Source organism: Nocardioides sp., from assembly GCF_964228225.1.
Taxonomy (GTDB): domain Bacteria; phylum Actinomycetota; class Actinomycetes; order Propionibacteriales; family Nocardioidaceae; genus Nocardioides.
On sequence record NZ_CAXQZB010000049.1, the window covers coordinates 56278 to 111934 of the forward strand.

A 55657-nucleotide genomic window follows, 5' to 3' on the forward strand; every position below is an offset into this window, starting at 1 on the left:
CGGCGTGCTCGAGCAGCACGCGTCCGAGCCCGCGCCCGCGCAGGTCCGGGGACACCATGAGCCGCCCGATCTCCCACTCCGTGCCGTCCTCGTCGGCCACGAGACGCCCGCGGACCGCCCCCACGAGCCGGCCCGCGGACCGCACGCACCACACCGTCCACTCCCCCAGGTCGCGCACGACGTCCTCGAGGGTCTCGTGCAGCGGGGGGATGGTGAGGTCGTCGTTGACCAGCGCTTCGGTGACCCAGCACGCCAGCTGCAGGGTGAACAGCTCCGCGGCGTCGGCGCGGGTGGCCGCCACGACGTCCCAGCCGCCCGGCGCGGCGCTGGCCGGCACCAGGTCGGGACGCCGCTCGACGGTGCGCGCCAGCGACTGCTCTCGCCGCCACGCCGCGATCCGGGCGTGGTCGCCGGAGAGCAGCACGGGCGGCACGTCCAGGCCGCGCCACGAGGCCGGCTTGGTGTAGACGGGGTACTCCAGCAGACCGTCCTCGTGGGACTCCTCGACCAGCGACTCGGCGTTGCCCATGAAGCCGGGCAGCAGGCGCACCACCGCCTCGGTGACGGCGATCGCCGCCACCTCGCCGCCGTTGAGGACGTAGTCGCCGAGACTGACCTCCCACACCTGCTCGACGTCGGGCCGCGCGGCCGCGTGATCGAGGACCCGCTGGTCGATGCCCTCGTAGCGGCCGCACGCGAAGACCAGCCGGGGACGCTGCGCCAGGGTGCGGGCGTCGGCCTGACGGAAGGGTCGCCCCGACGGCGTGGGCACGACGAGCGTGGCCCGCTCCTCCTCCCCGGTGCCGCCGAGCAGCTCGTCGAGCGCCGCCGCCCAGGGCTCCGGACGCATCACCATGCCGGCACCCCCGCCGTACGGGGTGTCGTCGACGGTGCGGTGACGATCGGTGGTCCAGGTGCGCAGGTCGTGGACGGCGAGGTCGATCAGACCCGCGCGGCGCGCCCGGCCCGCCAGCGACAGCTCCAGCGGGGCGAAGAAGTCGGGGAAGATCGTGAGGTAGTCCAGGCGCACGACGGTTCAGTCCTCGAGCGGGGCGACCAGTCCGGGGCGGTCGGCGACGACGACGCGCCCGGCGTCGAGGTCGACCTCCGGCACGAGGGCGGCGACGAACGGCACCAGGGTGGCCCGGCCGTCCAGCGCGCGGATCTGCAGCAGGTCCTGGGCGCCGTGGGTGATCCCGGTGACCACCCCGAGCTCGGTGCCGTCGACGTCGTGGACCGCCAGGCCGACCAGCTGGTGGTCGTAGAACTCCTCGGGATCCTCGGGCCGCTCGTCGGCGGGCACGTCGGCGTGCAGCACCACGCCTCGGGCGGCCTCGGCCGCGGTGCGGTCGGGCAGCTCCTCGAAGGCGAGCAGCAGCACCTGCTGGTGCCAGCGGGCCCGCGCCACGGTGAGGGTGCGGTGCGCGAAGGTGCCGCCCCGCGGGGCCTGGGCCCGCAGCACCGTCCCCACGACGAAGCGCCGCTCGGGCTCGTCGGTGCGGACGTCGACGGTGACCTCGCCGCGCAGGCCGTGCGGCTTGCCCAGGCGGGCGACGACGACCTCGATGGTCGGCTCACGGTCGGTGGGGGCCATCCGGGGCTCCTCTCGCAGGGATCGGGCGGGTCACGGGCGGGTCGGGGGTGAACGCAGGCGACCCGCCGCCCGGCACAGGGCCGGGACGGCGGGTCGAGAGCGTGGCGCGGCTGGGTCGATCCGGTGGGATCGGCGTCAGCGGCGGCGGTCGGTGTCGACGAAGTCGATCCGGGCGCCGTTCTTGCCGGCCAGCGCACCGATGACGGTGCGGAAGGCCTTCGCGGTGCGACCACCGCGGCCGATCACCTTGCCGAGGTCGTCGGGGTGGACCCGGACCTCGAGCAGGGTGCCGCGCCGCAGGGTCTTGTCGCGCACGACGACGTCGTCGGGGTGGTCGACGACCCCCCGGACGAGGTGCTCGAGCGCGTCGGCGAGCATCAGGCCTCGCTCGACTCGGCCTCGGCCTCGGCGGCCGGGGCCTCGGCGGCGGGCGCCTCGGCCGCGGGGGCCTCGGGCTCGGCGGCCTTCTTCGAGCTCTTCGCGGTCACCGCGACACCCGCGGGCTCGTCGCCGACACGCTTGAGCGCCTCGTTGAACAGCGCCTGCTTGTCGGGGCGGGCCGGCTGGGGCTTGAGGGTGCCCTCGGCGCCCTTGTAGCCCTTGAACTTGTGCCAGTCGCCGGTGATCTTGAGCAGCTTCTCGACCGCCTCGGTGGGCTGCGCGCCCACGCCGAGCCAGTACTGCGCCCGCTCGGTGGAGACCTTGATCAGGCTGGGCTCCTCCTTGGGGTGGTAGAGCCCGATCTCCTCGATCACGCGACCGTCGCGCTTCTTGCGCGAGTCGACGACGACGATGCGGTACTGCGGCACCCGGACCTTGCCCAGGCGCTTCAAGCGGATCTTGACGGCCACGTCGGTGGTGTCTCCTTGCCAGTGGTGTGTGGGTGGGCACGCGTGCACGGAGTGGGGTTTCCACGACCGACGCGCCCGATGGGCACTGGCTGCAGGAGAGAGGGTCCACGCGGCCAGGACTCAGCCGGTCAGTCTGCCAGACGCCGACGGATCGGCGGAAATCCCGCACGAACCGACCGCCTCGGGGCGACAACCGGAGGGCCGGGACGTGCATCTCAGTGTTCGTGACCATCATCCTCGATCCCCGCACGACCGGGGCACCTGCCACCGCCGTCCCCCCCGTCGCCCCCGCCCCCTCCGGCGCCCCCGAGGCACCGGACTGGCTGCTCCGTCACGCCCGGCTCCCGCTCACGCGGCGGGTGCCGTGGCTGCTCCCGGTGGCCGTCCGGATCCACCGGGCCCGGCGTCGTCTGCTGTGGTGGACCGCTCCCCTGCGCGGGGTCCGGTTCGCCCGTCGCCCCGACGCCGCCGCCCGCGCGGCGCTGGCCGATCCCGAGGCCCGCCGCGCCGCCTTCGGGGTGCGGGTGGCACGGCACGGCTCGCTGCTGCGCCGCGACCTCGACCCGGCCGAGATGGTGTGGCAGGAGAACAAGGTGGTGAACCTCGGTCTGGCCGGCGCCCGGCTCGACGGCGTCGTGATCCGCCCCGGCGAGACGTTCTCCTTCAACCGCCTGGTCGGCGAGGCCACCCGGCGGCGCGGCTATCTGCCGGGGATGCGCCTCTCGCAGGGTCGCGCGATCGTCGGGGTCGGCGGCGGACTGTGCCAGCTGGCCAACCTCGTGCACTGGATGGTGCTGCACAGCCCCCTGACGGTCGTCGAGCGCAGCGAGCACTCCTTCGACACCTTCCCCGACCGGGGCCGGGTGCTGCCGTGGGGGGTCGGCGTCTCGATCGTCTACAACTACGTCGACCTCGTGGTGCGCAACGACACCGAGCACACCTTCCACCTCACGGTGGGGATCGACGAGCCGCACCTGCGCGGCGAGCTGCGCAGCGACTCCCCGTTGCCGCACTCCTACCGCGTGCACGCGCGGCACGAGGAGTTCCTGCGCTACGAGGGCTCGGTGTACCGCCGCAACGAGATCTGGCGCACCGTCATCGACCGCGTCACCGGCGACGTCGTGGGCGAGGAGCTGCTCAAGCGCAACTGCGCCCGGGTGGTGTACGAACCCGACCCGGCCCGGGTGCGCGACGTCGGCTGACCCGGCCCGGACCCGGCCCGGACCCGGCTCGGACCCGGCTCAGACCCGGGTGGCCACGACGGCGCCGCGCAGCACCACGCAGGCCGGCCGCCCGAGCGTGGCGAGGTCGCGGCGCGGGTCGGCGTCGAGCACGACGAAGTCGGCGGGCGCCCCCTCGGCGAGCGTGGGGTTCCAGCCCAGCCACTCCCGTCCGCGCCAGGAGACCGCGGCCAGGACGTCGGCCACCGGGAGGCCGAGGTCGACCATCGCCACGACCTCCTCGACCAGGCAGCCGTGGCGCCCCGAGCCGCCGCCGTCGGTGCCGACGAACAGCTCGACCCCGGCCTCGTGGGCGGCGAGCAGGGTCTCGCGGCGACGCGCGAAGAGCTGCTCCATCGTGGCGGCGTAGGCGGGGAACTTGGCGCGACCGGCGTCGGCGAACCCGGGGAACTTCCGGGTCTGCAGCACGGTGGGCACCAGCGCCACCCCGGCCCGGCTCATGGTGTCGAGGTGCCGCTCCTGCAGCCCCGTGCCGTGCTCGATGCAGTCGATCCCGGCGGCCAGCAGGCCGTCGAGGACCTCGGTGCCGAAGCAGTGGGCGGTCACCTTCGCCCCCTCGGCGTGGGCGGCCCCGATCGCGGCGGCCACGGCCGGCACCGGGAAGGAGGGGGCGAGATCGCCCTCCTCCCGCGAGATCCAGTCGCCGACGAGCTTGACCCAGCCGTCGCCGGCGCGCGCCTGCTCACGCACCGCCGCCACGAGGTCCGCGGGCTCGACCTCCTGGGCGTAGCCGCGGATGTAGCGCTGGGTGCGGGCGATGTGGCGGCCCGCCCGGATGAGCCGGGGCAGGTCGTCGCGCTCGTGCACCCACGAGGTGTCGACCGGGGACCCGCAGTCGCGCAGCAGCAGCGCGCCGGCGTCGCGGTCGAGCAGCGCCTGCGCCTCGACCTCCTCCGGCGGCACCCCGCCGCCGTCCTCCAGGCCGAGGTGGTTGTGGGCGTCGACGAAGCCGGGCACGACCCAGCCCTGCGCCACCGTCGTGGCCCCGGGCTGCGGCTCGTAGGTGACACGGCCCTCGACGACGTAGAGGTCGCGGGCCTCGTCCTCGGGCAGGACGACGCCGCGCACGCGCAGCACGGGTGACGGGGCGGGTGATCGGGTCATCGCGGCGAGGCTAGTCCTCGACCGCGGCCCACAGCCACGAGGGGCCGTGCACCTGCGCGAGCGCGGCGACGTTGGCGGCCAGCGCCCGATCGGCGGTCACCACGCCGACGCGCGGGCAGCGCTCGGCGGCGGCGCGGGTCTGCTTGACGATCTCGGAGTCGCCGTCGCGGGCGGCGTGCACGACCTGCACGTGGGCGTCGCGCCCGGGCTTCACCCCGGCCTTGGCGCCGCCCTCGAGCACCAGCACCACGCGCTCGTAGCCGAGGTCGGCCACGAGCAGGGCCTCGTGCAGCCGCTGCGCCGCCCCGGCACGGTCCTTCCACCAGCCGTTCGGCTTCGCGCCCACGACGTTGGCGGCGTCGACCACCAGGATCGAGCGCGCGGCCCGACCGGCCATCTCAGCGCCGGCCCGGGAGGCGCGGGGTCACTTGAGGAACTTCGAGAAGTCCCCGGGCAGCTGCAGCTCGGCGGCGGCCTTCTCGTAGTCGATCGACTCCCCACCCGGCAGACCGAACGGGTTCGGCTTCGCAGCGGGGGCCACCGGCTTGCCGGCCGCCTCCTGGGCGGCCTTGGCGGGGTTGCCCGACACGCGGCGCCCCTTGGCCTTCTTGGGCTGCTGCTTGGCCTTGCCGCGCTTGCCGGCCCCGGGCATGCCGCCCATCCCGGGCATGCCGGGCATCCCCGGGATCCCGCCGCCGCGCGCGAGCTGGGTCATCATCTTGCGGGCCTCGAAGAACCGGTCGACGAGCTGGTTGACGTCGGTGACGGTACGCCCCGAGCCCTTCGCGATCCGGGCGCGGCGGGAGCCGTCGATGATCTTGGGGTTCTCCCGCTCCCCCGGCGTCATCGACTGGATGATGGCCTGGATGCGGTCGATCTCGCGCTCGTCGAAGTTCTCCAGCTGCTCCCGCATCTGGCCCATGCCGGGGAGCATGCCGAGGATCTTGGACATCGAGCCCAGCTTGCGCAGCTGCTGCATCTGCTGGAGGAAGTCGTCGAGGGTGAACTCCCCGCCCTCGCCGGTGAGCTGGGCGGCGGCCTTCATCGCCTGCTCCTGGTCGAAGGCCTTCTCGGCCTGCTCGATCAGGGTCAGCACGTCGCCCATGTCCAGGATGCGCGAGGCCATCCGGTCGGGGTGGAAGACGTCGAAGTCGGTGAGCTTCTCACCGGTCGAGGCGAACATGACCGGCCGGTCGGTGATCCGGCGGATCGAGAGCGCCGCACCGCCGCGGGCGTCGCCGTCGAGCTTGGTGAGCACGACGCCGTCGTAGCCCACGCCGGTGAGGAAGGCCTGGGCGGTGGTGACGGCGTCCTGACCGATCATGGCGTCGACGACGAAGAGCACCTCGTCGGGCTGCACGGCGTCGCGGATGGCGGCGGCCTGGGCCATCATCTCGGCGTCGACGCCGAGGCGGCCCGCGGTGTCGACGATGACGATGTCGTAGAGCTTGCGCTTGGCCTCCTCGATCGACTCCCGCGCCACCGCCACGGGGTCGCCGACGCCGTTGCCCGGCTGCGGGGCGAAGACCGGCACGCCGACACGCTCACCGTTGACCTGCAGCTGGTTGACGGCGTTGGGGCGCTGGAGGTCGCAGGCCACCAGCAGCGGCGAGCGCTGCTGCTCCTTGAGCCACAGCGCGAGCTTGGCCGCCAGCGTCGTCTTGCCCGCACCCTGGAGGCCGGCGAGCATGATCACGGTGGGACCGGTCTTGGCGAACCGCAGCCGACGGGTCTCCCCGCCGAGGATCGTCACGAGCTCCTCGTGGACGATCTTGATGATCTGCTGGGCGGGGTTCAGCGCTCCGCTGACCTCCTCGCCGCGCGCCCGCTCCTTGATCGCGGCCACGAAGTCCTTGACCACCGGCAGCGCGACGTCGGCCTCCAGCAGCGCGATGCGGATCTCGCGCGCGGTGGCGTCGATGTCGGCCTCGGAGAGCTTGCCCTTCCCCCGCAGGTTCTTGAAGGTGTCGGCAAGACGGTCGGAGAGCGTGGCGAACACTGGTGTTTCCCTCGGGTCGTCGGGCGGTGCAGCAGGCCGGCCCCGGGAGGGACGGGCGCGCCCCAGCCTATCGGGGTCGCCGGGTGGACCGATGACCTAGGCTGGGGAGATGCCGGAGGCGCTGCGCATCGTTCTCACCGTCCTGGGCTTCGGCGTGGGCGGAGTCCTCGTGCTCGCGGCGGTGATCTGGCTCTCCCACCGCAACCTGCGTGCGGCCCACCGCGACGGCACCTCCACCTCCGCGGTCGGCGACGCCTTCGGGATCATGCAGGACCTGGTGTCCCCCGCCAACGCCCGCGCCCGGGAGGACCTCGACGACGCCAAGCGGCACGTGCAGCTGGCGCCCGACACCGACGCCGCCCCCACCCGGGTGCGGGTGGACCTCAACGGCGGCACGATCCGGCTGCCCGCCCCGCGCCGCGACCCCGCCTCCTGACCGCCTGCTGAGCGACTGCTAGGCCCCGCCGAGGGCGGCGCGCACGGCGTGGGCCGCCTGCGCGGCCCGGGTGTCGGAGAGCGCGCCGGCCGAGGCCTCCTGCAGGTAGAAGACGTCCACCGCCTGCGGACCCAGGGTGTCGATGTGCGCCGAGCGCACCGAGACCTCGAGCGACGCGAGCGCGGCGCACACCAGGTACATCACGCCGGGCCGGTCGGCCGCCCGCACCTCGAGCACGGTGGCGTGCTCGCTGGCCTCGGGACGCACCGCGACGGTGGGGGCGAGGTCGCCGGCGGCGGCGACCTTGGCGAACCGGGTGCCGGCGTCGATCCGGCCGCTGCGCAGGGTGGCGTACTTGGTGCGCAGCAGCGCGGGGTCGACCTCGTCGGAGGCGAGCTCCCAGACCGTGATCCCGAACTGGTCCTGACCCCACACCCGGGCCGCGCGGATCGGGAGCCGCTGCAGCGCGAAGGTGGCAGCGAGGTCGGCGAGCAGCCCCACCCGGTCGTGCGCGACGACGGTGACCCGGGAGCCGTCGCCCACCCGCTCGACGTCGAAGCGGACCTCGTCGGGGCCGAGGTCGGCCGGCACCGGCACCTCGTCGGTGCGCAACGCGGGCGGCGCGACGCCGGTGTCGAGCGCGGCGCGGGCGCGGCGGGCGAGGTCGGTGATGAGCCCGGCCCGCCACGACGTCCAGGCCTGCGGCGAGGTGGCCTTGGCGTCGGCCTCGGTCAGCGCACCCAGCAGGGAGAGCGCCTCGGCCGTGCGCAGCCGGGCGGTGACTTGCTCGACGGTGGCGGGGTCGTCGGGGTCGCGGGTGGTCGCGGTGGAGGCCAGCAGCAGGTGCCAGCGCACCAGCAGGGCGATCAGCTCCACGCACTCGGCGTCGAACCCCATCCGGCGGGCGACTTCGCGCGCGACCGGCTCCCCCGCGATCGAGTGTTCGGTGAGCCCGCCCTTGCCGATGTCGTGCAGCAGCGCGGCCACCATGAGCACGTCGGGGCGGGCGACGGTGCGGATGAGCGCCGAGGCCTCCACACAGGTCTCGACGACGTGCCGGTCGACGGTGAAGCGGTGGATCACCGAGGCGTGGGGCAGCATCCGGATGCGCTCCCACTCCGGCAGCACCTGCTCCAGGGCGCCGGTCTCCTCCAGGGTCTCCCACACCGGCAGCAGGCCGCGGCCGCTGGCGAGCAGCCGCACCATCAGCTGGCGGGCCTCCTCGGGCCACGGGTCCGGCAACGGGGCGCACTCCCGCACCAGGCGGGCGGCGGTGGCCGGGGCGAGCACGACGTCGTGCTCGGCGGCGGCGGTGGCCGCGCGCAGCAGCAGCACGGGGTCGCCGGCGGGATCGGCCCGGCGGTCGAGCACCACCTCCCCCGCCGACAGGGCGACGCCGTGGGCCAGCGGCTCCAACACGACCTTGCGGGCCACCTGCGGCGAGGCTGGCCGCGCCAGGACGCCGTCGACCCGTCGCCAGGCCAGCCGCGTGAGGTGGGTGATGCGGCGACCGGCCTCGCGCACGTGCTTCTGCACCGCGCGGTCGTCGTGCAGGCCCAGCAGCGGGGCGAGGTCGCTCCACATCTCCGGGGCGATGCGGTCGGTGGCACGCCCGGCCAGGGCCTGCACGTGGTCGCGGACGTCGAGGAGCACCTGGCGGGAGGCCTCCAGCTCGGCTGCCGGCACGTCCACCAGCCAGGTGGCCACGAGCGAGCGCAGCGTGGTGGTGTCGCGCAGCCCGCCCTCGGACTCCTTCAGGTCCGGCACCGAGAGGTGCGCGAGCTCGCCCATCAGCCGGTGGCGCTGGTCGCTGGCGGCCCGCATCTCGGGCAGCCGCGCCCGGGCGTGGCGACGCCACTGGGCCAGCATCGTGGTGCGCAGGCGCAGGGTGAGGTTGGCGTCGCCGGCGACGTGGCGCACGTCGAGCAGGCCCGCGGCCACCCGGTGGTCGGCGTCGGCCGCCGCGACCATCTCGGGCAGGGTGCGTACGGCGTGGTCGATGCGCGAGCCGGAGTCCCACAGCGGGTACCACAGCGTCTCGGCGAGGTCGCCGAGCACGACGTCCTCGTCGCTGACCAGGACCAGGTCGAGGTCGGAGTGGGGCGCGAGCTCCCCGCGGCCGTAGCCGCCGACGGCCACGAGGGCGGCCCCGACGTCGGGGCCGCCGGCGGCGGCGTAGGCGTCGAGGCAGCGCTGATCGGCCGCCGTCGTGCGGGCGGCGCGGTCGGCCGCCGTCATGCGTCGGGAGCCGTGGGACGGGGAGCGGTCACGAGGCGGAGCGGGTCAGCGCCGTGTTCAGAGGGCGGCGCTGTCGCGGTCGCCGGTGCGCACGCGCACCACCGACTCCAGCGGCTGCACCCAGATCTTGCCGTCGCCGATGCGACCGGTCTGGGCGGCCCGGGCGATGGCCTCGGTCACGGCGTCGACGTCGTCGTCGTCGACCGCGATCTCCAGGCGCACCTTGGGCACGAGCGCGATGTCGTACTCGGCGCCGCGGTAGACCTCGGTGTGGCCCTTCTGCCGGCCGTAGCCGCTGACCTCGCTGACGGTCATGCCGGTGACACCGACCGCCTCCAGGGCGGTGCGGACGTCCTGCCACTTGTGGGGCTTGATGACGGCGGTCACGAGCTTCATGCGTGGTCCCTTTCCAGGGTGGAGAGCAGCGACCCGGCACCCCGGGCGCCACCGGCGGCGTTGAGATCGTAGGCGCTCTCGGCGTGCACGACGAGGTCGATCCCGGAGATCTCCTCCTCCTCGTCGACGCGGAAGCCGAGCGCCTTGTGGATCACGAGTCCGATGATGCCCGAGACCACGAAGGCGTAGACCAGCACCGCGCCGGCACCGACGACCTGGCGCCACAGCTGGTCGACCCCGCCGCCGTAGAACAGGCCGTCCACCCCGGTGGGGGCGTCGGAGGTGGCGAGCAGGCCGATGCCGATCGTGCCGACCAGGCCGCCCACGAGGTGCACGCCGACGACGTCGAGGGAGTCGTCGAAGCCGAAGCGGTACTTCATCCCCACCGCGTAGGCGCAGATCACGCCGGCGGCGACGCCCATGACCAGCGAGCCGATCGGCGACAGCGAGCCGCACGAGGGGGTGATCGCCACCAGGCCGGAGACCAGGCCGGAGGCGGCACCGAGCGAGGTGGCGTGGCCGTCGCGGAACCGCTCGACCGCGAGCCAGCCCAGGGTGCCGGCGCAGCCGGCGAGCAGGGTGGTGGCGAAGACGAGGCCCGCGCGCTGGTCGGCGGCGAGCGCCGAGCCGGCGTTGAAGCCGAACCAGCCGAACCACAGCAGCCCCGCGCCCAGCATCACCAGGGTGAGGTTGTGGGGCTTCATGGGGTCGCGACCGAAGCCGACGCGCTTGCCGAGCACCAGGGCCAGCGCGAGCGCGGAGGCGCCGGAGCAGATCTCCACCGCGGTGCCGCCGGCGAAGTCGATGACCTTCAGCTCGTTGGCCATCCAGCCACCGACGTGGTCGCCGGCGGAGAAGGCGAAGATCCAGTGGGCGATTGGGGCGTAGACCACGACGGTCCACACCGCGATGAACACCAGCCACGCGCCGAACCGGGCGCGGTCGGCGATCGCCCCCGAGACCAGCGCGCCGGTGATGACGCAGAACAGGCCCTGGAACATCGCGAACAGGACCAACGGGTAGGCGCTCTCCCCGTTCGCGCCGGCCTCCATGAGCTGACCGAGCCCGGCGTACTGGAACGGGTCGCCGAACAGGCCCAGGGTCACGTCGTCGCCGAAGGCGATCGAGTAGCCCACCACGGTCCAGACGACCATGATCACCGCGAGGGCGCCGAAGGTCATCATCATCATGTTCAGCACGCTCTTGGCGCGCACCATGCCGCCGTAGAACAGCGCCAGACCGGGGGCCATCAGCAGCACCAGCGCGCTGGCGACGAGCAGCCAGGCGGTGGTTCCGGAGTCGATCGCGAGAGCAGTCACGGGCGCCTACCCTCCGGCCGGCGTGTTACCGGCGGCGTCGCGTCGTGTTACGCACACGTAAACGACCCGGCCGTCGAGGGGGACGGCCGGGTCGTTCAGTGATCCCGAGAGGAGGGGCGGACCGCTACAGCGCGGCCTCGTCCTTGTCGCCGGTGCGGACCCGGATGACGGTGTCGACCGGGCTCACCCACACCTTGCCGTCACCGATGCGACCGGTCTGCGCGGTCTTGGTGATGATGCCGACCACGTCCTCGGTGTCGCCGTCGTCGACGACGATCTCGATGCGGATCTTGGGCACGAGGGCGATGTCGTACTCCGCGCCGCGGTAGACCTCGGTGTGGCCCTTCTGCCGGCCGTAACCGCTGACCTCGCTGACGGTCATCCCGGTGACGCCGAAGGTCTCCAGCGCCTCGCGGACGTCCTCCCACTTGTGCGGCTTGATCACCGCGGTCACGAGCTTCACAGGCTTGCCCCTTCGGACTTGGTGAGGATGCCGGAGCCGGAGCCGCCGGCGGTGTGGATGTCGTAGGCGGACTCGCCGTGGGCGGCGAGGTCGATCCCGGCCACCTCGTCGTCCTCGTCGATGCGCAGGCCGATCGTGAACTTGATGGCCAGACCGATGATCAGGGTGAGCACCGCCGAGATGCCGATCGCGACCAGGGCCCCCAGGGACTGGTCGACCAGGGAGTCGACGCCGCCGCCGTAGAACAGCCCGTCGACGCCGCCCGCGCCGTCGGAGGTGGAGAAGAGCCCGATGAGGACGGTGCCGAGGATGCCGCCGACCAGGTGGACGCCCACGACGTCGAGCGAGTCGTCGTAGCCGAGCTTGAACTTCAGGCCCACGGCCCAGGCGCAGACACCACCGGCGATGGCGCCGATGGCCACCGCACCCTCGAGGTCGACCGCGCCGCAGGCGGGGGTGATGGCGACCAGACCGGCCACGATGCCCGAGGCCGCACCCAGCGAGGTGGCCTTCTTGTGCAGCAGCTTCTCGATCGCCAGCCAGCCGAGGATCGCGGCCATCGTGGCCAGGGTGGTGTTGGCGAAGGTGCGGCCGGTCTCGCTGAAGAACTGCGCCATGTCGGCTTCCTCGGACTCGCCGCCGAAGACGATCGAGCCGACGTTGAAGCCGTACCAGCCCAGCCACAGCAGGCCGGCGCCGAGCATGGTGAGGGTCAGGTTGTGCGGGCGCATCGGCTCGCGGCCGAAGCCGGCCCGCTTGCCGAGCAGCACCACGAGCACGAGGGCGGCCACACCGGCGTTGATGTGCACCGCGGTGCCACCGGCGTAGTCCTGGGCGCCGATCCGACCGCAAATGAGGGAGTCGTCGGTGCAGCTGAAGACCATGTGCGCCATCGGGAAGTACACGAGGAGCGCCCACACGGGGATGAAGGCCAGCCAGGCGGCGAACTTCATCCGGCCCTCGACCGCGCCGCTGATGAGCGCGACGGTGATGACGGCGAACGTCATCTGGAACATCACGAAGATGTAGCTGTCCGTCGAGACGCTGTCGAGCCAGAAGAGCTCGAAGGGGTCGGCGAAGAACGTGCCGTCACCGCCGAAGCCCATCGACCAGCCGACCGCGACGTAGAGGATGCCGACGATCGCTGCCGCAGTGAACGACATCATCATCATGTTGAGCACGGACTTCGAGCGGGACATGCCGCCGTAGAACAGGGCGAGCGCCGGCACCGTCATCATCAGGACGAAGGCGGTGGCGATCAGCATGAAGGCGTAATAGCCGTCCACTGAACCTCCAGGGAGTGTGGTTTCTCGGGAGACGAGAGCACCGCACGTCGGTGTGCGGGTGCTCCGCCGGATTCGCGAGAAGCCTCACGGGGCGATGTTGCGACCTCACCGCCCTGTTGTTTCGCCCAGGAAACGAGTTCGCCCGTTGCGTTACGGAACGGTTTCGCACCGCCGCCCCGTCGATCCCGTCCACCCTGTCCTCACCCGTCGGGCTGAGGTCCGGGGCCGACGCCGGCGTCAGCCCAGCAGGGCGTCCACGAACGCGCCGGGGTCGAAGGGCGCCAGGTCGTCGGGGCCCTCGCCGAGGCCCACGAGCTTCACCGGCACACCGAGCTCGCGCTGGACGGCCATCACGATGCCACCCTTCGCCGAGCCGTCGAGCTTGGTGAGCACGATGCCGGTGACGTCGACGACCTCGGAGAACACCCGGGCCTGGATCAGGCCGTTCTGCCCGGTGGTGGCGTCCAGCACCAGCAGCACCTCGGTGACCGGGGCCTGCTTCTCGATGACGCGCTTGACCTTGCCGAGCTCGTCCATCAGGCCGGCCTTGTTCTGCAGCCGGCCCGCGGTGTCGACCAGCACGGTGTCGACGCCGGCCTCGACGCCGTGCTTGACCGCCTCGAAGGCGACGCTGGCGGGGTCGGAGCCCTCGGGGCCGCGCACGACCTCGACGCCGACGCGCTCGCCCCAGGTGGCGAGCTGGTCCACCGCGGCGGCGCGGAAGGTGTCGGCCGCGCCGAGGGTGACGGTGCGGTCCTCGGCCACCAGGATGCGGGCGATCTTGCCGACGGTGGTGGTCTTGCCGGCGCCGTTCACGCCGACCACGAGCACGACGCCGGGCTTGCCGTCCTGCCCGCTGATCTGCAGGCGGCGGTCCAGGGCGGGGTCGACCAGGGTGATGAGCTCGTCGCGCAGCACGGCGCGCGGGTCGCCGGCCTCGGAGCCGTCGACGCGCAGCCGGGTGCGCAGGTTGTCGACCACCTGCTGGGTCGGGGCGACCCCGACGTCGGCGGTGAGCAGGAGGTCCTCGATGGCCTCCCAGGTGTCCTCGTCGAGCCGGTCGCGGCTCAGCAGCGCCAGCAGACCGCGCCCGAAGCCGCCCTGGGAGCCCGCGAGCCGCTGACGCAGCCGCACCAGGCGCGACGGCGTGCCCTCGGGCTTCTCGACCGCGGGTGCGGCCGGGGCCTCGACCGGCGCCTCGACCCGCGCCTCGACCGCGGTGTCGGTCGCGACCTCCGCGACGTCCTCGCGCGGGGGGGCCTCGATCGTCGGGGCGGGCGCGGCGGGCGGGGCGACCGGCGGCGTGGCCCCGCGACGACGACGCGGGACGACGAGGCCGGCGAGCAGCACCGCTGCGACGACGACGATCCCGAGGATCAGCAGGAGCCATTCGGTCAGCGAGTCGAACATGCGCTCATCCAACCAGCCGGGAGGCCCGGCACCTCAACCCGGCACCGCGCGCCGGGTGAGGGTTCAGCCGCGACGCGACGACGCGGCGGCGTCGTCCTCCCCCAGGGTCGGGACGGCGTCGGCGGCGCGCGCGGCGACGCGGTTGAGCCACGGCGCCCCCGGCACCTCGCGGCCGCGGTCGATGTAGGCGGCGTACACCGCCACGCCGGCGGCGAGGACGAGCACGAACAGCATGACCAGGAACACCGAGACCACGGTGGAACCCTCCGAGAGATCAGAACCGGGTGAGACGTCTTTACTTTGCCACGGATCGCGGGGCGACCCCCTCACCCGCGCGGCCCGTCCCGCGACGGCGGGCGTGACGTGCGCGACACCGGCGGGGTGAACAGCGGGCTGGGAGGATGGGAGGTATGGCCGATCTCCCGCGCAAGGCTGCCCGTCGCACCGCCCGCCTCGCGGCGCTGCCGCTCGGCTACGCGGGCCGCAGCGCGGTCGGACTCGGCAAGCGCCTCGGCGGCGCCCCCGCCGAGGCGGTGATGACCGAGATCCAGCAGCGCACCGCCGAGCAGCTCTTCCGCACCCTCGGCGAGCTCAAGGGCGGGGCGATGAAGTTCGGCCAGGCGCTCTCGGTGCTCGAGGCGGCGCTGCCGGAGGAGATGGCCGCCCCCTACCGCGAGCAGCTCACCAAGCTGCAGGACGCCGCTCCCCCGATGCCCACCGCGACCGTGCGCGAGGCACTGGCCCGCGAGCTCGGCCCCGACTGGCAGGAGCAGCTGGTCTGGCTCGACGGCGCCCCCACCGCGGCCGCCTCGATCGGTCAGGTGCACAAGGGCCGCTGGCACGACGGCCGTGAGGTGGCGGTGAAGGTGCAGTACCCCGGGGCCGGCGAGGCTCTGCGGGCCGACCTGCGCCAGCTCTCACGCGTGGCGCGCACCCTCGGCCCGCTGTTCCCCGGTCTGGACGTCAAGCCGCTGGTGGCCGAGATGATCGAGCGCACCGAGGAGGAGCTCGACTACCGCCTCGAGGCCGAGGCGCAGCAGGCCTTCCACGAGGCGTTCGTCGACGACCCCGACCTCACCGTGCCGGCCGTCGTCGCGTTCGGCGAGACCGTGCTCATCACCGAGTGGCTCGACTCCGCGTCCTCGCTGGCCGCGGTGATCAAGGACGGTACGCAGGCCGAGCGCGACCACTACGGCGAGCTGCTCGTGCGGTTCCTGTTCGCCAGCCCCGCCCGCACCGGCATGCTGCACGCCGACCCGCACCCCGGGAACTTCCGCGTCATCCCCGGCCCCGACGGCGAGCCCGGCCGGCTCGGCGTGCTCGACTACGGCGCGGTCGCGCGCCTGCCCGGACGCCAGCTGCCCCGCGCGATGGGCGACCTGATCCGTCGCTGCGCCACCGGCGACGCCGAGCAGGTGGTGGCCGGGCTGCGCCAGGAGGGGTTCATCAAGGAGAAGATCACCCTGGACGGCCAGGCGCTGATCGACTACCTCGCGCCGTTCGTCGAGCCCACCCAGGTGGAGCGTTTCCGGTTCTCCCGTGCCTGGATGCGCGCCCAGTTCGAGCGCATGAACGACCCCAAGGGGCCCTCCTACGCGATCGCGGTGCGCATCAACCTGCCGCCGTCCTACCTGCTCATCCACCGCACCTGGATCGGCGGCATCGGCATCCTGAGCCAGCTCGAGGCCGAGGCGCCCTTCAAGGCCCTGCTCACCGAGCACCTGCCCGGCTTCGCCGACAGCGAGGGCGCCACCGCCGGCTGAGCGCATCCTCACCGCGTCTCGTGACGGCGCCAGGGACACGGTCGTCGAGGAGCGAGCGCAGCGAGCGTCACGAGACGCCCGCACCCGACCCACCACGTCTCGTGGCGGCGCCAGGGAAACGGTCGTCGAGGAGCGAGCGCCAGCGAGCGTCACGAGACGCCCGCACCCGGCAGACGGCCGGTGGCCAGCGTCGCCTCCCGACCCACGGCGTCTCGTGACGGCGCCAGGGCGCCTCCTCGACGAACGTCAGTGGTCACGGTCGTCGAGGAGCGAGGGCCAGCGGGTGCCGGGTCAGCGCACCAGCGGGGCGACGGCGGCGCGGATGACGTCGGGCACCGGGACGACCGGCCGGGCGGGATCGGTGTTGTCGACGTAGACGTGCACGAAGCGCCCCTCGGCGTGGGCGAGGTCGCCGTCACCCTGGAACAGGCCGACGCGGTAGATGATCGAGGAGGTGCCGAGCCGCTCGCAGACCACGCCGACGTCGACGGGCTCGGGGTAGCCGATCTCGGCGAAGTAGCGGCACGACACCTCCGCCACGACCCCGATCGCGGGCAGGGTGCGGATGTCGACGCCGGTGCCGGCGACGAGGTGGTTGTTCACCACCGTGTCGATGAGCTCGAAGTACCGGGCGTTGTTCATGTGCCCGTAGACGTCGATGTCGGCCCAGCGCGTGGTGACGCGCTCCCAGTGGGGGTAGTCGCTGCGCGGCGGTCGGGTGGCGGGCATGGCTCTCCTGGGGCTCGGGGTGAGGCGGGTCAGGCCGGCTCGGGCTCGCGCAGCCGCTGAGAGATCACCGCGCTGACGCCGTCGCCGCGCATCGTGACGCCGTACAGGGCGTCGCCGACCTCCATGGTGCGCTTCTGGTGGGTGATGACGAGCAGCTGGGAGTTCTCGCGCAGCTCCTCGTAGATCTGCAGCAGGCGCCCCAGGTTGGTGTCGTCCAGGGCCGCCTCCACCTCGTCGAGGATGTAGAACGGCGAGGGCCGGGCCTTGAACAGCGCCACCAGGAAGGCGACCGCGACCAGGGAGCGCTCGCCGCCGGAGAGCAACGAGAGCCGCTTGACCTTCTTGCCCGGGGGCCGGGCCTCCACCTCGATGCCGGTGGTGAGCATGTTGTCGGGGTCGGTGAGCACGAGCCGGCCCTCGCCGCCGGGGAAGAGCCGGGCGAACGTGGCGTCGAAGGCGCGCTCGACGTCGGCGTAGGCCTCGGTGAAGACCTCCTCGACCCGGGTGTCGACCTCGCGCACGATGTCGAGCAGGTCCTTGCGGGTCTGCTTGAGGTCCTCCAGCTGCTCGGTGAGGAAGCGGTGGCGCTCCTCCATCGCCGAGAACTCCTCCAGCGCCAGCGGGTTGACGCGTCCGAGCTCGCGCAGGGCGCGCTCGGCGGTGCGCAGCCGCTTGGTCTGCTCCTCGCGCACGTAGGGCACCGTGGTGGACCCAGCGGCGTCGGGAGCGTCCGGGCCGTCGGGGGTCTCCGACGCCACCGGCACCGGCACGTCGGGGCCGAAGTCGGCCACCAGCGCGTCGGCGTCCAGACCGAGCTCCTCCAGGGCCCGCTCCTCCAGCTGCTCGATGCGCATCCGCTGCTGGGCGCGGGCCATCTCGTCGCGGTGCACCGAGCTGATGAGCTCGGTGAGCTCGGCCCCCAGGGTGCGCAGGGTGGCGCGCACCTCCAGCAGCGCCCGCTCGCGGCCCTGGCGGTCGCGCTCGACCGCCGCTCGGACCTCGCTGGCCTCGTGCCAGGAGGCCTCCAGGTGGGCGAGCACGAAGGTGGTGGCCTCCCCCACCGCGCGGGCGACCTCGGCCTCGCGCTGCAGTCGGGCCCGGCGCTCGGCGGCGCGGGCGCGGGCCTCGCGCTCCTGCCGGGCCTGGCGCATCAGGGCGTCGGCGCGCCCGTGGCCGGCGCGGGCGCGCTCCTCGGCGGTGCGCAGCGCCAGCCGCGCCTCCATCTCCGCCGCGCGGGCGGCCGTGGCGGCCTGCGCCAGCCGCTCCCGCTCGCCGGTGTCGGGCTCCTCGCCGTCGTCGTGGGACTGCTCGGCGGCCGCCACCCGCGCCTCGAGCTCGGCCAGCCCGCCGAGGTCCTGCACCCGGGCGGCCTCGGCCTTCTCCAGGGCCGCCTCCAACCGCTGGGCCTCCCCGGCCGCGGCGCGCATCTGGGAGCCATACTGGCCCAGCTCCTCCGCGACGGCCGCCAGGGTGGCGTCGGACTCGTGCAGCTGCGCCAGGGCGACGTCGACGCGCTGCTGGGCGGTGAGCCGCTCGGCCTCCAGCCGCGAGGTCTCGAAGGTGAGACGCTCGGCGCGGGCGGTGGCCTCGCGCAGCGCCTCCCCGGCCTCGTCGACCGCGCTCTGGATCTCGATCAGGCTCTGCCCCGCGGCGGAGCCGCCGTCGGCGCGGTGGGCGCCGAGCACGTCGCCGTCGCGGGTGACGGCGGTGAGCTCGGCGTCGGCCTCGACCACGCGGCGCGCGGTGGCGAGGTCGTCGACCACGACGACCCGCTCCAGCAGCCGGGTGAGGGCCGGGACGAGCGTGTCAGGCACGGCGTCGAGCAGGTCGAGGGCGTAGGGCACGCCCTCCGGCGCGGCGGGCCAGTCGCGCCGCCGGGCCGCGGCGCCGCCCACCAGGAGGCCGGCGCGGCCGAGGTCGCCGGCGCGCAGGTGCTCCAGCGCGGCGACCGCCGCTGCGGGGTCGGCCACCGCGACGGCGTCGGCGGCCGCACCGAGGGCCGCGGCCAGTGCCGTCTCGTGCCCCGGGGACACGCTGAGCAGGGTCGCGACCGAACCCAGGACGCCGTCGAGCGGACCGCCGTCGCCGCCCGCGGCGAGCAGGGCCCCGCCGCCGTCCTTGCGCGCCAGGCCGAGCTCGAGGGCGTCCTTGCGGGCGGCCAGCGCCGAGCGTTCGCGGTCGGCGTCCTGCACCTCGGCCCGCACGGCCGCGAGCCGCTCCTCGATCGCGTCGAGGGCGGCGACGGCGTCCTCGTGCTCGGCGTCGAGCCCCTCCTCGCCGGCGTCGAGGCCGGCCACGCGGGTCTCGAGCGCGGTGAAGTCGTGCTGGGCGCGGGCCGCGCGGGCCAGCGCCTCCTCGCGGGCCAGGGTGAGCCGGCCGATCTCGTCGGCGGCCGCGGCCGCACGCGACTTCAGGGCGTTGACCTGGCCGTGGAGCCGCGCGAGGCCCTCGCGCCGGTCGGCGGCGGCGCGCTGCAGGGCGGCGATGCGCCGGTCCTCGGCGGCCGCGGCCTCCTCCGCCTCGCGCCGGGCGGTCACGGCGCCCTCGAGGGCGAGCCGCAGCTGCTCGACCTCGGCGGCGTTCGCGGCCTCCCGCTCGCGGGCGGTCTCGGCCTCGGCCTCCAGCTGCTCGGGGTCGCGGCCCCGGGCGCCGGCCTCGGCCTCCCCCGCACCGGCGGCGTTGCGCACCCGCTCGGCCGCGAGGCCCTGGGTGCCGCGGATCCGCTCACGCAGGCTGCCGAGGGCGTACTGGGTCTCCTGGGCGGCGCTGAGGGCCGGGAGGTCCTCGCGCAACGCGGCCTCGAGCTCGGCCTCGGCCTCCCGGGCGCGCGCCAGGGAGGCCTCGACCTCGGTACGGCGCTCGACCAGCACCGACTCGTCGGCCAGCTCCTGCTCGAGGGCGGTGCGGGCGGTCACGAGGTCGTCGGCGAGCAGGCGCGCCCGTGCGTCGCGGACGTCGGCCTGCACGGTGGCGGCCCGGCGGGCCACCTCGGCCTGGCGCCCCAGCGGCTTGAGCTGGCGGCGGATCTCGACGATCAGGTCGTTCAACCGGGTCAGGTTGCCCTGGGTCGCGTCGAGCTTGCGCAGCGCCTTCTCCTTGCGCTTGCGGTGCTTGAGGACGCCGGCGGCCTCCTCGATGAACCCGCGGCGGTCCTCGGCGGTGGCGTGCAGGATCGAGTCGAGCTGACCCTGCCCGACGATCACGTGCATCTCGCGACCGATGCCGGAGTCGCTGAGCAGCTCCTGCACGTCGAGCAGCCGGCAGGCGGTGCCGTTGATGGCGTACTCCGAGCCGCCGCTGCGGAACATCGTGCGGCTGATCGTCACCTCGGAGTACTCGATCGGCAGCGCGCCGTCGGAGTTGTCGATGGTGAGCACGACCTCGGCGCGGCCCAACGGCGGACGGCCGCTGGTGCCGGCGAAGATGACGTCCTCCATCTTCCCGCCGCGCAGCGACTTGGCGCCCTGCTCGCCCATCACCCACGCCAGGGCGTCGACGACGTTGGACTTCCCCGACCCGTTGGGGCCCACGATGCAGGTGATGCCCGGCTCGAGCTGGAGCGTGGTCGCGGAGGCGAAGGACTTGAACCCCTTCAGGGTCAGGCTCTTCAGGTACACGCGGGCGCTCCTGCGGGTGGTCTGCCCGGGTCTGGCGGGTCGGGCAGGTGGACGGGGTGGGACGTCGGTGCCGGACCGGAGGTCGCGGCGCGCCGCAGCCTACCCGCGTGCCTCGTCGCGCGGCGCGGCGTCGTCCGCGGCGGGCCCCTGCTCGTCGGCGTGGGCGATGTGGGCCAGCTGGCGCCAGAGCAGCACGAGGAACAGCACCGAGCCACCGAAGGCGAACCAGAACGGGCCGACGACGCCGGCCTGCTCGGCGATCAGCCCGCCGATGCCCGAGCCGATCACCAGGCCGGCGAACACGCCGAATCCGTTGATGCCCCCGACCCGCCCCTGCAGCTCGGCGGGCACGGCCCGCTGCCGCACGGTCATCGAGGTGGTGCCCCAGATGAAGGCGTGGGCGCCGAAGACGAAGAACACCGGGAGTGCCACCCACGGGCTGGTGGTGAGGGCGAGCACGAGGTGGGTGAGGGTCTCGATCACCAGGCCGATGCGCATGATCGTCCCCAGCGAGAGCCGGCGGGTCAGCCAGCCGTAGCAGACCGTGCCGAGCAGCCCTCCCGCCGCACCGACGCCGGTGACCAGGCCGAAGCCGGCCTCGGCGAGCCCCAGCCGCTGGGTGGCGTAGAGCACGAGCACCGACCACGCCGCGCCGAAGGTGAGGTTGAAGATGAAGATGGTGAGCACCAAGGTGCGCACGGCCGCGTGGTGCCACACCCAGCGCAGCCCCTCGCGCAGCTCGTGGAGCACGGTGCGGGCCGCCGGGCCGCCGGTGCGGTGGTCGGGCGGGCGCACGCGGGTCATGAACGCCCAGCCGAGGAGGGCGGTGAGCGCCTGCACCAGGAAGGGGGCGGCCGGGTGGAGGGCGAAGAGCACCGCGCCGCACAGCGGCCCCGCCAGCTGGTTGAGGGTGATGAAGCCGGTGAGCACCCGGCTGTTGGCCAGGGCGAGGTCCTCGCGGGCCACCAGCATGGGGGTGAAGGTGGCGGCGGCGTTGTCGACGAACACCTCCGCCGAGCCCAGGGCCAGCATCACGACCAGGGCGAACCCGATGGTGGCGGTGTCGGCGAGCACCGCGATCGCCAGCGTCGCGACCAGCAGCACCCGCAGCGCGTTGCCCACGAGCACGAGCCGACGCCGGTCGTGCCGGTCGGTGTAGACCCCGGCCAGCAGACCGAAGAGCAACGACGGCGCCCAGGCCGCCGTGGCGGCCAGCGCCACCAGTCCCGGGGAGTCGGTGAGGGAGGCGACCAGGAGCGGGGCGGCGGCCAGCGCCAGACCGTCGCCGAGGTTGGTGGTCCAGCTCGAGGCGAGCAGCCACCGGAAGTCGCGGCCGAGCCGAGCGGGCGCCACCCGCTCCCCCCATCCACCGGGCTCCGGAGCGCGGGTCGGGGTGGTGGGCGCGGCGGACACCCGCTCGACGTTACGCGCTCGCCGCCGGTGCCGGCACCCGGATTTCGGACCCTCCGCGCACCGGACGTCGGCGGCGCAGCAGGGTCAGGCCGAACGCCGCGGCGCCGGCCGCCAGCACGAGCGTGCCGGCGCCGGCCGCGTCGCCGGGCCCGACCGGGCCACCCCGGGCCGGGGGCGGCAGGGCACCGCGCCCGTCGCCGGGCACGTCGACGGCGTACACGTCCAGGCCGCGCACCAGGTCCAGGGAGTACACGACGTTGGTGCGGGCGCTGGTACGGCGACCGTCGCGGTAGACCGGCACCCACATCGCGTCCCAGACCTCCGAGGCGCCCCACACGGCGTGGCTGTAGGACCGGATCCGGCGCGGGTCGCGGACGTCGAGGATCTGGGTGCCGCCACCGTAGAAGCCGGCCGCGACCAGTCCGCCGGGGCGGTAGTCGAACCAGTGGGAGGAGCAGAAGGCGCCGCGGGGCAGGGGGTAGGTGCCGAGGTCGGCGAGCTCGACCTTGTCCAGCGGGACGATGCGCCCCGGCGCACCGGGCCCGCCGAGTCGCTTGACCCACCAGGTCTGGAAGGAGCCGGCCCGGGCGCAGTCGGTCTGCTCGTAGTCCTCCTCGGTGACGAGCAGGACGTTGCCCGAGGTCAGGGACGGCGGCCGGTTCGGCTCGAAGCGGTCGGCGTGGGGACGGAAGGCGTTGTGGAGGATGAAGTCGTTCCAGCCGGGGTGGCGGGGATCCTCGCCCCGACCGGCCCGACCGGTGGTGGCGAGCAGGCGCGGACGACGCGGGTCGGAGACGTCCCACATCGAGGCGCCGCCCCAGCCGGTGTGGGTCGCGACGCCGGCGGCGTCGATGTTCCACTGGTGACCCGCGGTCGGCGAGGTGAAGGGCTGGGTGCCCGGACGACGCGGTGCGGCGTCGACCTCGCGCGGACGCTCGAGGGAGGTGAGGTCGACGATCGAGAAGTGCGGGTCCTGCTCGTCCTCCCCCGCGGAGTAGGCGTAGCGGCAGTCGCGCACGTCGATGCACGCCACCGTGTGGGTGCTGGTGGTGGCCTCGGTGCGCCCGGCGATGCGGGGCCGCGACGGCGTGGTGACGTCGACGACGATCAGCTCACCACCGCCGACGTTGACGTGGGTCGGCCCCGAGGGGTCGGTCGGTGCGGCTTGCACGAGGTCGACGCCGACGAGCACGAACCGACGCACGCCCGAGGCTGTGCGCCGCTCCCCGCACGTCATGGCCTCGTTCTCGAACAGGACCTCCGGCAGCACCCCCACCAGCCGGGGCGCCGCCGGGTCGGCGACGTCGTAGACCCGCAGCGAGTCCACCCCACTGGTCACGAACAGTGGCGCGGAGGCCAGGAAGCAGCCCGAGATCGCCAGCTGGCCCGGGCGCACGGCGAGGTGGTTGATCCGCTCGCCCAGGAGGGCGACGTCGGTGGGGTCCGCGCCCAGCCCGACCCGTGCCGCGGGAGCCGCGGTCGGCCCGGTGGCCCCGGGCTCGGCGGCGACGGGGGCCGCGAGCCCGAGTCCGGCGGCCGCCGGTGCGAGCAGGCAGGCCACCGCGAGCAGACCGCCGGCGGTGATGAGGGGACGACGGCGTCCCCGACGGCGGGCGCCGGGGAGCGACGGGCGCGGGGAGCGGCGCATGCCGCTCCAACGACGCAGGCCCGCGCGGGGTCACGGACCCCCGCGGGCGCGGAGCGTCAGGCGGGCTGCAGCTCCTGCTGCGGCGCGACCTCGAGCAGCTCGGCCGCACGGGCGGCGACGAGACGGTCGTTCTCCTCCGAGAGGCGGAGGACGAGCGACTCCAGCTCGGCCACCCGGTTGCGCAGTCGAGCGTTCTCGACGGCGAGTCGCGGGTCGCGCAGGTCGCTGTTCAGGTGACCGATCAGCGCCTTGGCCATGGCGAGGGGACCTTCCGGTAGAGGTGCCGTTGGTGGTGCCGGCGTGGTCGCCGGGCGTCATGCCAGTCGGGCTGGCTCATCACACGGTGGGGGTGCTCCCCCGGTGGTGCGGCCCGATCCGGGCCGTCTCCAAGAGTCCCACCGAGTCGCGATGCGGTCAAACCCGCCGGCGTGCCGCCGACGCGGTGCGCGCGGAGCGCCGCGGCACCGGCTGGCAGCGGGCACAGAAGTAGGAGGAGCGGTTCATGAACGCCACCCGCCGGATCGGGGTGTCGCACCGGTCGCACGGCTCGCCCTCGCGGCCGTAGGCGTGCAGCGAGCGGTCGAAGTACCCCGACTCGCCGTTGACGTTGACGTAGAGCGCGTCGAAGGACGTGCCGCCCTGGGCGAGGGCGTCGGACATCACCGTGCGGGCGTGGTCGAGCAGCTCCTGCACCTGACGGGCCGTGAGCCGCTCCCCCGGGCGCTCGCCGTGGATGCCGGCACGCCACAGCGCCTCGTCGGCGTAGATGTTGCCGACCCCGGACACGACGGTCTGGTCCAGCAGCAGCCGCTTGACAGCGCTCGCGCGCCGCCGCACCTCGCGCACGAAGCGCGCGTCGTCGAAGGCGGGGTCGAGGGGGTCGCGGGCGATGTGAGCGATCTCGCCGGGCAGCTGCGCGCCGCCGCGACTCAGCAGCAGGCCGCCGAACATCCGCTGGTCGACGAAGCGCAGGTCGCGGTCCTCGTCGGCCCCGCTGAGGGTGAACAGCACCCGCAGGTGTCGTTCGGCGGGGGCGTCCTTGGGCTGGACGAGCAGCTGGCCGCTCATGCCGAGGTGGCCGAGCACGGCGTCGCCGTCGTCGAGCGGCAGCCACAGGTACTTGCCGCGACGTCGGGCGGCGACGATGCGGCGACCGGCGAGGGCGCCGGCGAAGTGCGCGGCACCGCCCTCGTGGCGGCGGACCGGGCGCGGGTGGAGCACCGCCACGGACTCGATCCGGGCGCCGACGACGTGGCGCTCCAGGCCGGCCCGGACGACCTCGACCTCGGGCAGCTCAGGCATCGCCCGGCGTGCCCCCCGGCAGGCTCGCGGAGCCCTGGATCTCGAGGTAGGCGGTCTCGGCCGCGCCCTGCTCGGCCTCCTTCTTCGACCGGCCGGTGCCGTTGCCGTAGAGGGTCGCCCCCACGCGGACCCGGGCGTGGAAGGTCTTGAGGTGGTCGGGGCCCTCGGCCTCGATGACGTACTCGGGCACGCCCAGGGAGCGCTCGGCGGCGAGCTCCTGCAGCGAGGTCTTCCAGTCCAGCCCCGCCCCGAGGGCCGAGGCCTGCTCGATGAGGGGGTCGAAGAGCCGGTGGACCAGCTCGGAGGCCACCTCGATGCCGCCGGAGAGGTGGACGGCCCCGATCACGGCCTCGACGGTGTCGGAGAGGATGGAGGCCTTGGTACGCCCACCGGTGGTCTCCTCGCCGCGCCCGAGCTTGATGTACGCGCCGAGCCCGATCCGCTCGGCAACCCCGGCCAGCGCGCGGGCGTTGACGACCGCGGCGCGCAGCTTGGCCAACCGGCCCTCGGAGAGGTCCGGGTGGGTGCGGTAGAGCGTCTCGGTGACCACCACCCCCAGCACGGAGTCGCCGAGGAACTCCAGGCGCTCGTTGGTGGGGATCCCACCGTTCTCGTAGGCGTAGGAGCGGTGGGTGAGGGCGAGCTCGAGCAGCTCGGGGTCCAGGACGGGGTCCCCGAGGGCAGCGCGCAGCGCGCCCCGGTCAGGGGCGGTGGAGGGGGCGGCGTCGGCGTTGATGGCGGCCCGACCCGAGGACGGGGAGGTCAGAGAACCTGGCGACGGGCCGCGCGGGCGCCGTACTGACCGCACTCGCCGCACGCGCGGTGCGGGAGGTGCTGGGCGCCGCACGCGGGGTTGGCGCAGGTCACCAGGGTCGGCACGGTGGCCTTCCAGGCCGAACGACGGTGCCGGGTGTTGCTGCGCGACATCTTCCGCTTCGGGACAGCCACTGTTCTCTCCTCGTCAGGTCAAGCTGGGGGTGGTGCTGGTTCGGGGTGGTGCTCAGGCGGGATCGGCGCCGTTGCGCAGCGCGTCGAGCGCCGCCCACCGGGGATCGGTCCGTGCCTCGTGGTCGTGGTCGGGATCCTCCGCCAGTCGCGCGCCGCACTCGACGCACAATCCGGGGCAGTCCTCCTCGCACAGCGGCTGGAAGGGCAGTGCGAGCACCACCGCATCCCGCAGCAACGGCTCCAGGTCGACCAGGTCGTCCTGCAGCCTACTGAGATCGTCGTCCTCCTCGTGCTCCGGGGAGTCGGAGCCGAAGGTCTGGTCGTCGTAGACGAACAGTTCCTGGAATCGCACCACGAGGTCGTCGTGGATCGGTTCCAGGCACCGTGCGCACTCGCCGTCGAGCTCGACCGAGGCCGAACCCGTGACCAGCACCCCCTCCATGACCGCCTCCAGCCGCAGGTCGAAATCGACCGGCGAACCTTCGGGCACTCCGAGGACGTCGATGCCCAGATCCGCCGGGGCCGGCACCGAGAGCTCCACCTGACGCTGGGACCCCGGGCGGCGGCCGAGCTCGCGGGTATCGAGCACGAGCGGCGCTCGCGGGTCCAGGCTGGTCACAGTGTCACTTCCGGGTCCGGGCACAGCAGATCAGCGATGAGCGTACCGCCGAGGGGTCCGGGCGGCCAAAAGCCGCCTCAGCGCCGCTGGGCCGCCCGCTCCAGCAGGGCCTCGAGCACGAAGTCGGGCACGAACGCGGCGACGTCGCCGCCGAAGCTGACGACCTCCTTCACCAGGCTCGAGGACACGAAGGACTGCCCCGTGCTCGCCGGGAGGAAGACGGTCTCGATTCCGGTGAGGGCGACGTTCATGTGGGCCATCGGCAGCTCGTAGTCGAAGTCGCTGGAGGAGCGCAGCCCCTTGACCAGCGCGACCGCGCGCTGCTCGGCGCAGAACTCGGTGACCAGGCCGGTGAACCCGCGCACGACGACGTTCGGGAACGGAGCGCACGCCCGCTCCATCATCGCGATCCGCTCCTCCGGGCTGAACCACCGACTCTTGGAGGGGTTGACGCCCAGGGCGACCACGACCTCGTCGAAGAGCCGGGCCGCCCGTCCGATGATGTCGAGGTGGCCCAGCGTGACGGGGTCGAAGGAGCCGGGACAGACGGCCTTGCTCATGGCGCGTGACCGTACCAGTGCGCGAACCACACGGTGGTCTCGCCGTAGACCTTCGAGCGCACCGCCTCCAGGCCCGGGGGCCAGGTCGGTTCGGGGCTGCGACGCGAGCGCTCGACGAGCACGGCGGCGTCGGGCGCCAGCCAGGGCACCAGGGCCCGCAGGTCCTCGGCCACCTCCTCCTCCGTGCGGGGGTAGGGCGGGTCGAGGAAGGCGACGTCGACGGCCAGGTCCACCGGCCGGGCCAGGGCGGACGACACCGTGGCGGCCACGACGTCGGCCACCGCGCAGCCGATGCTCGCGGCGTTGCGCCGGATCAGCGCCGCGGTGGCCCGGTCGTGCTCCACCAGCCGCACCCGGGCCGCACCGCGCGACCAGGCCTCCAGCCCCACGGCACCGCTGCCGGCGAACAGGTCGAGGAACACCGTGTCCTCCAGGCCGCCCGCGCGCGCCGCGAGGGCGGAGAACAGCGCCTCGCGGGTGCGGTCGCTGGTGGGACGCGTGCGGTCGCCGCGCGGGGTCGCGAGCCTCCGCCCGCCGGCGCGGCCGGCGATGATGCGGGTCACGACTTGACCATCATCTCGGCCGCCGCGCGGGCCTCCAGCGACCGCACGCGCTCCGCGAGCACCGGCCAGGCGTCGAGCGGGTCCGACTCGCCCGCGGCGGGCGGCGGGCCCTCGCCGAGCAGCTCCTCCACCGCCTCGCGCGCCTGGAGGATCGTCTTCTCGTCGCGCAGCACCCGCAGGCTCTCCAGCTGGGTGCGGAAGCCCGACTGGGCCCGCCCCAGCACGTCGCCCTCGCGCCGCTGGTCGAGGTCGAGCCGGCTCAGCTCGAAGCCGTCGGTCGTGGCCGCCACCGCGTCCAGACGCACCCGGGCCGGGGTGTCCGGAGCGGCGGAGGACACCAGCAGGCACAGCCCCGGCAGGCCGCCGCGGCCCACCCGACCCCGCAGCTGGTGCAGCTGGGAGATGCCGAAGCGCTCGGCGTCCAGGATCACCATCGTGGTGGCGTTGGCGACGTCGACCCCGACCTCGATCACCGTGGTGGACACCAGCACGTCGAGCTCGCCGGCGGCGAAGGCCCGCATCGTGGCGTCCTTGTCCTCCGGACGCAGCCGGCCGTGCAGCGGCGCGAGCCGCAGCCCGTCCAGGGGTCCGTCGCCGAGCTCGCGGACGACGTCCTCGACCGCCGCCAGCGGCCGTTGCGGGGCGGCGGGGCCCGCGGGACCGGGATCCTCGGAGCCGTCGGGATCGGGCAGGTCGATCGGCAGCTGGGCGCCGTCCACCGGCTCGTCGTCGTCGCTGCTGATCCGGGGGCACACGACGTAGACCTGGTGGCCGCGCGCGACCTCCTCCCGGACCCGCTCCCACACCCGGGCGTACCAGTGCGGGTGGTCGAGCAGGTGCACCGCGGTGGTCTGGATGGGCGCCCGGCCGGCGGGCAGCTCGTCGAGCACCGAGACCTCGAGGTCACCGAAGACCGTCATCGCGACCGTGCGCGGGATGGGCGTGGCGGTCATGACCAGCAGGTGCGGCGGCACACCGTCGGTCTTGGCGGTCAGGGCCGCGCGCTGCTCGACGCCGAAGCGGTGCTGTTCGTCGACCACCACCAGGCCGAGGTCGGCGAACATCACGGTGTCCTCGAGCAGGGCGTGGGTGCCCACCACCATCCCGGCCTCCCCGCTGGCCAGCCGGGAGAGCGGGCCGGTGCGCTGGCTGCGGGTCATGGAGCCGGTGAGCAGCTCGACCGAGGTGCCCCCGAACATCGCGCCGCCCGCGAGGTCGCCGAGCATCGCGGTGAGCGAGCGGTGGTGCTGCTGGGCCAGCACCTCGGTGGGGGCCAGCAGCGCCGCCTGGCCGCCGGAGTCGATCACGCGCAGCATCGCCCGCAGCGCCACGAGCGTCTTGCCGGACCCCACCTCGCCCTGCAGCAGCCGGTTCATGGGGTGCTCACCGGCCAGGTCGGCCTCGATCTCCTCCCCGATCGCGCGCTGCCCCCGGGTGAGCTCGAAGGGCAGGGAGGCGTCGAAGGCGCGCAGCAGGGCGCCGTCGCCGCCGTCGCGGCGCCGGGTGCCCAGCGCGCGCACGGCCGCACGACGGCGGGCGAGCACGGCCTGGGTGATCAGCGCCTCCTCGAAGCGGAGGTAGCGGTGGGCGCGGGCGACCTCGGCTTGGGTGTCGGGGGTGTGCAGCAGGTGCAGCACGTCGTCGGGCCCCGGCAGCCGGTACCGCTCGCGCACCGGCGCCGGGACCACCTCGGGCAGGGCGTCGACGAAGGTGCGTGCGGCCGCCACCACCTGCTGGACGTCCATGTTCGTGACGCCGGAGGTGAGCGGGTACAGAGGGAACAGCCGGCTCAACGCCGGCGCCCCCGTCCCGGCATCGTCATCCGCGTCGAACAGGATCACGTCGGGGTTGGTCAGCTGCCAGTCCTCCCTGAACCGACGAGGCTTGCCGATGAACACCCCGGTGCGCCCCGGTCGGTACGTGCGTTCGTGGAAGTCGGCGATGTTCTTGGTCTTGGAGAAGTACACGAGGCTGAACGATGTGCCGTCGGTCAGGACCTGCACCTCGGTGCGGAACGCGGCCCGTCCGGTGCGCCGGTCGGTGTAGGAGACGGCCTTGCTGCGGCCGATCCGGCCCACCACCGTCAGCACCTGCCCCTCGACGAAGTCGTCGACCTGCGAGAGTGTGCCGGTCTCGAGGTAGCGGCGCGGGCGGTGGCGCAGCAGGTCCTCGACCGTCTGCAGCCCCAACCGGTCGCGGAAGGCGACGAGCTTCTTCGGACCGGCGTTGCCCAGCACGGTCTCGATCCGTGACTCCGGGGTGATCGACATGCGACCTCACTCCACCGCGAGCAGCAGCGGGTAGCGGTCCTGCCCGCCGTCGTAGCCGACGACGTCGACGTGCGGGTGGTGGGCGTCGACCCACGCGGCGGCGGCGTCGCGCAGCGCCTCGCCGCCGGCCCCGGCGACCAGGGTGACCAGCTCACCGCCGCCGGCGAGCAGCCGGCCCAGCACCTCGGCGGCCACCGCGGCCTGGTCCTGGCCGATCACCACGAAGTCGCCCTCGATGACGCCGAGGACGTCGCCGGGCTCGCACCACCCGGCCATCGTCAGCGCCCGCTTGGCCGCGATCGTCACCCCGCCCTGGCGTGCGTGCCGGGCGGTGGCGGTCATCTCGAGCACGTCGGAGTCGAACGCGCGTCCGGGCTCGTGCACGGCCAGCGCGGCCAGGCCCTGCACCTGGGCGACGGCGGGGACCACGGCCACGCGCAGGCCGAGGTCGGCCTCGGCCGTGCGGGCCGCCACCTCCGCGGTGCGCACGGTGTCGTGGTCGTTGGGGAGCACGATCACCTCGGCGGCGCCGGAGTCGGCGATCGCGCCGAGCAGCGCCCCGGTGCTGGGACGCCGCCCCGGGCCGCCCTCCACCACCCGCGCACCGGCCTCCGCGAACAGCCGGGACAGCCCCGGCCCCGCCGCCACCGCGACGACGGCGCGGCCCCGGCGGCCGCCCGGGGCCCGGCCCGCGGTGCTCGCGGCGCTGCGGGCCGCCTGGTCGGCGAAGTGGGTGACCCGGATGCGGTGGGGACGCCCGGCCTCCAGCCCGGCCTCGATGGCCGCCCCGACGTCGTCGACGTGCACGTGGACGTTCCACAGCCCCTCGCCGCCGACGACCACGAGGGAGTCCCCGAGCCCGGCCAGGGTGCGGCGCAGGGCGCCGATCCCGTCCTCGCCGGTGGCGGTGGTGTCGAGCAGGTACATCACCTCGTAGGCCGGGCCGTCCGCGGTGTGCTCGTGCGCGGGACCGTCCAGCGGCACCAGCGGCACGGGGATCGAGCGCTGGCCCCGGGGGGCGACGGCCATCGGGCGGCGCCCGGTGAGCACGGTCTCGACGGCGTCGAGCAGCACGCACATGCCGCGGCCCCCGGCGTCCACCACGCCGGCGTCGCGCAGCAGCGGCAGCAGGTCCGGGGTGCGGGCCAGCGACTCGCGCGCCGCCCGCGCCGCCTCGGTGAACACGTCGCGTGCCCGGGCGTCGGGCTGCTCCGCGCGGGCGAGCGCCGCCTCGGCGGCCTCCCGCACCACGGTGAGCATGGTGCCCTCCACCGGGGTGCCGACGGCGGCGTAGGCCGCGGTCGCCGCCGCCTCCAGCGCGGCGGCCACGATCCGGGCGTTGCGCTCCTCGGCGGTGGCGGTGGCCAGGCGGCGGGTGATCGCGCCGAGGATCTCCGACAGGATCACCCCCGAGTTGCCGCGGGCCCCGAGCAGCGCACCGCGGGCCAGCGCGGCCAGGGCGGCGTCGCGCAGCCGGTCGCCGTCGTCGTCGGGCAGGACCTGCTCGTCCTCCCCGGGACCCCCGGGACCACCGGCATCGGCGGGGAGCACGGCGTGCACGGCGTCGCGGGCCGCGGAGATCGTGAGGTAGAGGTTGGTGCCGGTGTCGCCGTCGGGCACCGGGTAGACGTTGAGGGCGTCGATCTCCTCGCGGGCGGCGGCCAGCGCGTCGGTGGCGGCGTCGATGAACCGCACGACGACCCCGAGCTCGATGTGTCCGCTGATCGGGGCCTGCTCCACGGGCGTACGGTAGCCCGCGGACCCGGGGGCCGCGACCTCGCCCCGGCGGGGTCGGCGGTGGCGATCCCGGCACGATTTCGGGGTGCGGCCCGGCTCGGATACGCTACTGCGGTTGCCCGTCCCGCGCGGGCCCCTTCTACTTCCGTTCGACCTCAGGAGATTCACCGTGGCTGCCGTCTGCGACATCTGCGCCAAGAAGCCGTCCTTCGGCAACAACCGGCCCTGGTCGCGCAAGATCACCAAGCGCCGCTTCGACCCCAACATCCAGCGGGTCCGGGCCACCGTCAACGGCACCCCCAAGCGCCTGAACGTGTGCACCGGCTGCCTCAAGGCCGGCAAGGTCACCCGCTGACCCCACCCGCACTCACGGCGAGGCCGTCACCGACTCCGGTCGGTGGCGGCCTCGCCGCTTTTCCGGGCGGCGGGTCTCCCGTTGTCACCAGCGGAATGCACCGTTTCCGGGGCGGAACCGGTGCCTTCCGCTGGTGACAACGCTCCCCCGGCGACCACCGTCGGCGGGTGGGTGGCGCTCAGAAGTGGGTCCAGCCCCAGGGCTCCTCCGGCGCGACGCCGTCCACGAGCACCGCCGGCTCCCCCGGCACCGCCGCGCCCACCCGGCCGATCGGACGGAACGACGCCGGCAGCGCGACGTCGGGCGGGAAGGTCGCGAGCAGGCTGTGGTCCTCCCCGCCGGTGAGCACCAGCCGCAACGGATCGACCCCGGTGGCGGCGGCGACGGTGTGCAGCGGCTCAGGGATCTCCAGCCGCGCACTGTCCAGCTCCAGCCGCACCCCGGAGGCGCGCGCGACGTGCCCGGCCTCGGCGAGCAGGCCGTCGGAGACGTCGATGAGCGCGCTCGCGCCGGCCGCGGCGGCCTCGGGTCCGGCGTCGTAGGGGGGCGTGGGGCGCCGGTAGGCGTCCACGAGCACCCGCGGGGAGCGGAACCCGCGCCCCAGCACGGTGAGGCCGCCCGCCGACCAGCCCTGCCGACCCGCGAGGGCCACGACGTCGCCGGGGCGGGCGCCGGCGCGCGTCACGGGCGCGACGGTGCAGCCACCCAGCACCGTGACGGCCACGACCACGACGTCGGCTCGGGTGAGGTCGCCCCCCACCACGCTGGCCCCCACCAGCGCGCACTCCGCGGCGAACCCGCGCGCGAAGTCCTCGGCCCAGGCCACGGGCAGGTCGGCCGGGGCGGCCAGACCGAGGGTGAGGGTGTGGGCGCGCCCGCCCATGGCGTTGATGTCGGACAGGTTCTGCGCCGCCGCACGGTGCCCCACGTCCGTGGCCGAGGACCAGTCGCGCCGGAAGTGGCGGCCCTCCACCAGCAGGTCGGTGGACATCACGACGTGCCCACCGCGGATGCGCACCAGGGCGGCGTCGTCACCGGGCCCGAGGAGCACCTGCTCACCGGCCGGGAAGTGCGGGGTCAGCCGGGCGATCAGCCCGAACTCACCGACGTCGGCGAGGGTGGCGTCGGGGGCGGCCGCGTCGTCCATGACCCCATCCCACCGCACGCGCCCCGCCCGGGGCCACCGGGGTCCCGGGCCCGGCTCTTCCCCCGGGCGCGGGTGTCGGGGGTCACGGCGGGGGCGATAGGTTACGCGGCGGCAGTGGCCTCATCCGGGGAGCCGCAGAACGCGAAGGAGCGTGTCATGGGCGTGCAGGCCTACATCCTCATCCAGACCGACGTCGGGCGCACCGCCGACGTCGCCCGGGCCGTCGCCGGCCTCGACGGCGTCACCGACGCCGAGGCGGTCACCGGCCCCTACGACGTGATCGTGCGCGCCCGCGCCGCCGACGTCGACGAGCTGGGGCGGCTCGTCGTCGCCCAGATCCAGAGCACGCCGGGCATCACCCGCACCCTGATGTGCACGGTGGTCCACCTCTGATGTCGGGGCGGGGTCGGCGCGCGCTCGCGGCACTGGTCGCGTCGGGTCTCGTGCTGCCGCTGCTCGGCGGCTGCGGCGAGGGCCCTGTGGAGCTGCCCCTGCCCGACCTCGACGCCGCCGACCTCGCGGCCTGCCGGGCGTTCACCGACGCCCTGCCCTCCACCCTGGCCGGCGAGCCGCGCGTGGCCGTGCAGCCCGAGGACGCGCTCGGGGCCGCCTACGGCGACCCGGCGTTCGTCGTGCGCTGCGGCGTCCCGGTGCCCGCGGAGTTCGACGCCACCGCCTCGTGCGAGGACGTCAGCGGCGTCGGCTGGTTCGTGCCGCCCGCGCAACTGGACGACCAGACGGCCGACGTCACCCTCACCACCCCCGGCTACCGACCGGTCGTGCAGGTCACCGTGCCGGGCGAGTACCGGCCCGACGGCCCGGCGAACGCCCTGGCGGAGCTGGCCGACGCCGTGCGCGCCCACCTCACCCTCGACCAGCCCTGCGAGGGCGTGGGCTGAGCCGCCGCGGGCCCGGTGCGCGGACCGCGGGTCAGCGCAGGCCGGTGTCGCGCGCCAGCGCGAGTCGGACCAGCCGGTCGACCAGCGCCGGGTAGGGCAGACCGGTGGCCTCCCACATGCGCGGGAACATCGAGAGCGGCGTGAAGCCGGGCATGGTGTTGAGCTCGTTGACCACCAGCGACCCGTCGGGGCGCAGGAAGAAGTCGACCCGCGCCAGCCCCTCGGCGCCGACGGCGTCGAACGCGCGCGCCGCGAGGGCGCGGACCTGCGCGACGACGTCCTCGGGGAGGTCGGCCGGCACGTCGAGGGCGGTGGCCTCCTCGGGCAGGTACTTGGCGTCGAAGTCGTAGAAGTCGTGGTCGCCGGTGATGCGGATCTCGGCCGGCACGCTGGTCTCGACCCCGCCGGCGAGGGACTCCAGCACCCCGCACTCCACCTCGCGGGCACCCTCCGCCGACACCTCGACCAGCACCTTGGGGTCGTGGGCGAAGGCGGCCTCGAGGGCGTCGGGCAGCGCCGCGAGGTCGCGCACCTTGGAGATGCCGATGCTCGAGCCGCCCCGGGCGGGCTTGACGAACAGCGGGAGGCCGAGCGCGGCCACCTCGGCCGTCACCCCGGCGGCGTCGGCGGCCCAGCCGCGCGCGGTCACGGTGACGCTGGGCATCACCGGCAGCCCGGCCGCGCTCAGCACCACCTTCATGTAGGCCTTGTCCATGCTCACCGCGGAGGCGAGCACGCCGGCGCCGACGTAGCGGACACCAGCCATCTCGAGCATGCCCTGGATCGTGCCGTCCTCGCCCCAGGGCCCGTGGAGCACCGGGAAGACGACGTCGACCTCGCCCCAGACCTGCGGGGGCCGGCCGGCGGCGGTCACCACGAGGTCGGTGCCGTGGGTGACGCGGGCCAGGGCGACGGAGTCGGCGTCGTCGTCGACGGCGGGCAGCTCCCCGCGGCCGCCGATGCGCATCCGCTCGGGGTCGGCCGACTCCAGCACCCAGCGGCCGTCGCGGGTGATCCCGACGGGCACGACGTCGTAGTGGGCCGGGTCCAGCGCGCCGATCACGCTGGCCGCGGTGACGCAGGAGATGGCGTGCTCGCTGGAGCGGCCGCCGAACACGACGGCGACGCGGGGGCGACGGGAGGGGTCAGGGCCGTCCGTGGGGGTCGGGCCGTCCTGGGGGGTCACGCAGGCGACCCTATCCGGGGCCGGCCCCGGGCCCCGCGCAGGCACCGGTGGCCGGGCGCGTCCTATCCTCGCCACCATGGCCGACCACACCCCCACGCCCGAGACCACCGACGGATCGGGCGCGGGAACGACCGCCGCCGGCCTGCGGCCCGCCACGGTGGCGGTCACGGCCGGACGCCCCGCGCACGAGCCCGACCAGCCGCTGAACGTCCCGCTGGTCCCGGCCGCCACCTACGTCGCCGGCGGCGACCGGGAGTACGGCCGCTACGGCAACCCCACCTGGGAGGCCTTCGAGGAGGTCCTCGGCGGCCTGGAGGGCGGGCGGGCGCTGGGCTTCTCCACCGGCATGGCGGCGATCACGTGCCTGCTCGACCTCGTCGGCACCGGCGCCGGGGTGGTGCTGCCGCGCCACGCCTACCTCGGCAGCACGATGGCCGCGGCCGACCTGGAGGGCCGGGGACGCCTGCGCACCACCCTGGTCGACGTCACCGACCCCGACGCCGTGGCGGCGGCCTGCGACGACGACGTCGCGCTGCTGTGGCTGGAGTCGCCCACCAACCCGGCCCTGGAGGTGGCCGACCTCGAGCGCCTCGCGGCGATCGGTCACGCGGCCGGCGCGACCGTGGTGGTGGACAACACCTTCGCCACCCCGCTGCGGCAGCGTCCGCTCGACCTCGGCGCCGACGTCGTGGTGCACTCCGCCACCAAGTACCTCGCCGGCCACTCCGACGCGCTGCTGGGCGCGCTGGTGACCCGCGACGACGGGCTGCACCAGGTGCTCTCCGACCGGCGTCGGCTCACCGGAGCGGTGCCCGGCACCCTCGAGGCGTTCCTGGCGGTGCGCGGCATGCGCACCCTGCACCTGCGGCTGGACCGGGCCGAGGAGAACGCCCGGGTGCTGGCCGCCCGGGCCGCCGAGCACCCCGCGGTGGCCGAGGTCCGCTATCCCGGCTTCGGGGCGATCGTGGCGCTCGTCCTTGCCGGCGCCGAGGAGGGCGAGGGTCCCGGGAGCGCGGCCCTGGCCGGCGACCTGCTGGTGCGCAGCACCGCTCTCTGGGTGCACGCGACCTCGCTCGGCGGGGTCGAGTCGACCTTCGAGCGGCGTCGTCGGTGGCGCGGTGAGGCCGCCACCATCCCCCAGGGACTGGTGCGCCTCTCCGTGGGCGTCGAGGACGTCGAGGACCTCTGGGACGACCTCGCACGCGGCCTCGACCGCCTCACCCGCTGACCTCGACCGGGGGGCAGTGTACTCGGCTGGCCGAGCACACTGCCCGACCACCACTGCGTACTCACCGGAGCCGCAGCGGGCCCGGAGGGGTCAGTCGGTCTCGGCCTTGGGGGCGCGGGCCAGGATCTCGTCCATCATCTGGAGCACGGTGATGCGGCCGGCCACGACGTCGTCGACGTAGATGGCGATCGGCGCGTCCACCCCCTGGCTGTCGGCCAGGGCCCGCAGGGAGCTGCACGACTTCGCGCCCTCGGCCACCTGGCGGGTGGAGGCGTAGATGTCCTCGGTGCTCATGCCCAAGCCCAGCTTCTCGCCGAACGTGCGGTTGCGCGAGAGCGGGGAGGAGCAGGTGGCGACGAGGTCGCCGAGGCCCGCCAGCCCCATGAGCGTGAGCGGGTTGGCGCCCAGCCGCATGGCGAGGCGCGCGGTCTCGGCGAGGCCGCGGGTGATGATCGAGGCGGTGGAGTTGTCGCCGAAGCCCAGCCCCACGGCCATGCCCACCGAGAGCGCCACGACGTTCTTGTAGGCCCCGCCGAGCTCGCAGCCCAGGACGTCGACGCTGGTGTAGGGCCGGAAGGCCGCGGAGTGCATGCGGGCCTGCAGCTGCTTGGCGACGTCCTCGTCGGCACACGCCACCACCGAGGCGGCGGGCTCACGGCGCGCGATCTCCTTGGCGAGGTTGGGTCCGCTGACCACCGCGATCCGCTCCTCGCCGGCGCCGGTGACCTCCTGGACCACCTCGCTCATCCGCTTGAGGGTGCCGAGCTCGACGCCCTTCATCAGCGAGACCATCACGGCCTGCGCGGGCACGTGCGGCGCCCACTCGGCGAGGTTGGCGCGGAAGGTCTGCGACGGCGTCGCGAACACCACGACCTCGGCCCCCGCCAGCGCCTGCTCGACGTCGTGGGTGGCGCTGACCGTGGGCGGCAGCTGGATGCCGGGCAGGTAGTCGACGTTGGCGCGCTCGGCGTTGATCGTGGCGGCGACCTCCTCGCGCCGCGCCCACAGGGCGACGTCGTTGCCGGCGTCGGCGAGCACGATCGAGAAGGCGGTGCCCCACGAGCCGGCGCCGAGAACGGCGACCTTCCCGGCACTCATGCCGACTCCTGCCGGCCGTCGTCGTCGCGGCCGGTCCCGCGCGCGGCGCGGGGGTCGAAGCGCTCGGCGGGAGCGGGCTCGCCGCGCAGCTCGGCCACGAGGGCGGTGACGGCGTCCATGATCCGCTCGGTCCCGGCGACGACCGCCTCCGCGGTGGGTCGCTCCCCCGGCGCGGGGGCGAGGTCCTGGAGGTCGACGGGGTCGCCGACCTTCATGTGCACGGTGGTGCGCGGGAACAGGTGCGGCCGCTTGGAGTAGGCGGGCAGCAGCTCCTGCGCCCCCCACTGCCCCACGGGGATGACGGGGCAGCCGGTCTCGAGGGCGATCCGCGCGGCGCCGGTCTTGCCGACCATCGGCCACTGCGCGGGGTCGCGGGTGATCGTGCCCTCGGGGTAGACCACGACGCACTCCCCGGCACGCACGGCCTCGACCGCGGCGGCGTAGGCGCCGACGGCGTTGACGGTGGCGCGCTCGACCGGGATCTGGCCCGCGGCCCGCAGGAAGCCGCCGAGGACGCCGTTGCGGAACAGGCCCGACTTGGCGAGGTAGCGGGGCAGCCGACCGTGGTCGTAGACCAGGTGCGCCGCGGTGAGCGGGTCGGCGTGGGTCAGGTGGTTCATCGCGACGACGCAGCCGCCCGAGGCCGGCAGCTTCTCGCCGTCGGTCCAGTCCTGCTTGGTCAACGACAGCAGCAGGGGCTTGATGATCGCGGGGCCCACCACCCAGGCCCAGCCACGCCGCTGGGTCACCTTCCGGACCGGTCGCACACTCACGTCCCGCACCCTACTCACCCGCACCCCGGACCGGGCCGCGCCACCCGGGTCGGCCACGCCGCCAGCGCCACGCTGCAGACGCCGACGGCCGTCGCCCCGTGCGGGACGACGGCCGTGGTGCGGGGTCGATCAGGCGTCGCCGGAAGCGGTCTTCTTGGCGGCCGGGGCCTTCTTCGCCGCGGGCGCCTTCTTCGCTGCCGGGGCCTTCTTCGCCGCCGGGGCCTTCTTCGCCGCCGGGGCCTTCTTCGCCGCGGGCGCCTTCTTCGCCGCCGGGGCCTTCTTCGCCGCCGGGGCCTTCTTCGCCGCGGGCGCCTTCTTCGCCGCAGGCGCCTTCTTCGCCGCAGGCGCCTTCTTCGCCACAGGCGCCGCCGCCGGAGCGGCGGGCGCGGGGGCAGGCGTCGGGGCCGGAGCGGCCGCGGGGGCCTTCTTGCCCTTGCGGGGGCTGGCCTTGGCGACGACGGCCTTGGCGGCCGCGGTGGCCTCGGCCGCGGTCTCGGCGGCGGAGTCCTTCACCGACTCCACCATCGACTCACCGGCCGCGAGCGCGGCGGCGGGCAGGGCCTTGGCGCCGGAGACGACGTTGCGCAGGTCGGCGCCCGCGGTGAACTTCGGGACCGCCGTGCTGGCGGCCTTGATCCGCTCGCCGGTGCGCGGGTTGCGCACCCAGCGGGCCTCGCGCACGCGCTTCTCGAAGGAGCCGAAGCCGGTGATGGCCACCTTCTCCCCCTTGGCGACCTCGCGGGCGATGGTGTCGAGCACCGAGTCGAGCGCGTGGGCCGCGGCCTTGCGGTTGCCGTCGAACCGGGCGGCGAGGGCGTCGATCAGCTGGGTCTTGTTCACGTGACTCTCCTTGAGGAGCAGGTCGGCGGAGGGGGCCGCGGCTGCGGCACCCGACGCACCGCACGCTAGGCCCGCGACCACCTCCCCGCCAACGACCACGCCGCGATCGCCACGAGGATCACGGGCGACCGCGGCGCGGCACAGCGAGGTTGCGGGGCGTCAGCCGCGCTGGGTGACCGGCTTCCAGGCGGGACGACCGGCCTCGAAGGCCGCGATGTCGTCGGCGTGGCCCAGGGTGATCCCGATGTCGTCGAGACCCTCGAGCAGGCGCCAGCGCGTGTAGTCGTCGATGTCGAAGGAGTCCTCGATCGCCTGCTCGCCCTCGCCGGCGCGCACGGTGCGCGACTCGAGGTCGACGGTGATCGCGGCGCCGGGCTGGTCCTCCAGCAGGTCCCACAGACGCTGCACGACCTTCTCGTCCACCTGGGCGGCGAGCAGGCCGGCCTTGCCGGAGTTGCCGCGGAAGATGTCGGCGAAGCGGGCGGAGATGACGACCTTGAAGCCGTAGTTCTGCAGGGCCCAGACGGCGTGCTCGCGCGAGGAGCCGGTGCCGAAGTCGGGGCCCGCGACGAGCACGGACCCGGCGCTGTAGGCGGGGTTGTTGAGCACGAAGTCGGCGTCGCCGCGCCAGGCGGCGAACAGACCGTCCTCGAAGCCGGTGCGCGTCACCCGCTTGAGGTAGACGGCCGGGATGATCTGGTCGGTGTCGACGTTGCTGCGGCGCAGCGGCACCCCGACGCCGGTGTGGGAGGTGAACTTCTCCATCGGTGTTCGGTCCTTTCCAGGCGGGTCGGTGTCAGGAGGCCGCGACGGGCTCGAGGTCGGCGGGGCTGGAGAGCGTGCCGCGCACGGCCGTGGCGGCGGCCACGGGGATCGACACCAGGTGGGTGCGACCGCCCTTGCCCTGCCGACCCTCGAAGTTGCGGTTGGAGGTCGAGGCGCTGCGCTCGCCGGGGGCGAGGGTGTCGGGGTTCATGCCCAGGCACATCGAGCAGCCCGCGCCGCGCCACTCGGCACCGGCGGCGATGAAGATCTTGTCCAGCCCCTCCTCCTGGGCCTGCAGGCGCACCCGCACAGAGCCGGGGACGACGAGCAGCCGGGTGTCCTCGGCCACCGTGCGGCCCTCGAGGATCGAGGCCGCCAGCCGCAGGTCCTCGATGCGGCCGTTGGTGCAGGAGCCGACGAAGACGGTGTCGACCTTGATCTCGCGCATGGGGGTGCCGGCCTCCAGCGCCATGTACTCCAGCGCCTTCTGGGCCGCGACCCGGTCGGACTCCTCCTCGAAGTCCTCGGGCGCCGGCACGGTCGCGCCCAGCGGCACGCCCTGGCCGGGGTTGGTGCCCCAGGTCACGAACGGGGTCATGGTGGAGGCGTCGAGCACGATCTCGGCGTCGAAGACGGCGTCGTCGTCGGTGACCAGGGTCTTCCAGTGCGCGACGGCGGCGTCCCAGTCGGCCCCCGCGGGCGCCTCGGGACGGCCCTGGATGTAGTCGAAGGTGGTCTGGTCGGGGGCGATGAGGCCGGCCTTGGCGCCCCACTCGATGCTCATGTTGCACACGGTCATGCGGCCCTCCATCGAGAGCTCCTCGATGGCCTGGCCGCGGTACTCCACGATGTAGCCCTGGCCGCCACCGGTGCCGGTGTGGGCGATGAGGGTGAGCACGAGGTCCTTGGCGGTGACGCCGGCGGGCAGGCTGCCGTTGACCGTGACGGCCATCGTCTTGGGCTTGGCCTGCGGCAGGGTCTGGGTGGCGAGGACGTGCTCGACCTCGGAGGTGCCGATGCCGAAGGCGATCGCGCCGAACGCGCCGTGGGTGCTGGTGTGGCTGTCGCCGCAGACGATCGTCATGCCGGGCTGGGTCAGGCCCAACTGCGGGCCGACGACGTGCACGATGCCCTGCTCGACGTCGCCGAGGGGGTGCAGCCGCACGCCGAACTCCTCGGCGTTGCGGCGCAGGGTGTCGACCTGGGTCTTCGAGACGGGGTCGGCGATCGGGCGGTCCCAGTCCAGGGTCGGGACGTTGTGGTCCTCGGTGGCCAGGGTGAGGTCGGGACGGCGCACGGTGCGGCCGGCGAGCCGCAGACCGTCAAAGGCCTGCGGGCTGGTGACCTCGTGGATGAGGTGGAGGTCGATGTAGAGGAGGTCCGGCTCCCCGGGGGTCGATCGGACGACGTGCTCGTCCCAGACCTTCTCCGCCAACGTCCTGCCCATGGGGTGCGCTCCTTCGAGATGGTGTCTCAGTGAGGGTGGGGGGTGGGTGGACCTGTCGGCCACCACACACACCGTAGCGCTTGCATCCCAGGGATTGAGACGGCAGTATTGCCATATGGACAACTCCAGCGGCGTGGGCGTGCTCGACAAGGCGGCCCTGGTGCTCACGGCACTCGAATCCGGCCCCGCGACCCTGGCGGGCCTCGTGGCCGGCACCGGCCTCGCGCGCCCCACCGCCCACCGCCTCGCGGTGGCCCTGGAGCACCACCGTCTCGTGGCCCGCGACATGCAGGGCCGCTTCGTCCTCGGTCCCCGCCTCGCCGAGCTCTCCGCCGCCGCCGGCGAGGACCGCCTGTTGGCCACCGCCGGCCCGGTGCTCGCCCGGCTGCGCGACATCACCGGCGAGTCCGCCCAGCTGTGGCGGCGTCAGGGCGACTTTCGCGTGTGCGTCGCCGCCGCCGAGCGTCCCTCCGGCCTGCGCGACACCATCCCGGTGGGCTCCCAGCTCACGATGCGCGCCGGCTCCGCCGCCCAGGTCCTGCTCGCGTGGGAGGACCCCGAGCGCCTGCACCGCGGGCTGCAGAACGCCGCCTTCTCGGCCGCCGCGCTCTCCGGCATCCGCCGCCGCGGCTGGGCGCAGTCGGTGGGCGAGCGCGAACAGGGCGTCGCCTCGGTCTCCGCTCCGGTCCGCTCCCCCAGCGGCAAGATCATCGCGGCGGTCTCGGTCTCCGGTCCGCTCGAGCGGCTCTCCCGCCAGCCCGGCCGCAGGCACGCCCCCGCCGTGCTCGCCGCCGCCGAGCGGCTCTCGGAGTCGCTGCGCCGCGCTGCCGCCGAGTGACCGTTCGCGCCACCGGGCCCCGGGGGATCTGAGTACCCGTACTCGCGCGCCGCGACGACGTCGTGGGCGACCGTGGTCGGTTGAGCCCGCCGCCCCAGTCCGCCGATCCCGCCGCACCTCCCCGCACCCCGCGCCCTGCCGGGACGACCGCCCTGATCGGCGCGCCGCTGGTCCGCGCCGGCGCCGTCGCCGCACTCGCGTTCGGGCTGAGCCGGCTGCTCGAGGCCGTCGTCGACCTGCCCGTGGAGGACGAGGTCCTGATCGGCGTGGCCGCCTCCGCCGCACTGGCGCTGGCCTGCCTGCTCGGCAGCGCCCGCGACGCCGCACGGTCCGGCCTCGCCCCGGCCCTCGTCCGGTGGGCGCCCGTGCCGCTGCTGTTGGCGGCGCTCGTCGCGGTGACCGGCCGGATCGGCCAGGGTCTGAGCGGCGCCGCGCCGCCGATCCCGTGGGAGGTCGCCACCGACAACGCCGTCACGACCGCGCTCGGCACGGGCACCGCCGTCGTGGCGGGTCTGCTCGGCGCCGTGGTGCACGCCGCGATCAGAACAGCGCAGGACGCTCGAGGTCGAGGAGCACCTGCTTGCGCTCCAGTCCCCCGGCGTACCCCGTGAGGGAGCCGTTCGCGCCGATCACGCGGTGGCAGGGGATGATCACCGGGATCGGGTTGCTGCCGTTGGCCAGTCCGACCGCGCGCGAGGCCGCCGCGGTGCGCCCGATCCGCTGGGCGACCTCGCCGTAGGAGGCCGTCTCGCCGTAGCCGATGCCCTGCAGCGCCCCCCAGACCTGCTGCTGGAACGCCGATCCGGCGGGTGCCAGCGGCAGGTCGAAGACGGTGAGCTCGCGGGCGAAGTAGGCCTCCAGCTGCTCCACGCAGCGCCGCAGCAGCGGGTCGTCGTCGGCCCGCTCCCCGCGCGGGCGGCCGTCGGCGGCCGGGAACGGCGCGAACTCCACCGCGGTGAGGGCGGGCTGCTCCCCCACGGTCCGGGCGACCAGGCGCAGGTCGCCGATCGGGCTGGTCATCACGGTCCACATCAGCGGGTCACCTCGGGTCGGGGGGTCGGGGGGTCGGGATCGGGGGCCGCAGGCATCAGCGGCTGCCACAGCCGCATCAGCGCGTACGAGCGCCACGGCGCCCAGCGGGCGGCGCCGGCGGCGATGTCGGCCTCGGCCCAGCCGCGCGCGGTCAGCAGCTGCCGCACGGCGAGGTCGGTCGGCAGGAACACGTCGGGGTGGGCCAGGGCCCGCATCAGGATGTAGTCGGCGGTCCAGGGACCGATGCCGCGCAGGGCGAGCAGCCGGGCCCGGACGTCGTCGCGGTCCTCGCCGCGGTCCAGGCGCAGGTCGCCGGCGGCGAGGGTGGCCGCGAGGCCGAGGAGCGCCGCACCGCGGGCGCGGGGCATCGGCAGGTCCTCGGGGCTCAGCCCCGCCAGGGCGGCCGGCCGCGGGAACAGGTGCGTGAGGCCGGGCACGGCGGTGGCCACGGGTACGCCGTGGGCGGCGACGAGTCGACCGGCCAGCGTGCGGGCCCCGACGACGCTCACCTGCTGCCCGAGCACCGTGCGCAGCGCGGTCTCGGCGCCGTCCACCTGGCCGGGCAGCCGCAGGCCGGGCACGGCCGCCACCTGGGGCCCCAGGATCGGGTCGGCGGCGAGGGCGTCGTCCACGGCGATCGGATCGCAGTCGGCGTCGACGAGGCGTCGCGTGCGCTCCCAGGCGGTACCGACGTCGCGCAGGTCGGTGAGGTGGAGGTCGGCGGTGAGGTGGGAGGTCCCGCCCGCGGTCCCCGGGAGATCGGGCAGGGAGATGCGCACGGTGCCGGGGCCGTGCGGGAGGTCCAGGGTGCGGGCGTACCCGCCGGCGTCGACGATCTCCACGCCCGGCACGAGGTGGTGGGCGAGGAAGTCGCGCAGCGCGCAACCGGCGAAGGGGGTCCGCACGGCCACGCGCAGGCGCAACCAGCCCGGAGCGGTGGTCTCGGTCCGGGTCGCGCGGGCGCGCAGGGCGCCGGGGGTCAGGTCGTAGACCTCGCGCACGGTGGCGTTGAACTGCCGCACGCTGCCGAAGCCGGCCGCGAACGCGACGTCGGCGAGGTCGAGGTCGGTGGTCTCCACGAGCGCCCGCGCGGTGCGGGCGCGCCGGGCGCGGGCCAGCGCCAGCGGCCCGGCCCCGAGCTCGGTGGTGAGCAGGCGGGTGAGGTGGCGCTCGGTGTAGCCGAGCCGTCGGGCCAGCCCGGGCACCCCCTCGCGGTCCACCACGCCGTCGGCGATCAGCCGCATGGCGCGCCCGGCGACGTCGGCGGCGACGTCCCACTGCGGGCTGCCGGGCACGGCGTCGGGGCGGCACCGCTTGCAGGCGCGGTAGCCACCGGCCTGGGCGGCGGCGGGGTCGCGGTGGAAGGTCACGTTCTCCCGCGCGGGCGTGCGGGCCGGGCACGAGGGTCGGCAGTAGATCCCGGTGGTGCGCACGGCGGTGTAGAACACGCCGTCGAAGCGACGGTCCCGGGAGCGGACCGCGCGGTAGCAGGCGTCGGCGTCCAGACCGGTGCTGCGGTTCTCCTCCATGACGACCATCATCATGCCCGTCGACCAGGAAGGCTGGCGGGAATCGGACACGGCAGCGTCGCGGCTCGTCCCCCGGCGGGGAGGCCCCGCGAATCACGGAAACCGCCGCGAGCCACCGGGTGTCTGGGAGGATGGCGGCGTGTCGACCCCCGACCGCGCGACCGCGCGCCCCCATCGCCGCACCGTCTGGCAGGTCATCGTGGCCACCCAGCTGGTGCTGGCGCTCCTCACCGCCGGCGGCGTGGTGCTGCTCTACCGCGCGCTGAACGACAACATCGCCCCCGGCGAGGACATCGCGCACGCCCCCGGCGTGGAGAAGACGCCGATGTCGGGCACCGACGCCGGGGACGACCAGCCCATGAACATCCTCCTCATGGGCTCGGACTCCCGCGCGGGGGCGGGCAACGACATCGACGGCCTGGGCGACATCGGCCAGCGCGCCGACACCACGATCCTGCTGCACGTCTCGGCCAACCGCCGCAACGCCTACGGCGTGAGCCTGCCCCGCGACGCGATCATCGACCGTCCCGACTGCAAGCTGCGCGGCGGCGAGATCGTGCCGGGCGCGAGCGCGGTCATGTTCAACACCGCCTTCGCCGTCGGCGGCGCGCAGTGCGCGGTGCAGACCGTCGAGGCCCTCACCGGTGTCTTCATCGACCACTTCGTGGTGCTCGACTTCAACGGCTTCAAGGCGATGGTCGACGCCGTCGACGGGGTGGAGGTCTGCATCCCGAAGGCGGTCTCGGACTACGAGCACAACATCTTCTTCGACGCCGGCACCCAGGTCCTCACCGGCCAGGACGCCCTGAACTACGTGCGCGAGCGCTACCAGCTCTCGGTCACCGGCGACATCGGCCGGATGAAGCGTCAGCAGGCCTTCATCGCCTCGATGACCAACAAGGTGCTCTCGGCCGGCACGCTGTCGCAGCCCACGAAGGTCTACGGCTTCGTCGACGCCGTGACCTCTTCGATCCAGGTCGACTCCAAGCTCGACTCGGTCGGCAAGCTGGTGCGCCTGGCCCTGGAGTTCCGCAACACCGGTCTGGCCAAGATCAAGTTCATCACCGTGCCGGTCGCGGAGTACGAGCCCGACCCCAACCGGCTGATCTGGACCTCCGACGCCGACGAGCTGTGGCAGCGGATCAACGACGACCAGCAGCTGGGCAAGGACTTCAGCGCCGACTCCATCACCGCCGAGGACCCCGTGGACCCCAGCGAGCAGCCCACCACGGACCCGAAGGACCCCCAGGACGAGCAGGAGCAGGAGCAGGAGGCCGCCGATCGCGCGGCCGCCGGCCTCTGCGCCTGACGCCGTCCGTCCACGCCCTCGCCGGCGTGGGAACGACGAAGGCCCCGGCGTGAGCCGGGGCCTTCGATGATGTACCCCCGACCGGATTCGAACCGGCGCTACCGCCTTGAGAGGGCGGCGTGCTAGGCCGCTACACAACGGGGGCATGTCCCTTGCGGAACGTGTGGAACCTTAGCGATTCCGCTGGTCAGGCACCAAATCGGGCGAGCGGCCCGGGCCGGTGACCGACCATCGCTGGGGTACTAGGACTCGAACCTAGACTAACTGAACCAGAATCAGTCGTGCTGCCAATTACACCATACCCCACTGGATTACCAGTGTTCGGCCGCCGTTCGCACTCTCATGCGCACCGGCGGCCGGAGCCAGACTTTACACGCGCCGTTCACCGGCCGCCAAAACGCCCCCCGTGGTGCGCGTCCGGATGCCGCGATGCCGGGCCAGGGCGAGCGTGAGACCCACGAACACCAGCATCCGGGCCAGCGAGACCACGACGTCGGCCCAGCCGCCACCGGAGGGCTGCAGCGTCTCGGTCATGTCGCCGGCGACGGCCGCCAGACCGAAGGCCACCCAGTTGTTGAGCACGTGGGCGGCGATGGCCGCCTCCAGGCCGCCGGTGAGGATCGTGAGCACACCCGCCGCGACGCCGAAGGAGAACCGGTCGACGAAGACCGGGACCGACTGGGCGCCGTGGAAGAGGGCGAACAGCGTCGCGGGCACGAGCACCGCCGCGACCAGCGCCGCCCGGCCGGGGGGCACCACCGCACCGGCCACCTGGGTGAGGAAGCCGCGGAAGACGTACTCCTCCCCCGCCGCCTGCAGCGGGGTGAGCAGCACCGTGACGAGCAGGAAGTCGCGCACCGTGGAGCTCCAGTCGTTGAGCTCCACGTCCCCGCCGGTGCCGGAGACCGGCAGCAGCGACCCGAGCACGAGCGCGACGACCAGCCCCGCCGCCGCGGGCAGGAAGCACCACAGCAGCCAGCCCCAGCGCAACCGTCCGGCCACCGAGGAGAGCCACCCGGGTCGCAGGCCGGTGACGACCCGCTGGGCGCCGAGGGACACCGGCACGGCCAGGCCGAGCACGACGAGGAGGTAGGTGAGCACCCCCGGGGTGACGGCGTCGAGGTCGGTGATCTCGCGCAGCCGGGCCGCGGGATCCTCGCTGCCCCCGATCGCGAGCCCGACCAGGGTGACCACCGCGACGAGGTTGGGCACGACGAGGAACACCGTCCCGAGCAGGGCCAGCACCCCGCCGAGCCCGACGAGAACGCCGTGGCGGCCGCGCCGGTGCAGCTCGTGGAACGCCAGGCCCTCGGACTCGACCGTCGGGAGGTGGGTCGTCATCGGAGCGGACCGCCTCAGGCCAGCGCGCCGGCGAGCCGGCCCAGGCTGCGCTCGCGCCCCAGGATCTCCATCGACTCGAACAGCGGCGGCGACACCCGGCGACCGGTGATCGCGACCCGCACCGGACCGAACGCGACGCGTGGCTTGAGGCCCCGCTCCTCCACCAGCGCGGTGGTGAGCGCCTCGGTGATGCTCGCGGTGTCCCACACCTCCAGCGCGGCCACGGCGTCGTGGGCGGCCCGCACGACCTCGCGGCCGGCGTCGTCGAGCAGCTTCTCGACGTCGGCGGCGTCGCGCGTGAAGGCGGCCTCCTCCACCAGCAGGAAGTCGACCATGCCCGCGACCTCGGCCAGCTTGTTCACCCGCTCGGCCACCAGCGGCATCGCGGCGTCGAGCACCGCCTGCTCGGCGTCGGTGGGCGGGGTGGACACGACGCCGGCCTGCTGCAGGAACGGCAGCGAGCGGCGGGCGATCTCCGCGGTGTCGAGCAGGCGCATGTGGGCGGCGTTGATGGCGTCGCACTTCTTGAGGTCGAAGCGCGCCGGGTTGGGGTTGACGTCGGCGATGTCGAAGGCGCCGACCATCTCCTCGGTGCTGAACACGTCGCGGTCCGCCGCGATCGACCAGCCCAGCAGCGCCAGGTAGTTCAGCAGCCCCTCAGGCAGGTAGCCCTGGTCGCGGTAGGCCAGCGCGTGGGCCTCGGGGTCGCGCTTGGAGAGCTTCTTGTTGCCCTGGCCCATGACGTAGGGCAGGTGGCCGTAGGCGGGGGTGCTCTGCGCGACGCCGATCTCGCGCAGGGCGTCGAACAGCGCGATCTGGCGCGGGGTGGAGGACAGCAGGTCCTCGCCGCGCAGCACGTGCGTGATCGCCATCGTGGCGTCGTCGACCGGTGCGGTGAGGGTGTAGAGCGGGTCGCCGTTGGCGCGGCAGAGCGCGTAGTCGGGCACGAACTCGGTCTCGAAGGTGATGTCGCCGCGCACGAGGTCGGTCCAGGTGATCGAGCCCTCGGGCATCCGGAAACGCACCACCGGACGACGGCCCTCGGCCTCGAACGCGGCGCGCTGCTCCGCATCCAGCTCGCGGCAGAAGCCGTCGTAGCCCAGCACCTTGGAGCCGGCCGCCTTGCGACGCGCGTCGACCTCCTCGTTGGTGCAGAAGCAGTCGTAGGTGTGGGACGACGCCGCCAGCCTGGCCAGCACGTCGCGGTACAGCTCGGTGCGCTCGGACTGGCGGTAGGGGCCGTGGGGGCCGCCGACCTCCACGCCCTCGTCCCACTCCAGGCCCAGCCAGGCGAACAGCTCCAGGATCGCCCGGTAGGACTCCTCGGTGGAGCGCTCCTTGTCGGTGTCCTCGATGCGCAGCACGAAGGTGCCGCCGTGGTGACGGGCGAAGGCCCAGTTGTACAGCGCCGTGCGGATCAGGCCGACGTGCGGCGACCCGGTCGGGCTGGGGGCCATGCGGACGCGCACGGGGGCGGCGGTGGCGGTCATCGGGTGGTGATCCTGTTCGTGAGAGAGCCGATACCAGCGATCGAGACCTCGACCTCGTCGCCGACCTGCAGGGGTCCGACACCCTCGGGGGTGCCGGTGAGGATGACGTCGCCGGGCAGCAGCGTCATCACCGAGGACACGTGCGCCACGAGCGTGGGCACGTCGAAGATCATGTCGGCGGTGGTGCCGTCCTGCACGACGTCGCCGTTGACGTAGGTCTGCAGCGCGACGCCGTCGGTGAAGGTCTGCGGGTCCAGGTCGGTCTCGATCCACGGGCCGAGGGGGCAGAAGGAGTCGAAGCCCTTGGCGCGGGTGAACTGCCCGTCCTTGCGCTGCAGGTCGCGGGCGGTGACGTCGTTGGCGACGGTGTAGCCGTAGATGACGTCGGTGGCCTGCTCGACCGGCACGTCGCGGCAGATCCGGCCGATCACGATCGCCAGCTCGCCCTCGTAGTGCAGTTCGGAGGTCTGCGGCGGGTAGAACACCGGGTCGCCGGGGCCGACGACGCTGGTGTTGGGCTTGAGGAACATCAGCGGCTCCTCGGGCAGGTCGTGGCCGAGCTCGGCGGCGTGGGCGGCGTAGTTGCGCCCGATGCCCACCACCTTGCTGCGCGGCAGCACCGGCGCGAGCAGCCGCACGTCGGCGAGCCGGTGCTCCTGCTCGAGCAGCTTGAGCCCGACGTACATCGGGTCGCCGGCGAGCGCCACGATCACGGCGTCCTCCTCCAGCTGCCCGTGCTGGTCGAGCTCGCCGGTGACGACGCCGAACTGGGGCTCCTCGCCCGTGGTGAACCTCGCGATACGCACCCCGTGAGCCTATCGACCGGCGCGGCCTACCCTGGACCGCGTGCAGGAGCTGGCCCGGGAGGAGTGGATCGCCGCCGCCTCGGCGCAGGCGCTCCGGCTCGCGCCCTACCTCGATCCGCACCTGGCGCGGCGCGAGGCCCGCGAGGCCCACCCGGTGCACGACTTCCTGTTCACCTACTACTCCTTCCGCCCCGCGCAGCTGCTGCGCTTCCACCCCGGTTACGGCGTGCGGCTGCGAGACGCCCCGGAGTACGACGACGTCCGCGGCTACGCCGAGGGTGCGGTGACCCCGGCCCACCTGGCCGAGCAGCTGCCGCTCGTGCGCCGCCTGCACGCCCTCCTGACGGCCACCCACGCACGTCCGGCCCACCTGGGCTGCTTCGGGCTGCACGAGTGGGCGATGGTGCACCGCGCCGACGAGACCCGCCACCCGCGGCCGCTGCGACTCGGCGCCGCCGGCACCGACGCCGTCGTGGAGGGCCACCGGATCGGCTGCAGCCACTTCGACGCCTTCCGGTTCTTCACCCCCTCCGCCCGCCCGCTCAACACCCTCTCCCCCGGCCGCGACGACCGCGCGCAGTTCGAGCAGCCCGGCTGCCTGCACGCCGGCATGGACCTCTACAAGCACGCCTTCCGGCTCTCCCCGCTGCTGCCGTCCTCGCTCGTGGTCGACGCGTTCGAGCTGGCGTGGGACATCCGCATCCTCGACATGCGCGCCGCGCCGTACGACATGACCGGCCTGCGGCTCGACCCCCACGGTGAGGAGTGGACCCCGGTGCCGATCGAGACGCCCGAGGGCAAGCAGGCCTACGTCGCCGCCCAGCGCGGGTTCGCCGAGCGGGCCGCCCCGATCAGGGAGGCGCTCATCAGCGCCTGCGAGGGGCTGCTGGTCAGCGCCGGATCGTGAGGCTGAAGGTGCGCCGGGTCGTGCGGCCGGCGGCGTCGGTGACCCGCAGGGCGAACCGGAGGGTGCCAGATGCCTGCGGGGTGCCCTGCACGACGGCCTTCGCAGCGCCCTCGCGGACCACGACCTGCAGCCCGCGGTGCAGCCGCCCGGCGGCGAACTCCCACTCGTAGCCGGGAGCGCCGCCCACCACGCGCACGACGGTGCGGTAGCGGATGCCGCGGTCGCCGGCGGGCAGCGTCGTGGCCGTCTCGAAGCCGTAGGTCGTGGTGGGAGCGGCCGCGACCGCGACCGTGAGGAGCGCGCTGTCCGAGCCGTCGCCGCTGGTGACGACCACGCGGTGGCTGGACGTGCCTGCGGCGGTCGGGGTCCCCGTGAGCAGGCCGCCGGTCGACAGGCTCAGGCCGCCCGGGAGGCCGTCGGGGGCCGACCAGCCGTAGCTGCCGGTGCCGCCGCTGGCCTGGAGCTGCACCGACACCGCGCGGCCCACGGTGGCCGACACCGTGCGGTCGGGGGTCGCGACCGGCGTCGACCCGCCGCCACCTCCGCTCGCCGTCCCGGTGTCGAGGGTGAGGGTGTAGGCGCCGAGGGAGCCGTAGTCGTCGGTGGAGGCGCTGTTGCCGACGCCCTCGACCACCGCGAGGTAGGTCGCCCCGCCCGACGGGGCGGTGAAGGACGCCTGGGCGTCGAGCCCGCTCACGCGGGTGTCGCTGAGGCGGGTGAAGGGCGGGTCGACCGTGGCGACGCTCGCGCCGGCGCCGTCGAGGATCGTGAGCCGGATGTCGAGGTTGCCGAACGGCGCGCCGGTGGCGGTGACCGTGGTGGCGCCCGCGGCGGTGAACCGGAAGCCGTCGGTGTCGGCGGCGCGTTCGATCAGACCCGCGGCCGGCGTCCCCTCGGCGAGCGTGCGGGCACCCGCCAGCGTGGCGACGCCGTCGTCGGGGCGGGTGGGCGCGCCGGTGGCGATGATCGCGGTGTCGTTCTCGCGGCGGTTGGCGCCGGAGTACTGCCCGTTGCTCCACTGCGTGAGCATCTCGGTGTACGGGGCGCCCATGATCGGGCCCCAGCCGCGGGCGCCGTCGTAGTAGTCCGAGCTCTGCGTGCCGTCGTGGTCCAGGCCGAACTGGTGGCCGGCCTCGTGGGCGACGGCGTCGGCGATCGTCTTGCCGTCGGTGCCCACCCCCGCGGTGAACACGAAGCCCGGCTGGTAGGCCATGTGGCGCTCGGCGTCGTTGAAGACGTCGGTGTAGGCGATGCCGCCGCATCCGCTGAGGCAGTCGGCGGTGTAGACGCGGTTGGAGCGCGTGATCACGATGATGCCGCCGTAGACGGTGTCGCTGATCGCGGTGCGGTTGATCGCGGCGAGCCCGGGGTCGCGGGTGGTGACGTTGACGTCGAAGGGGGCGTAGTCCTCGGCCACCGCCTGCCACGTGCGCACGATCTCGGTGCGCTCGGCGACCGAGAACGTCGTGCGGTCGCCGTCGAGGTCGAAGGGCGGCGAGGTGAAGGAGCTGCCGGTGGTGATCGAGTTCCAGTCGGTGCCGGTGGTGGTGGCGCCGTCGAAGTCCAGGAACAGGGTGCGCGAGGAACCCGGCTTGGACTGCAGGGCGAACGCCTCCGACGGCGCCGGCGTGGCGTCCGCCCGGGCCGGGACCTCGGTGACGGTGGGGGCGGCCGGGCGCGCGGGCTCGACGTAGAGCGCGCGACCGCAGACGTCGAGGTGCAGTGCGCCGTCGCTCGCCGCACGGGCCAGCGCCTGCGGGTCGGTGTCGTTGACCGCCGCCGCCTCGGCGAACGCGTCCGGGGCCTCGGCGGCCGCGAGCCGGGCGCGGACCAGGCCGTCGAAGATCGGGTCGGTGCACCCGCGGGCACCCAGGTCGCCCCGCGCACCGGTGACGTGGGCCGGGCCGTCGTCGGCGCGGGCGGCGCCGCCCGCGGAGAGCGGCAGACCGATGACGGCGGCCAGGACGGTGAGCGCGAGCGCACCCCGCACGGGCCGCGGGGCGGAGCGGAACGACAGGGGCACGGGCGGACCTTCCGGCGAGGGGCGCCTCGACTGTAGGGCCGCAGGGCCCCGCCGCGCCGGGAGACGGCGAACTCCGTCCCCTCCGACGGGGCGGACCGCGGCGGGTCGCCCACCTGCCACAATCCGACTCGTGATCGGCACCCCGCTCTCCTCCTCCGCCACGACCGCCCTCCTGCTCGGATCGGGCGAACTCGGCAAGGAGGTCGTGATCGAGCTCCAGCGCCTCGGCGTCGAGACGGTCGCGGTCGACCGCTACGCCGACGCCCCCGCCATGCAGGTCGCGCACCGCCGCCACGTCGTCGACATGCAGGACGCCGACGCGCTGCGCGAACTGCTGCGCCGCGAGCGCCCCGACGTCGTGATCCCCGAGATCGAGGCCATCGCCACCGGGGTCCTGGCCGAGCTGGAGGCCGCCCAGGAGTGGCCGCTGCGGGTCGCCCCCACCGCACGCGCCACGGTGCTGACGATGAACCGCGAGGGCATCCGACGCCTCGCCGCCGAGGAGCTGGGCCTGCCGACCTCGCCCTACGCCTTCGTCGACACCCTGGAGGAGTTCCGCGCCGCCGCCGACGACCTCGGCTGGCCGGTCGTGCTGAAGCCGGTCATGTCGAGCAGCGGCAAGGGCCAGTCGCTGGTGCGCGGCGCCGACGACGTCGAGGCGGCCTGGGAGTTCGCCCAGACCGGGGGCCGGGGAAGCCAGAGCACGCGCTGCATCGTGGAGGGGTTCGTCGCCTTCGACACCGAGATCACGCTGCTCACGGTGCGCCACGCCGGCGGCACCCTGTTCCTCGACCCGATCTACCACCGGCAGGTCGACGGCGACTACGCCGAGTCGTGGCAGGAGGCGCCCGGCGAGGCGACGATGAGCCAGGCGCAGCTGGCCTCGGCCCAGGACACCGCCCGCCGCGTGACCGACGCCCTCGGCGGCTACGGCCTGTTCGGGGTGGAGCTGTTCGTCACCGCCGACGGCGTCGTGTTCTCCGAGGTCTCCCCGCGCCCGCACGACACCGGGCTGGTCACCTTGGTCAGCCAGGACGTCAGCGAGTTCGCCCTCCACGCCCGCGCGGTGCTCGGCCTCCCGGTCGCCACGACCCGCTGGCCCGGCGCCGCGGCGTCGTGGCCGGTGAAGGTCGAGGGCCACGGGGTGCCGGCCTTCGACGGCCTGGCCGAGGCCTACGCGGTGGACCCCAGCGTGCAGGTGCGCCTGTTCGGCAAGCCCCGCGTGGACGGCGAGCGCCGCGTCGCCGTCACCCTCGCCCGCGGGACCACCACCACCGAGGCCCGCGACCGCGCCCGCACCGCGGCGCAGGCCCTGCGCGTCAGCCTGGACTGAGCGGCCCGGCGCGACGCCGGTGCCGCCGGGTCAGCACCCACGCCGCGATCCCGAGCACGAGCCGCACCGGTATGACCAGCGCCCACAGGAGCGTGGGCACGACGAACCCACCCAGGACGGCGCCACCGAGCGCACCGACCAACGGCGACGACCGACCGAGCAGCGAGTAGACCACCGCCCCGACCACCGCCCCGCACAGGCCGAGGACCAGCGCCACCGTGCGCAGTCGCGAGGGTCGCAGCCCCAGCGTCACCCACTCATCGGCTTCCCGACGCCACTCCACGACGCGATCCAGCACCGGGTCGCCGGTCGGCGCCGCGAACCCGGCCCCGCACTCCGGGCCGCACCGGTGGGTCAGCAGACCCCGTAGGGTCGTGTGCTGCGGATCGAACACCCACCCATCCTCCCCCCGCGCGGCCGCTGCAGGAACAGGATCGCGACTGGAGGACCGTGCCGCCCACGTCGATGGGTGCTCGCCGTCACCGGTCGAGTCGCTGTCGCGCCTTGTGCCCGGGCGATGGGCGGGGTCGTGGGGCACGCGACGGTCGTCGAGGAGCGAGCTCTGGCGAGCGTCACGAGGCGCCCGCACCCGACAGACCACCTCGGGCCGATGCCGACTACCGGGGCGCCTCCTCGACGAACCTCGGGGGGGCACGGTCGTCGAGGAGCGAGCCCTGGCGACCGTCACGAGGCGCCCGCACCCGACAGACCCCCTCGGGCCGGCGCCGTCTGCCGGCTCGCTGCGTCTCGTGACGGCGCCGGGGCGCCTCCTCGACGAACGTGGGAGGATTGGTCGGACGTGGTGGGGGACGGCACGGTCGTCGAGGAGCGAGCCCTGGCGAGCGTCACGAGGCGTCCGCACCCGACAGGGCGCATGTGGCCGTTGCCGTCTGCCGGGGCGCCTCCTCGACGAACGTCGGGGTGCTGGGCGGACGTCGTCACCAGCGGAATGTGCAGGCGCCGGCCGTCGGGTCCACGGCGCCATCTGCACATTCCGCTGGTGAGGACGGAGAAACAGCGACCACCGCCGACCGCGAGGCGGGAACCCGAGTCGAAAACCTGCGCTGACCTGTGCATTCGCACTGTTGTTCGAACACGTGTTCGAGTAGAATCGGAGCATGCCCACCGCCACGGCCGACACCGCGTCCACGGTCTCTGACGCGCGCACCCTGAGCGGGTTGACGGAGCTGGCCGGGGACGCCGAAGCGGCCGAGCGCAGGTTCTTCATCGGTGCCGCGACCTACGCGGTGGCGCACCCGATCGTGGTGTGGACCCGGGCCGATGAGGAGCCCGAGACGATCGAGGAGGTCGCGGGGATCGACGAGTCCGCGGTGGCGGAGTTCGCGTGCGCCACCGGCCGCACCTACCAGTCGGGTCTGGGGTACCTGTCCGCGGCGAAGGAGTGCGCCACCCGCCTCCCCAGACTGTGGGTGCGGGTGCTGGCCGGGGAGGTGTCGGTGTGGCGGGCCCGGCTGATCGCGGACCGCACCTACTGCCGCAACGCCGCTGTGGCCGAGTACGTCGACCGCCGTCTCGCCGCCTACGCGCACTCGTGTTCGTTCGCCCAGCTCGACCGCACCGTCGCGGCCGCGATCGCGGCCCACGACCCCGAACTCGCCGCTGAGCAGGCGCGGGCTGCTGCGGACGGGCGCCGGGTCCTCATCGGGACCGCCACCACCGGTGTCGACGGCACCGTCGAGATGATCGCGACCCTCGATGCCGCTGACGCCCTCGACCTCGACCGTGCCCTCGGGCAGGTCGCCGCCGACCTGAAGGCCGCCGGCAGCGAAGACTCCCTCGACGTC

54 protein-coding genes and 2 tRNA genes (2 of these 56 running past the window's edge) are annotated in these 55657 nt (G+C 74.2%); 13 read left to right on the forward strand and 43 right to left on the reverse strand.

Annotation, left to right across the window (positions count from 1 at the left end):
* The 4 genes from trmD to rpsP form a co-directional block, all read right to left on the reverse strand.
* Positions 1–1030, reverse strand: the 5' portion of a protein-coding gene (gene trmD / locus ACERUJ_RS11905) for a tRNA (guanosine(37)-N1)-methyltransferase TrmD (protein ID WP_370248751.1). The gene continues 167 nt to the left of window position 1, outside the view; 1030 of the gene's 1197 nt are visible here — the first part of the coding sequence; the start codon lies at positions 1028–1030; the stop codon falls past the left edge of the window.
* A gap of 6 nt (positions 1031–1036) precedes the next feature.
* Positions 1037–1594: a ribosome maturation factor RimM gene (gene rimM / locus ACERUJ_RS11910; protein WP_370248752.1), complete on the reverse strand. Its 558-nt coding sequence runs from the start codon at positions 1592–1594 to the stop codon at positions 1037–1039.
* A gap of 135 nt (positions 1595–1729) precedes the next feature.
* The gene (locus tag ACERUJ_RS11915) at positions 1730–1972 is read right to left on the reverse strand and encodes an RNA-binding protein (RefSeq protein WP_370248753.1); all 243 of its coding nucleotides are present in this window, start codon (positions 1970–1972) and stop codon (positions 1730–1732) included.
* On the reverse strand, positions 1972–2445 hold the full coding sequence (gene rpsP, locus ACERUJ_RS11920; RefSeq protein WP_370248754.1) for a 30S ribosomal protein S16: 474 nt from the start codon (positions 2443–2445) through the stop codon (positions 1972–1974). The genes ACERUJ_RS11915 and rpsP overlap by 1 nt, the downstream gene beginning before the upstream one ends.
* A 224-nt stretch (positions 2446–2669) precedes the next feature.
* Here rpsP and ACERUJ_RS11925 point away from each other — a divergent pair, with 224 nt between their 5' ends.
* A complete protein-coding gene (locus ACERUJ_RS11925; protein WP_370248755.1) occupies positions 2670–3647 on the forward strand; it encodes a VanW family protein in 978 nt (325 codons plus the stop codon).
* A 39-nt stretch (positions 3648–3686) separates the two neighbouring features.
* On the opposite strand, the gene ACERUJ_RS11930 is transcribed toward ACERUJ_RS11925, so the two are convergent.
* The 3 genes from ACERUJ_RS11930 to ffh are packed head-to-tail and all read right to left on the reverse strand — an operon-like array spanning position 3687 to position 6789.
* The gene (locus tag ACERUJ_RS11930; RefSeq protein ID WP_370248756.1) at positions 3687–4790 is read right to left on the reverse strand and encodes an amidohydrolase family protein; all 1104 of its coding nucleotides are present in this window, start codon (positions 4788–4790) and stop codon (positions 3687–3689) included.
* A 10-nt stretch (positions 4791–4800) separates the two neighbouring features.
* A complete protein-coding gene (locus ACERUJ_RS11935) occupies positions 4801–5187 on the reverse strand; it encodes a hypothetical protein (protein ID WP_370248757.1) in 387 nt (128 codons plus the stop codon).
* Positions 5188–5214: 27 nt separating this feature from the next.
* Positions 5215–6789: a signal recognition particle protein gene (ffh, locus tag ACERUJ_RS11940; RefSeq protein WP_370248758.1), complete on the reverse strand. Its 1575-nt coding sequence runs from the start codon at positions 6787–6789 to the stop codon at positions 5215–5217.
* A 109-nt stretch (positions 6790–6898) separates the two neighbouring features.
* Between ffh and ACERUJ_RS11945 the strand changes: the two genes are divergently transcribed.
* Positions 6899–7225, forward strand: coding sequence for a hypothetical protein (locus ACERUJ_RS11945; protein ID WP_370248759.1), 327 nt, complete (start codon positions 6899–6901; stop codon positions 7223–7225).
* An 18-nt stretch (positions 7226–7243) separates the two neighbouring features.
* Here ACERUJ_RS11945 and ACERUJ_RS11950 read toward each other — a convergent pair whose 3' ends face one another.
* The 7 genes from ACERUJ_RS11950 to ACERUJ_RS11980 form a co-directional block, all read right to left on the reverse strand.
* The gene (locus tag ACERUJ_RS11950) at positions 7244–9463 is read right to left on the reverse strand and encodes a [protein-PII] uridylyltransferase (RefSeq protein WP_370248760.1); all 2220 of its coding nucleotides are present in this window, start codon (positions 9461–9463) and stop codon (positions 7244–7246) included.
* A gap of 57 nt (positions 9464–9520) precedes the next feature.
* Positions 9521–9859, reverse strand: a complete 339-nt coding sequence (locus ACERUJ_RS11955; RefSeq protein WP_370248761.1) for a P-II family nitrogen regulator — start codon at positions 9857–9859, stop codon at positions 9521–9523.
* Positions 9856–11178: an ammonium transporter gene (locus tag ACERUJ_RS11960; protein WP_370248762.1), complete on the reverse strand. Its 1323-nt coding sequence runs from the start codon at positions 11176–11178 to the stop codon at positions 9856–9858. Before ACERUJ_RS11960 ends, ACERUJ_RS11955 begins: the two co-directional genes overlap by 4 nt.
* A gap of 124 nt (positions 11179–11302) precedes the next feature.
* A complete protein-coding gene (locus tag ACERUJ_RS11965) occupies positions 11303–11641 on the reverse strand; it encodes a P-II family nitrogen regulator (RefSeq protein WP_370248763.1) in 339 nt (112 codons plus the stop codon).
* On the reverse strand, positions 11638–12906 hold the full coding sequence (locus ACERUJ_RS11970; RefSeq protein ID WP_370248764.1) for an ammonium transporter: 1269 nt from the start codon (positions 12904–12906) through the stop codon (positions 11638–11640). The genes ACERUJ_RS11965 and ACERUJ_RS11970 overlap by 4 nt, the downstream gene beginning before the upstream one ends.
* A gap of 258 nt (positions 12907–13164) precedes the next feature.
* The gene (gene ftsY, locus ACERUJ_RS11975; RefSeq protein ID WP_370248765.1) at positions 13165–14337 is read right to left on the reverse strand and encodes a signal recognition particle-docking protein FtsY; all 1173 of its coding nucleotides are present in this window, start codon (positions 14335–14337) and stop codon (positions 13165–13167) included.
* 63 nt (positions 14338–14400) lie between these two features.
* Entirely contained in the window at positions 14401–14592 is a 192-nt protein-coding gene (locus ACERUJ_RS11980) for a hypothetical protein (RefSeq protein WP_370248766.1), read from the reverse strand.
* A 155-nt stretch (positions 14593–14747) separates the two neighbouring features.
* Here ACERUJ_RS11980 and ACERUJ_RS11985 point away from each other — a divergent pair, with 155 nt between their 5' ends.
* A complete protein-coding gene (locus ACERUJ_RS11985) occupies positions 14748–16100 on the forward strand; it encodes an ABC1 kinase family protein (protein WP_370248767.1) in 1353 nt (450 codons plus the stop codon).
* 291 nt (positions 16101–16391) lie between these two features.
* Here the strand turns inward: ACERUJ_RS11985 and ACERUJ_RS11990 are convergent, their stop codons facing one another.
* The 13 genes from ACERUJ_RS11990 to ACERUJ_RS12050 form a co-directional block, all read right to left on the reverse strand.
* Positions 16392–16829, reverse strand: coding sequence for an acyl-CoA thioesterase (locus ACERUJ_RS11990; RefSeq protein WP_370248768.1), 438 nt, complete (start codon positions 16827–16829; stop codon positions 16392–16394).
* A gap of 29 nt (positions 16830–16858) precedes the next feature.
* Complete coding sequence (gene smc / locus ACERUJ_RS11995) at positions 16859–20446, reverse strand: chromosome segregation protein SMC (protein ID WP_370248769.1); 3588 nt, start codon at positions 20444–20446, stop codon at positions 16859–16861.
* Between the two features lie 99 nt (positions 20447–20545).
* Positions 20546–21859, reverse strand: a complete 1314-nt coding sequence (locus tag ACERUJ_RS12000; RefSeq protein WP_370248770.1) for an MFS transporter — start codon at positions 21857–21859, stop codon at positions 20546–20548.
* 10 nt (positions 21860–21869) lie between these two features.
* Entirely contained in the window at positions 21870–23507 is a 1638-nt protein-coding gene (locus tag ACERUJ_RS12005) for a hypothetical protein (RefSeq protein WP_370248771.1), read from the reverse strand.
* Between the two features lie 56 nt (positions 23508–23563).
* Complete coding sequence (locus ACERUJ_RS12010) at positions 23564–23764, reverse strand: hypothetical protein (RefSeq protein ID WP_370248772.1); 201 nt, start codon at positions 23762–23764, stop codon at positions 23564–23566.
* A gap of 157 nt (positions 23765–23921) precedes the next feature.
* Positions 23922–24809 carry a bifunctional DNA-formamidopyrimidine glycosylase/DNA-(apurinic or apyrimidinic site) lyase gene (gene mutM / locus ACERUJ_RS12015; protein ID WP_370248773.1) on the reverse strand — a complete coding sequence of 296 codons (888 nt, stop codon included), beginning with the start codon at positions 24807–24809 and terminating at the stop codon, positions 23922–23924.
* The gene (rnc, locus tag ACERUJ_RS12020) at positions 24802–25500 is read right to left on the reverse strand and encodes a ribonuclease III (RefSeq protein ID WP_370248896.1); all 699 of its coding nucleotides are present in this window, start codon (positions 25498–25500) and stop codon (positions 24802–24804) included. Before rnc ends, mutM begins: the two co-directional genes overlap by 8 nt.
* Before the next feature lie 71 nt (positions 25501–25571).
* Entirely contained in the window at positions 25572–25757 is a 186-nt protein-coding gene (gene rpmF / locus ACERUJ_RS12025; RefSeq protein ID WP_370248774.1) for a 50S ribosomal protein L32, read from the reverse strand.
* A gap of 52 nt (positions 25758–25809) precedes the next feature.
* Entirely contained in the window at positions 25810–26376 is a 567-nt protein-coding gene (locus ACERUJ_RS12030; RefSeq protein ID WP_370248775.1) for a DUF177 domain-containing protein, read from the reverse strand.
* A 77-nt stretch (positions 26377–26453) separates the two neighbouring features.
* Positions 26454–26936, reverse strand: coding sequence for a pantetheine-phosphate adenylyltransferase (gene coaD, locus ACERUJ_RS12035; protein ID WP_370248776.1), 483 nt, complete (start codon positions 26934–26936; stop codon positions 26454–26456).
* Positions 26933–27499 carry a 16S rRNA (guanine(966)-N(2))-methyltransferase RsmD gene (rsmD, locus tag ACERUJ_RS12040; protein ID WP_370248777.1) on the reverse strand — a complete coding sequence of 189 codons (567 nt, stop codon included), beginning with the start codon at positions 27497–27499 and terminating at the stop codon, positions 26933–26935. The genes coaD and rsmD overlap by 4 nt, the downstream gene beginning before the upstream one ends.
* Complete coding sequence (locus ACERUJ_RS12045) at positions 27496–29769, reverse strand: ATP-dependent DNA helicase RecG (RefSeq protein WP_370248778.1); 2274 nt, start codon at positions 29767–29769, stop codon at positions 27496–27498. The genes rsmD and ACERUJ_RS12045 overlap by 4 nt, the downstream gene beginning before the upstream one ends.
* 6 nt (positions 29770–29775) lie before the next feature.
* A complete protein-coding gene (locus ACERUJ_RS12050; RefSeq protein WP_370248779.1) occupies positions 29776–31509 on the reverse strand; it encodes a DAK2 domain-containing protein in 1734 nt (577 codons plus the stop codon).
* 166 nt (positions 31510–31675) lie between these two features.
* On the opposite strand from ACERUJ_RS12050, the gene rpmB reads away from it, so the two are divergent.
* Positions 31676–31861: a 50S ribosomal protein L28 gene (rpmB, locus tag ACERUJ_RS12055; RefSeq protein ID WP_345264167.1), complete on the forward strand. Its 186-nt coding sequence runs from the start codon at positions 31676–31678 to the stop codon at positions 31859–31861.
* Positions 31862–32039: 178 nt separating this feature from the next.
* On the opposite strand, the gene ACERUJ_RS12060 is transcribed toward rpmB, so the two are convergent.
* Entirely contained in the window at positions 32040–33008 is a 969-nt protein-coding gene (locus ACERUJ_RS12060) for a thiamine-phosphate kinase (RefSeq protein WP_370248780.1), read from the reverse strand.
* Between the two features lie 156 nt (positions 33009–33164).
* Between ACERUJ_RS12060 and ACERUJ_RS12065 the strand changes: the two genes are divergently transcribed.
* On the forward strand, positions 33165–33401 hold the full coding sequence (locus ACERUJ_RS12065) for an Lrp/AsnC family transcriptional regulator (protein ID WP_370248781.1): 237 nt from the start codon (positions 33165–33167) through the stop codon (positions 33399–33401).
* Positions 33401–33907, forward strand: coding sequence for a DUF3515 domain-containing protein (locus ACERUJ_RS12070; RefSeq protein WP_370248782.1), 507 nt, complete (start codon positions 33401–33403; stop codon positions 33905–33907). The genes ACERUJ_RS12065 and ACERUJ_RS12070 overlap by 1 nt, the downstream gene beginning before the upstream one ends.
* Before the next feature lie 31 nt (positions 33908–33938).
* On the opposite strand, the gene ACERUJ_RS12075 is transcribed toward ACERUJ_RS12070, so the two are convergent.
* Positions 33939–35093, reverse strand: a complete 1155-nt coding sequence (locus ACERUJ_RS12075; RefSeq protein WP_370248783.1) for a D-alanine--D-alanine ligase family protein — start codon at positions 35091–35093, stop codon at positions 33939–33941.
* A gap of 76 nt (positions 35094–35169) precedes the next feature.
* Here ACERUJ_RS12075 and ACERUJ_RS12080 point away from each other — a divergent pair, with 76 nt between their 5' ends.
* Entirely contained in the window at positions 35170–36321 is a 1152-nt protein-coding gene (locus ACERUJ_RS12080; RefSeq protein WP_370248784.1) for a PLP-dependent aspartate aminotransferase family protein, read from the forward strand.
* 90 nt (positions 36322–36411) lie between these two features.
* Here the strand turns inward: ACERUJ_RS12080 and ACERUJ_RS12085 are convergent, their stop codons facing one another.
* The 5 genes from ACERUJ_RS12085 to leuC form a co-directional block, all read right to left on the reverse strand.
* On the reverse strand, positions 36412–37419 hold the full coding sequence (locus ACERUJ_RS12085; protein WP_370248785.1) for an NAD(P)H-dependent glycerol-3-phosphate dehydrogenase: 1008 nt from the start codon (positions 37417–37419) through the stop codon (positions 36412–36414).
* Positions 37416–38192, reverse strand: a complete 777-nt coding sequence (locus ACERUJ_RS12090) for a lysophospholipid acyltransferase family protein (protein WP_370248786.1) — start codon at positions 38190–38192, stop codon at positions 37416–37418. The genes ACERUJ_RS12085 and ACERUJ_RS12090 overlap by 4 nt, the downstream gene beginning before the upstream one ends.
* Positions 38193–38321: 129 nt before the next feature.
* Positions 38322–39032: an HU family DNA-binding protein gene (locus tag ACERUJ_RS12095; RefSeq protein WP_370248787.1), complete on the reverse strand. Its 711-nt coding sequence runs from the start codon at positions 39030–39032 to the stop codon at positions 38322–38324.
* 159 nt (positions 39033–39191) lie between these two features.
* Positions 39192–39797 (reverse strand): 3-isopropylmalate dehydratase small subunit, encoded by a 606-nt coding sequence (gene leuD, locus ACERUJ_RS12100; protein ID WP_370248788.1) that lies wholly within the window; start codon positions 39795–39797, stop codon positions 39192–39194.
* 31 nt (positions 39798–39828) lie between these two features.
* Positions 39829–41244: a 3-isopropylmalate dehydratase large subunit gene (gene leuC / locus ACERUJ_RS12105; protein ID WP_370248789.1), complete on the reverse strand. Its 1416-nt coding sequence runs from the start codon at positions 41242–41244 to the stop codon at positions 39829–39831.
* Positions 41245–41359: 115 nt separating this feature from the next.
* On the opposite strand from leuC, the gene ACERUJ_RS12110 reads away from it, so the two are divergent.
* Positions 41360–42082 carry an IclR family transcriptional regulator gene (locus tag ACERUJ_RS12110; protein WP_370248790.1) on the forward strand — a complete coding sequence of 241 codons (723 nt, stop codon included), beginning with the start codon at positions 41360–41362 and terminating at the stop codon, positions 42080–42082.
* Between the two features lie 80 nt (positions 42083–42162).
* Positions 42163–42693 carry a hypothetical protein gene (locus ACERUJ_RS12115; protein WP_370248791.1) on the forward strand — a complete coding sequence of 177 codons (531 nt, stop codon included), beginning with the start codon at positions 42163–42165 and terminating at the stop codon, positions 42691–42693.
* Here the strand turns inward: ACERUJ_RS12115 and ACERUJ_RS12120 are convergent.
* A complete protein-coding gene (locus ACERUJ_RS12120) occupies positions 42623–43114 on the reverse strand; it encodes a methylated-DNA--[protein]-cysteine S-methyltransferase (RefSeq protein WP_372715308.1) in 492 nt (163 codons plus the stop codon). The genes ACERUJ_RS12115 and ACERUJ_RS12120 overlap by 71 nt on opposite strands.
* Positions 43114–44643, reverse strand: a complete 1530-nt coding sequence (locus tag ACERUJ_RS12125) for an Ada metal-binding domain-containing protein (RefSeq protein ID WP_370248793.1) — start codon at positions 44641–44643, stop codon at positions 43114–43116. Before ACERUJ_RS12125 ends, ACERUJ_RS12120 begins: the two co-directional genes overlap by 1 nt.
* Positions 44644–44782: 139 nt before the next feature.
* On the opposite strand from ACERUJ_RS12125, the gene ACERUJ_RS12130 reads away from it, so the two are divergent.
* Positions 44783–45952 (forward strand): LCP family protein, encoded by a 1170-nt coding sequence (locus tag ACERUJ_RS12130; RefSeq protein WP_370248794.1) that lies wholly within the window; start codon positions 44783–44785, stop codon positions 45950–45952.
* A gap of 72 nt (positions 45953–46024) precedes the next feature.
* On the opposite strand, the gene ACERUJ_RS12135 is transcribed toward ACERUJ_RS12130, so the two are convergent.
* From ACERUJ_RS12135 to ACERUJ_RS12155, 5 genes are all read right to left on the reverse strand, one after another.
* A tRNA-Glu gene (locus ACERUJ_RS12135) sits at positions 46025–46097 on the reverse strand.
* 89 nt (positions 46098–46186) lie between these two features.
* Positions 46187–46258: transfer RNA gene (locus ACERUJ_RS12140), tRNA-Gln, on the reverse strand.
* 63 nt (positions 46259–46321) lie between these two features.
* On the reverse strand, positions 46322–47293 hold the full coding sequence (locus ACERUJ_RS12145) for a lysostaphin resistance A-like protein (RefSeq protein ID WP_370248795.1): 972 nt from the start codon (positions 47291–47293) through the stop codon (positions 46322–46324).
* A gap of 14 nt (positions 47294–47307) precedes the next feature.
* Positions 47308–48783 (reverse strand): glutamate--tRNA ligase, encoded by a 1476-nt coding sequence (gltX, locus tag ACERUJ_RS12150; RefSeq protein ID WP_370248797.1) that lies wholly within the window; start codon positions 48781–48783, stop codon positions 47308–47310.
* Complete coding sequence (locus ACERUJ_RS12155) at positions 48780–49589, reverse strand: fumarylacetoacetate hydrolase family protein (RefSeq protein WP_370248799.1); 810 nt, start codon at positions 49587–49589, stop codon at positions 48780–48782. Before ACERUJ_RS12155 ends, gltX begins: the two co-directional genes overlap by 4 nt.
* A gap of 40 nt (positions 49590–49629) precedes the next feature.
* Here ACERUJ_RS12155 and ACERUJ_RS12160 point away from each other — a divergent pair, with 40 nt between their 5' ends.
* Positions 49630–50496: a 3-methyladenine DNA glycosylase gene (locus tag ACERUJ_RS12160; RefSeq protein WP_370248801.1), complete on the forward strand. Its 867-nt coding sequence runs from the start codon at positions 49630–49632 to the stop codon at positions 50494–50496.
* Here ACERUJ_RS12160 and ACERUJ_RS12165 read toward each other — a convergent pair.
* The gene (locus ACERUJ_RS12165) at positions 50480–52519 is read right to left on the reverse strand and encodes a putative Ig domain-containing protein (protein WP_370248802.1); all 2040 of its coding nucleotides are present in this window, start codon (positions 52517–52519) and stop codon (positions 50480–50482) included. The two genes, ACERUJ_RS12160 and ACERUJ_RS12165, sit on opposite strands and share 17 nt — an antisense overlap.
* A 130-nt stretch (positions 52520–52649) precedes the next feature.
* On the opposite strand from ACERUJ_RS12165, the gene purT reads away from it, so the two are divergent.
* Positions 52650–53852 carry a formate-dependent phosphoribosylglycinamide formyltransferase gene (gene purT, locus ACERUJ_RS12170; RefSeq protein ID WP_370248803.1) on the forward strand — a complete coding sequence of 401 codons (1203 nt, stop codon included), beginning with the start codon at positions 52650–52652 and terminating at the stop codon, positions 53850–53852.
* Here the strand turns inward: purT and ACERUJ_RS12175 are convergent.
* Entirely contained in the window at positions 53839–54246 is a 408-nt protein-coding gene (locus ACERUJ_RS12175; protein WP_370248804.1) for a hypothetical protein, read from the reverse strand. The two genes, purT and ACERUJ_RS12175, sit on opposite strands and share 14 nt — an antisense overlap.
* A gap of 724 nt (positions 54247–54970) precedes the next feature.
* Here ACERUJ_RS12175 and ACERUJ_RS12180 point away from each other — a divergent pair.
* Positions 54971–55657, forward strand: partial view of an HNH endonuclease signature motif containing protein gene (locus ACERUJ_RS12180; RefSeq protein WP_370248805.1) — the 5' portion only. The gene runs 585 nt beyond the window's last position; the window shows 687 of its 1272 coding nt (coding positions 1–687); its start codon is at positions 54971–54973; its stop codon lies off the right edge, out of view.

What these genes read in the sequence shown, in the direction of transcription:
- ACERUJ_RS12080 (WP_370248784.1), top strand. Translation starts at nt 35,170, where the DNA reads ATGGCCGACCACACCCCCACGCCCGAGACCACCGACGGATCGGGCGCG.
- rimM (WP_370248752.1), bottom strand. Translation starts at nt 1,594, where the DNA reads ATGGCCCCCACCGACCGTGAGCCGACCATCGAGGTCGTCGTCGCCCGC.
- ACERUJ_RS12005 (WP_370248771.1), bottom strand. Translation starts at nt 23,507, where the DNA reads ATGCGCCGCTCCCCGCGCCCGTCGCTCCCCGGCGCCCGCCGTCGGGGA.
- ACERUJ_RS12010 (WP_370248772.1), bottom strand. Translation starts at nt 23,764, where the DNA reads ATGGCCAAGGCGCTGATCGGTCACCTGAACAGCGACCTGCGCGACCCG.
- ACERUJ_RS12060 (WP_370248780.1), bottom strand. Translation starts at nt 33,008, where the DNA reads ATGGACGACGCGGCCGCCCCCGACGCCACCCTCGCCGACGTCGGTGAG.
- ACERUJ_RS12045 (WP_370248778.1), bottom strand. Translation starts at nt 29,769, where the DNA reads ATGTCGATCACCCCGGAGTCACGGATCGAGACCGTGCTGGGCAACGCC.
- ACERUJ_RS11990 (WP_370248768.1), bottom strand. Translation starts at nt 16,829, where the DNA reads ATGCCCGCCACCCGACCGCCGCGCAGCGACTACCCCCACTGGGAGCGC.
- ACERUJ_RS12070 (WP_370248782.1), top strand. Translation starts at nt 33,401, where the DNA reads ATGTCGGGGCGGGGTCGGCGCGCGCTCGCGGCACTGGTCGCGTCGGGT.
- ACERUJ_RS11915 (WP_370248753.1), bottom strand. Translation starts at nt 1,972, where the DNA reads ATGCTCGCCGACGCGCTCGAGCACCTCGTCCGGGGGGTCGTCGACCAC.
- ACERUJ_RS11970 (WP_370248764.1), bottom strand. Translation starts at nt 12,906, where the DNA reads ATGCTGATCGCCACCGCCTTCGTCCTGATGATGACGGTGCCGGCGCTC.
- ACERUJ_RS11945 (WP_370248759.1), top strand. Translation starts at nt 6,899, where the DNA reads ATGCCGGAGGCGCTGCGCATCGTTCTCACCGTCCTGGGCTTCGGCGTG.
- gltX (WP_370248797.1), bottom strand. Translation starts at nt 48,783, where the DNA reads ATGACCGCCACCGCCGCCCCCGTGCGCGTCCGCATGGCCCCCAGCCCG.
- ACERUJ_RS12145 (WP_370248795.1), bottom strand. Translation starts at nt 47,293, where the DNA reads ATGACGACCCACCTCCCGACGGTCGAGTCCGAGGGCCTGGCGTTCCAC.
- ACERUJ_RS11950 (WP_370248760.1), bottom strand. Translation starts at nt 9,463, where the DNA reads ATGACGGCGGCCGACCGCGCCGCCCGCACGACGGCGGCCGATCAGCGC.
- leuC (WP_370248789.1), bottom strand. Translation starts at nt 41,244, where the DNA reads ATGGGCAGGACGTTGGCGGAGAAGGTCTGGGACGAGCACGTCGTCCGA.
- mutM (WP_370248773.1), bottom strand. Translation starts at nt 24,809, where the DNA reads ATGCCTGAGCTGCCCGAGGTCGAGGTCGTCCGGGCCGGCCTGGAGCGC.
- ACERUJ_RS12085 (WP_370248785.1), bottom strand. Translation starts at nt 37,419, where the DNA reads ATGAGTGCCGGGAAGGTCGCCGTTCTCGGCGCCGGCTCGTGGGGCACC.
- coaD (WP_370248776.1), bottom strand. Translation starts at nt 26,936, where the DNA reads ATGAGCAAGGCCGTCTGTCCCGGCTCCTTCGACCCCGTCACGCTGGGC.
- ACERUJ_RS11935 (WP_370248757.1), bottom strand. Translation starts at nt 5,187, where the DNA reads ATGGCCGGTCGGGCCGCGCGCTCGATCCTGGTGGTCGACGCCGCCAAC.
- ACERUJ_RS11955 (WP_370248761.1), bottom strand. Translation starts at nt 9,859, where the DNA reads ATGAAGCTCGTGACCGCCGTCATCAAGCCCCACAAGTGGCAGGACGTC.
- ACERUJ_RS12125 (WP_370248793.1), bottom strand. Translation starts at nt 44,643, where the DNA reads ATGGAGGAGAACCGCAGCACCGGTCTGGACGCCGACGCCTGCTACCGC.
- leuD (WP_370248788.1), bottom strand. Translation starts at nt 39,797, where the DNA reads ATGGAGAAGTTCACCTCCCACACCGGCGTCGGGGTGCCGCTGCGCCGC.
- ftsY (WP_370248765.1), bottom strand. Translation starts at nt 14,337, where the DNA reads ATGTTCGACTCGCTGACCGAATGGCTCCTGCTGATCCTCGGGATCGTC.
- ACERUJ_RS12110 (WP_370248790.1), top strand. Translation starts at nt 41,360, where the DNA reads ATGGACAACTCCAGCGGCGTGGGCGTGCTCGACAAGGCGGCCCTGGTG.
- ACERUJ_RS11985 (WP_370248767.1), top strand. Translation starts at nt 14,748, where the DNA reads ATGGCCGATCTCCCGCGCAAGGCTGCCCGTCGCACCGCCCGCCTCGCG.
- ACERUJ_RS12120 (WP_372715308.1), bottom strand. Translation starts at nt 43,114, where the DNA reads ATGTGGACCGTGATGACCAGCCCGATCGGCGACCTGCGCCTGGTCGCC.
- ACERUJ_RS11930 (WP_370248756.1), bottom strand. Translation starts at nt 4,790, where the DNA reads ATGACCCGATCACCCGCCCCGTCACCCGTGCTGCGCGTGCGCGGCGTC.
- ACERUJ_RS12065 (WP_370248781.1), top strand. Translation starts at nt 33,165, where the DNA reads ATGGGCGTGCAGGCCTACATCCTCATCCAGACCGACGTCGGGCGCACC.